52 protein-coding genes, 1 tRNA gene, 1 other RNA gene and 2 pseudogenes (1 of these 56 running past the window's edge) are annotated in these 57,671 nt (G+C 42.2%); 20 read left to right on the top strand and 36 right to left on the bottom strand.

The window, feature by feature from the left end:
• The 5 genes from HMPREF3002_RS00745 to HMPREF3002_RS00725 all read right to left on the bottom strand — a co-directional run.
• A protein-coding gene (locus HMPREF3002_RS00745; RefSeq protein ID WP_021154360.1) for an amino acid ABC transporter permease crosses the window boundary here: on the bottom strand, positions 1-313 show its 5' end (the start). 380 nt of this gene lie to the left of the window's left edge; only the first 313 of its 693 coding nucleotides appear in the window; the start codon lies at positions 311-313; the stop codon falls past the left edge of the window.
• Between the two features lie 66 nt (positions 314-379).
• Complete coding sequence (locus HMPREF3002_RS00740) at positions 380-1,258, bottom strand: transporter substrate-binding domain-containing protein (RefSeq protein WP_031574959.1); 879 nt, start codon at positions 1,256-1,258, stop codon at positions 380-382.
• A 27-nt stretch (positions 1,259-1,285) separates the two neighbouring features.
• Positions 1,286-2,287: a uroporphyrinogen decarboxylase family protein gene (locus HMPREF3002_RS00735; RefSeq protein WP_070664799.1), complete on the bottom strand. Its 1,002-nt coding sequence runs from the start codon at positions 2,285-2,287 to the stop codon at positions 1,286-1,288.
• A 99-nt stretch (positions 2,288-2,386) separates the two neighbouring features.
• On the bottom strand, positions 2,387-2,587 hold the full coding sequence (locus HMPREF3002_RS00730; RefSeq protein WP_070586348.1) for a hypothetical protein: 201 nt from the start codon (positions 2,585-2,587) through the stop codon (positions 2,387-2,389).
• Between the two features lie 17 nt (positions 2,588-2,604).
• Positions 2,605-3,606 (bottom strand): uroporphyrinogen decarboxylase family protein, encoded by a 1,002-nt coding sequence (locus HMPREF3002_RS00725; protein ID WP_070664797.1) that lies wholly within the window; start codon positions 3,604-3,606, stop codon positions 2,605-2,607.
• Positions 3,607-4,042: 436 nt separating this feature from the next.
• On the opposite strand from HMPREF3002_RS00725, the gene HMPREF3002_RS00720 reads away from it, so the two are divergent.
• A complete protein-coding gene (locus HMPREF3002_RS00720; protein ID WP_003004374.1) occupies positions 4,043-4,900 on the top strand; it encodes a 5'-nucleotidase, lipoprotein e(P4) family in 858 nt (285 codons plus the stop codon).
• A gap of 58 nt (positions 4,901-4,958) precedes the next feature.
• On the opposite strand, the gene glmS is transcribed toward HMPREF3002_RS00720, so the two are convergent.
• The 4 genes from glmS to HMPREF3002_RS00700 form a co-directional block, all read right to left on the bottom strand.
• Positions 4,959-6,767 carry a glutamine--fructose-6-phosphate transaminase (isomerizing) gene (gene glmS / locus HMPREF3002_RS00715; RefSeq protein WP_049482357.1) on the bottom strand — a complete coding sequence of 603 codons (1,809 nt, stop codon included), beginning with the start codon at positions 6,765-6,767 and terminating at the stop codon, positions 4,959-4,961.
• A 373-nt stretch (positions 6,768-7,140) separates the two neighbouring features.
• Entirely contained in the window at positions 7,141-8,526 is a 1,386-nt protein-coding gene (locus HMPREF3002_RS00710) for a glycoside hydrolase family 1 protein (RefSeq protein WP_070664795.1), read from the bottom strand.
• 134 nt (positions 8,527-8,660) lie between these two features.
• Complete coding sequence (locus HMPREF3002_RS00705; RefSeq protein WP_023919554.1) at positions 8,661-9,356, bottom strand: gamma-glutamyl-gamma-aminobutyrate hydrolase family protein; 696 nt, start codon at positions 9,354-9,356, stop codon at positions 8,661-8,663.
• A gap of 177 nt (positions 9,357-9,533) precedes the next feature.
• Positions 9,534-10,082, bottom strand: coding sequence for a TetR/AcrR family transcriptional regulator (locus HMPREF3002_RS00700; RefSeq protein WP_003009944.1), 549 nt, complete (start codon positions 10,080-10,082; stop codon positions 9,534-9,536).
• Between the two features lie 229 nt (positions 10,083-10,311).
• Between HMPREF3002_RS00700 and HMPREF3002_RS00695 the strand changes: the two genes are divergently transcribed.
• The 3 genes and pseudogenes from HMPREF3002_RS00695 to HMPREF3002_RS00685 all read left to right on the top strand — a co-directional run.
• Entirely contained in the window at positions 10,312-11,013 is a 702-nt protein-coding gene (locus HMPREF3002_RS00695) for an ABC transporter ATP-binding protein (RefSeq protein ID WP_070664792.1), read from the top strand.
• A 12-nt stretch (positions 11,014-11,025) separates the two neighbouring features.
• Positions 11,026-13,689 carry an ABC transporter permease gene (locus tag HMPREF3002_RS00690; protein ID WP_021154352.1) on the top strand — a complete coding sequence of 888 codons (2,664 nt, stop codon included), beginning with the start codon at positions 11,026-11,028 and terminating at the stop codon, positions 13,687-13,689.
• Between the two features lie 231 nt (positions 13,690-13,920).
• A pseudogene (locus HMPREF3002_RS00685) lies at positions 13,921-14,151 on the top strand (IS3 family transposase); the annotation flags it as partial.
• 76 nt (positions 14,152-14,227) lie between these two features.
• Here the strand turns inward: HMPREF3002_RS00685 and HMPREF3002_RS00680 are convergent.
• Genes HMPREF3002_RS00680 through HMPREF3002_RS00660 form a run of 5 tightly spaced genes read right to left on the bottom strand, consistent with a single transcriptional unit; the run spans position 14,228 to position 18,404 of the window.
• A complete protein-coding gene (locus HMPREF3002_RS00680; RefSeq protein ID WP_003009934.1) occupies positions 14,228-14,851 on the bottom strand; it encodes an endonuclease III domain-containing protein in 624 nt (207 codons plus the stop codon).
• Positions 14,848-16,368: an ABC transporter permease/substrate-binding protein gene (locus HMPREF3002_RS00675; RefSeq protein ID WP_049489366.1), complete on the bottom strand. Its 1,521-nt coding sequence runs from the start codon at positions 16,366-16,368 to the stop codon at positions 14,848-14,850. The genes HMPREF3002_RS00680 and HMPREF3002_RS00675 overlap by 4 nt, the downstream gene beginning before the upstream one ends.
• Positions 16,361-17,089: an ATP-binding cassette domain-containing protein gene (locus tag HMPREF3002_RS00670; RefSeq protein WP_023919561.1), complete on the bottom strand. Its 729-nt coding sequence runs from the start codon at positions 17,087-17,089 to the stop codon at positions 16,361-16,363. Before HMPREF3002_RS00670 ends, HMPREF3002_RS00675 begins: the two co-directional genes overlap by 8 nt.
• Positions 17,082-17,936 (bottom strand): SDR family oxidoreductase, encoded by an 855-nt coding sequence (locus HMPREF3002_RS00665; RefSeq protein ID WP_023919563.1) that lies wholly within the window; start codon positions 17,934-17,936, stop codon positions 17,082-17,084. Before HMPREF3002_RS00665 ends, HMPREF3002_RS00670 begins: the two co-directional genes overlap by 8 nt.
• A gap of 18 nt (positions 17,937-17,954) precedes the next feature.
• Positions 17,955-18,404 (bottom strand): MarR family winged helix-turn-helix transcriptional regulator, encoded by a 450-nt coding sequence (locus HMPREF3002_RS00660; RefSeq protein ID WP_003018359.1) that lies wholly within the window; start codon positions 18,402-18,404, stop codon positions 17,955-17,957.
• A gap of 256 nt (positions 18,405-18,660) precedes the next feature.
• Between HMPREF3002_RS00660 and cbiM the strand changes: the two genes are divergently transcribed.
• Genes cbiM through HMPREF3002_RS00645 form a run of 3 tightly spaced genes read left to right on the top strand, consistent with a single transcriptional unit; the run spans position 18,661 to position 21,163 of the window.
• Positions 18,661-19,644: a cobalt transporter CbiM gene (gene cbiM / locus HMPREF3002_RS00655; RefSeq protein ID WP_070505343.1), complete on the top strand. Its 984-nt coding sequence runs from the start codon at positions 18,661-18,663 to the stop codon at positions 19,642-19,644.
• Positions 19,637-20,425 carry an energy-coupling factor transporter transmembrane component T gene (locus HMPREF3002_RS00650; RefSeq protein WP_049522963.1) on the top strand — a complete coding sequence of 263 codons (789 nt, stop codon included), beginning with the start codon at positions 19,637-19,639 and terminating at the stop codon, positions 20,423-20,425. Before cbiM ends, HMPREF3002_RS00650 begins: the two co-directional genes overlap by 8 nt.
• A gap of 12 nt (positions 20,426-20,437) precedes the next feature.
• Positions 20,438-21,163 (top strand): energy-coupling factor ABC transporter ATP-binding protein, encoded by a 726-nt coding sequence (locus tag HMPREF3002_RS00645; protein ID WP_070594757.1) that lies wholly within the window; start codon positions 20,438-20,440, stop codon positions 21,161-21,163.
• A 54-nt stretch (positions 21,164-21,217) separates the two neighbouring features.
• Here HMPREF3002_RS00645 and HMPREF3002_RS00640 read toward each other — a convergent pair.
• From HMPREF3002_RS00640 to HMPREF3002_RS00620, 5 genes and pseudogenes are all read right to left on the bottom strand, one after another.
• Positions 21,218-21,630 (bottom strand): annotated as a pseudogene (locus HMPREF3002_RS00640) (YjdF family protein).
• Between the two features lie 143 nt (positions 21,631-21,773).
• Positions 21,774-23,003 carry an acyl-CoA thioesterase/bile acid-CoA:amino acid N-acyltransferase family protein gene (locus HMPREF3002_RS11140; RefSeq protein ID WP_049491037.1) on the bottom strand — a complete coding sequence of 410 codons (1,230 nt, stop codon included), beginning with the start codon at positions 23,001-23,003 and terminating at the stop codon, positions 21,774-21,776.
• Positions 23,004-23,061: 58 nt separating this feature from the next.
• Positions 23,062-23,517 (bottom strand): MarR family winged helix-turn-helix transcriptional regulator, encoded by a 456-nt coding sequence (locus HMPREF3002_RS00630; protein WP_070594755.1) that lies wholly within the window; start codon positions 23,515-23,517, stop codon positions 23,062-23,064.
• A gap of 97 nt (positions 23,518-23,614) precedes the next feature.
• Positions 23,615-26,116: a leucine--tRNA ligase gene (gene leuS / locus HMPREF3002_RS00625; protein ID WP_070664790.1), complete on the bottom strand. Its 2,502-nt coding sequence runs from the start codon at positions 26,114-26,116 to the stop codon at positions 23,615-23,617.
• Between the two features lie 123 nt (positions 26,117-26,239).
• Positions 26,240-28,216 carry a peptide ABC transporter substrate-binding protein gene (locus HMPREF3002_RS00620; protein WP_070664788.1) on the bottom strand — a complete coding sequence of 659 codons (1,977 nt, stop codon included), beginning with the start codon at positions 28,214-28,216 and terminating at the stop codon, positions 26,240-26,242.
• Between the two features lie 165 nt (positions 28,217-28,381).
• Between HMPREF3002_RS00620 and HMPREF3002_RS00615 the strand changes: the two genes are divergently transcribed.
• Positions 28,382-29,704, top strand: a complete 1,323-nt coding sequence (locus HMPREF3002_RS00615; RefSeq protein ID WP_070664785.1) for a DUF1958 domain-containing protein — start codon at positions 28,382-28,384, stop codon at positions 29,702-29,704.
• Positions 29,705-30,019: 315 nt separating this feature from the next.
• Here the strand turns inward: HMPREF3002_RS00615 and HMPREF3002_RS00610 are convergent, their stop codons facing one another.
• Together HMPREF3002_RS00610 and HMPREF3002_RS00605 are read right to left on the bottom strand one after the other, a co-directional pair.
• Complete coding sequence (locus HMPREF3002_RS00610) at positions 30,020-31,111, bottom strand: glycerol dehydrogenase (RefSeq protein WP_031574902.1); 1,092 nt, start codon at positions 31,109-31,111, stop codon at positions 30,020-30,022.
• A gap of 397 nt (positions 31,112-31,508) precedes the next feature.
• Entirely contained in the window at positions 31,509-33,404 is a 1,896-nt protein-coding gene (locus tag HMPREF3002_RS00605; protein WP_070664783.1) for a M13 family metallopeptidase, read from the bottom strand.
• Positions 33,405-33,552: 148 nt separating this feature from the next.
• Between HMPREF3002_RS00605 and HMPREF3002_RS00600 the strand changes: the two genes are divergently transcribed.
• From HMPREF3002_RS00600 to tpx, 4 genes are all read left to right on the top strand, one after another.
• On the top strand, positions 33,553-34,275 hold the full coding sequence (locus HMPREF3002_RS00600) for a metal ABC transporter ATP-binding protein (protein WP_023919584.1): 723 nt from the start codon (positions 33,553-33,555) through the stop codon (positions 34,273-34,275).
• Positions 34,272-35,114: a metal ABC transporter permease gene (locus tag HMPREF3002_RS00595; RefSeq protein ID WP_003004302.1), complete on the top strand. Its 843-nt coding sequence runs from the start codon at positions 34,272-34,274 to the stop codon at positions 35,112-35,114. Before HMPREF3002_RS00600 ends, HMPREF3002_RS00595 begins: the two co-directional genes overlap by 4 nt.
• Positions 35,115-35,125: 11 nt before the next feature.
• Complete coding sequence (gene fimA, locus HMPREF3002_RS00590) at positions 35,126-36,055, top strand: metal ABC transporter substrate-binding lipoprotein/fibrin-binding adhesin FimA (RefSeq protein ID WP_023919586.1); 930 nt, start codon at positions 35,126-35,128, stop codon at positions 36,053-36,055.
• 78 nt (positions 36,056-36,133) lie between these two features.
• A complete protein-coding gene (tpx, locus tag HMPREF3002_RS00585; RefSeq protein WP_070664781.1) occupies positions 36,134-36,628 on the top strand; it encodes a thiol peroxidase in 495 nt (164 codons plus the stop codon).
• 33 nt (positions 36,629-36,661) lie between these two features.
• On the opposite strand, the gene HMPREF3002_RS00580 is transcribed toward tpx, so the two are convergent.
• The gene (locus tag HMPREF3002_RS00580; protein WP_070664778.1) at positions 36,662-37,687 is read right to left on the bottom strand and encodes a DUF3114 domain-containing protein; all 1,026 of its coding nucleotides are present in this window, start codon (positions 37,685-37,687) and stop codon (positions 36,662-36,664) included.
• A 124-nt stretch (positions 37,688-37,811) separates the two neighbouring features.
• On the opposite strand from HMPREF3002_RS00580, the gene HMPREF3002_RS00575 reads away from it, so the two are divergent.
• Entirely contained in the window at positions 37,812-38,465 is a 654-nt protein-coding gene (locus HMPREF3002_RS00575; RefSeq protein WP_070664776.1) for a metal-dependent transcriptional regulator, read from the top strand.
• 21 nt (positions 38,466-38,486) lie between these two features.
• Here HMPREF3002_RS00575 and dtd read toward each other — a convergent pair whose 3' ends face one another.
• The 7 genes from dtd to HMPREF3002_RS00540 form a co-directional block, all read right to left on the bottom strand.
• A complete protein-coding gene (dtd, locus tag HMPREF3002_RS00570) occupies positions 38,487-38,930 on the bottom strand; it encodes a D-aminoacyl-tRNA deacylase (RefSeq protein WP_049486459.1) in 444 nt (147 codons plus the stop codon).
• Positions 38,931-39,136: 206 nt separating this feature from the next.
• Positions 39,137-41,356, bottom strand: a complete 2,220-nt coding sequence (locus tag HMPREF3002_RS00565) for a RelA/SpoT family protein (RefSeq protein ID WP_070664774.1) — start codon at positions 41,354-41,356, stop codon at positions 39,137-39,139.
• 161 nt (positions 41,357-41,517) lie between these two features.
• Positions 41,518-42,261: a 16S rRNA (uracil(1498)-N(3))-methyltransferase gene (locus HMPREF3002_RS00560; protein ID WP_070664772.1), complete on the bottom strand. Its 744-nt coding sequence runs from the start codon at positions 42,259-42,261 to the stop codon at positions 41,518-41,520.
• A 1-nt stretch (position 42,262) separates the two neighbouring features.
• Positions 42,263-43,213: a 50S ribosomal protein L11 methyltransferase gene (prmA, locus tag HMPREF3002_RS00555; protein ID WP_141754469.1), complete on the bottom strand. Its 951-nt coding sequence runs from the start codon at positions 43,211-43,213 to the stop codon at positions 42,263-42,265.
• A gap of 137 nt (positions 43,214-43,350) precedes the next feature.
• Positions 43,351-43,824: a GNAT family N-acetyltransferase gene (locus HMPREF3002_RS00550; RefSeq protein WP_070590347.1), complete on the bottom strand. Its 474-nt coding sequence runs from the start codon at positions 43,822-43,824 to the stop codon at positions 43,351-43,353.
• Positions 43,821-44,261: an NUDIX hydrolase gene (locus tag HMPREF3002_RS00545; RefSeq protein WP_070664768.1), complete on the bottom strand. Its 441-nt coding sequence runs from the start codon at positions 44,259-44,261 to the stop codon at positions 43,821-43,823. Before HMPREF3002_RS00545 ends, HMPREF3002_RS00550 begins: the two co-directional genes overlap by 4 nt.
• A gap of 12 nt (positions 44,262-44,273) precedes the next feature.
• Positions 44,274-44,744 carry a DUF3013 family protein gene (locus HMPREF3002_RS00540; RefSeq protein ID WP_070664765.1) on the bottom strand — a complete coding sequence of 157 codons (471 nt, stop codon included), beginning with the start codon at positions 44,742-44,744 and terminating at the stop codon, positions 44,274-44,276.
• A 114-nt stretch (positions 44,745-44,858) separates the two neighbouring features.
• Between HMPREF3002_RS00540 and HMPREF3002_RS00535 the strand changes: the two genes are divergently transcribed.
• The 6 genes from HMPREF3002_RS00535 to HMPREF3002_RS00515 all read left to right on the top strand — a co-directional run bounded on the left by HMPREF3002_RS00535 (position 44,859) and on the right by HMPREF3002_RS00515 (position 49,803).
• Entirely contained in the window at positions 44,859-46,130 is a 1,272-nt protein-coding gene (locus HMPREF3002_RS00535; RefSeq protein WP_003013609.1) for a replication-associated recombination protein A, read from the top strand.
• Between the two features lie 66 nt (positions 46,131-46,196).
• Positions 46,197-46,389: non-coding RNA, 6S RNA (gene ssrS / locus HMPREF3002_RS00530), on the top strand.
• A 5-nt stretch (positions 46,390-46,394) separates the two neighbouring features.
• Positions 46,395-46,467, top strand: a tRNA-Lys gene (locus tag HMPREF3002_RS00525).
• A 96-nt stretch (positions 46,468-46,563) separates the two neighbouring features.
• A complete protein-coding gene (locus HMPREF3002_RS10535) occupies positions 46,564-46,977 on the top strand; it encodes a helix-turn-helix domain-containing protein (protein ID WP_083312635.1) in 414 nt (137 codons plus the stop codon).
• A gap of 322 nt (positions 46,978-47,299) precedes the next feature.
• Complete coding sequence (locus HMPREF3002_RS00520; RefSeq protein ID WP_031576934.1) at positions 47,300-48,310, top strand: YeiH family protein; 1,011 nt, start codon at positions 47,300-47,302, stop codon at positions 48,308-48,310.
• Positions 48,311-48,657: 347 nt separating this feature from the next.
• Positions 48,658-49,803, top strand: coding sequence for a low temperature requirement protein A (locus HMPREF3002_RS00515; RefSeq protein ID WP_049473941.1), 1,146 nt, complete (start codon positions 48,658-48,660; stop codon positions 49,801-49,803).
• A 504-nt stretch (positions 49,804-50,307) separates the two neighbouring features.
• On the opposite strand, the gene HMPREF3002_RS00510 is transcribed toward HMPREF3002_RS00515, so the two are convergent.
• The 3 genes from HMPREF3002_RS00510 to HMPREF3002_RS00500 form a co-directional block, all read right to left on the bottom strand.
• The gene (locus HMPREF3002_RS00510; RefSeq protein ID WP_003004480.1) at positions 50,308-51,129 is read right to left on the bottom strand and encodes a nucleotidyl transferase AbiEii/AbiGii toxin family protein; all 822 of its coding nucleotides are present in this window, start codon (positions 51,127-51,129) and stop codon (positions 50,308-50,310) included.
• Positions 51,122-51,709: a type IV toxin-antitoxin system AbiEi family antitoxin domain-containing protein gene (locus HMPREF3002_RS00505; RefSeq protein WP_003004721.1), complete on the bottom strand. Its 588-nt coding sequence runs from the start codon at positions 51,707-51,709 to the stop codon at positions 51,122-51,124. Before HMPREF3002_RS00505 ends, HMPREF3002_RS00510 begins: the two co-directional genes overlap by 8 nt.
• Before the next feature lie 209 nt (positions 51,710-51,918).
• Entirely contained in the window at positions 51,919-52,449 is a 531-nt protein-coding gene (locus tag HMPREF3002_RS00500) for a hypothetical protein (RefSeq protein ID WP_003004154.1), read from the bottom strand.
• A 215-nt stretch (positions 52,450-52,664) separates the two neighbouring features.
• On the opposite strand from HMPREF3002_RS00500, the gene HMPREF3002_RS00495 reads away from it, so the two are divergent.
• Positions 52,665-53,198, top strand: coding sequence for a hypothetical protein (locus HMPREF3002_RS00495; protein WP_070664763.1), 534 nt, complete (start codon positions 52,665-52,667; stop codon positions 53,196-53,198).
• A 132-nt stretch (positions 53,199-53,330) separates the two neighbouring features.
• On the opposite strand, the gene HMPREF3002_RS00490 is transcribed toward HMPREF3002_RS00495, so the two are convergent.
• From HMPREF3002_RS00490 to HMPREF3002_RS00475, 4 genes are all read right to left on the bottom strand, one after another.
• Complete coding sequence (locus HMPREF3002_RS00490; RefSeq protein ID WP_070664761.1) at positions 53,331-54,038, bottom strand: ABC transporter; 708 nt, start codon at positions 54,036-54,038, stop codon at positions 53,331-53,333.
• On the bottom strand, positions 54,035-54,715 hold the full coding sequence (locus tag HMPREF3002_RS00485) for an ABC transporter ATP-binding protein (protein WP_070664759.1): 681 nt from the start codon (positions 54,713-54,715) through the stop codon (positions 54,035-54,037). The genes HMPREF3002_RS00490 and HMPREF3002_RS00485 overlap by 4 nt, the downstream gene beginning before the upstream one ends.
• Before the next feature lie 288 nt (positions 54,716-55,003).
• Complete coding sequence (locus HMPREF3002_RS00480; protein WP_229100848.1) at positions 55,004-56,290, bottom strand: sensor histidine kinase; 1,287 nt, start codon at positions 56,288-56,290, stop codon at positions 55,004-55,006.
• A 31-nt stretch (positions 56,291-56,321) separates the two neighbouring features.
• On the bottom strand, positions 56,322-57,056 hold the full coding sequence (locus tag HMPREF3002_RS00475) for a response regulator transcription factor (RefSeq protein WP_031577029.1): 735 nt from the start codon (positions 57,054-57,056) through the stop codon (positions 56,322-56,324).
• Between the last annotated feature and the right edge of the window lie 615 nt (positions 57,057-57,671).

The following is a 57,671-nucleotide window of genomic DNA, read 5'->3' as shown; positions in this document are numbered from 1 at the left end:
ACATGGCAACAAGGACAAAGACAAACTTGGACCAGTGGTCAATGTCAATGCCCAACCACCAGTTCAAAAATTGGGGAAGTCCATAAAAGACCAAAAAGAGCAAGACAATCGGAGGGGTACAACGCAAAGTAAAGACATAGCCTTTTGCCAGACCTGCTCCTACCTTATCTTCTGATACTTGTGCCCAGGTCAAAACCAAGCCAAATGCAGAACCGAGAACCGTCGTTAAAACCATCAAAGCTAGGGTCGCTGGCAGAGCTTGGACCAAGGCTGGAAGAAATGACCAGACCTTGGAAATGTCGTATGAGACCATGTTTCTTTTCCTTTCTGTATCCGTATAGAAATAAGGAAGCTGGGGCTATGCGCACCCAGTTCCATCTTATTTCTCTTTATCTACATAACTGAAGACATCTTCACCGAAATATTTTTTCGACAATTTAGCAAGTGTGCCATCTTTTTCTAATTCTTTGATGGCCTTGCTGTATTCTTCCGCAAATTTTTCGTTTTTCTTATCCTTATGGATCAATGGATAAGTTGGAATTCCTTTGTAGGCAAACCAGCTGAGTTTGTCTGCATATTGGTGGTAAGAACCATCTTTATCTGCGACAGCTTTTTCAAAGGAAAGTTTGATGTCAAAGAAGGCATCGTAACGACCTTCAAGTACCCAAGCATAAGCATCTGCGACTTTGAACGATTCGGCAGCTGTTAATTCGATTTGTTGGTCCTTATGCTTTTCATTGTATTCTTTAATAACATTCCATTGGGCATTTTGTGGTGAAATTGGAACCAATTTTCCTTTTTCTTTCGCAAAGTCATCGATGTTCTTGTATTTATCCGCATCTTCTTTCCGTACGGTAAATCCAATGATACTTGCTCCGATTGGTTCTTTTGGAATGATAAATTTCTTGGCGCGTTCTTCGGTATACCAAGCTCCTTTGGTTCCGATATCGTATTTACCAGATTCTAGACCAATCAAGAGGTCGTCGTCACTGGTTCCAGTATACTCAAACTTGTAGTCTGGTAGTTTTTCGTCAATGGCTTTGAGCACAGCTACTTCATAGCCATCTGATTCTCCTTTTTCATCGACGAAATCATACGGCACGTAGTTTTGCGTGTGGGCTACTTTCAAGGTTGTTACCTTGTTCGATCCTGTTGAGCCTTTGCTGTCGTTTGCGTGGTTCAAGCTCCGTCCAATAATGGTTGCACCTGCAATGGCAAGCACTGCCACCCCACCGATAATCCATGTTTTTTTACTCATACTCTGTTCTCCCTTTTTCTATTTTCCTTATTCTGCTGCAGCTTCACGAACCCATTCGATTCGTTCTTCATCAATGTCACTTGGAATCGTACAATCGGCACCGATGACCAAGCCTGTCGTTCCTGTTTCTGCGATGATGCGTTTGGTTTCTGCTTGGATCGCAGCCTTATCTCCTGTGTAGAGAAGACCATTTTTGCCATTTTCAAAACCACCAAGAACCGTGCGTCCACCAAAGATTTCGCGTCCTTCTGCTAGGCTGATTCCTTCTGGTCCAACTGCCCAGTTAATGACTTGAGCTGGGTAGTCTGTGAAGAGATGGATATCATTGCGAGCTCCTTCGTAGCCACAGATATGAAGGATATTTACCCCACCTGCTTCATTGGCTGCTTCTAAGACATGGAGTTCACTCGGTGCAATACTATTTTTATAAACTTCTTGGCTCACGCGCGCATCTTGGATACTTTGAACACTGAGGTAGATCCCGTCTGCTCCTGCTTCTTTAATGATGCGTTGGCTCAAACTTGCAATATCTTGACCAATCGTATCCAATACTTTTTTAAGGGTTGCAGCATCTTGATCGATGAAGTTTGCGATCAAGTCATCTCCTCCTGAAACTTCTCCGACCAACCATTTAAAGTAAGTTACTGGAGCAAAGATATTGTAGATGGCTACAATGTCCTCTTCAAAACCGGCACGGATTTTTTTCACAAGCTCTACCTGCTCTGTGATCCATGGATGATCGGCTCCGAGAGGTTCAATTCCTGCTAAGTCAGAGATGTTTTCAAGGCCTTTGTGAATGGCTGGATTTGGATAAGCAAAGTAACCATCGCTCATGAGTTTGACAAAGTCTGGTTTGACCTTGTGTAGGAAGTTTTGATGACCCTTCAGGTTTTTTTCAATAATTTCCGGATTAGAAAATCCTTTCAACCATTCTTCTTCTGTTGTATAATGGTGCCAAAATCCAACTGGCACACGATCAACCGCTTCTCCCTTAAAAGCTTTTAACACTAATTCTCTTTTTGCTGACATGTTCTTACCTCGTTCTATTCTTTTCTTGTTTGTTATCTTAACACTTCAATCATTCTTTGACTAATATATATTTTTTATCAAGCTCTTCATCTTTTTTTATCACTGATCTTCAAGAAGTAAAATTCCTGCTATATCAGAGGGACGAAGGAGAGAGAGACTATGGGCTGGAATTTTCTCCAATTTTTCGATGTCCGGATCTTTCCGTACAATCCCACGACTGCTTGCTGCAGTAGCTTTTGCGAGTCCTAGGACTAAGAATAAAGCTACCAGCCCCATACACCACACATGAATCTTTCTCATCTCCCTCTCCTTTCTTCTTACAAGACGGCTGCCTGACGCACCCAGTCTAAGCGTTCCAATTGGAAATCGTCTGGTACGGTGCAATCCGCCCCAAGGATCAAACCACGACTTCCCGCTTCTGCGACCAAGCGACGGGTTTCTTGTTCGATAGCTGCTCGTTCCCCTTGATAGAGTAGGCCTTTCTTACCATTGACAAAGCCACCTAGGACAGCACGATCCCCAAAGAGCTTGCGACCTGCTGCTAGGCTCAGGCCTTCATGATGGGTCGCCCAGTTAATGACTTGAGCTGGATAATCCTTGAAAAGGTCCACTTCATTGCTGGCCCCTTCAAAACCGCAGATATGAAGGATATTGATGCCACCCGCCTCATTAGCCGCCTCTAGAACGGCAATGTTGCTTGGCTCAATGATCTTGCGGTATTCTTCCTCTGTCACACGCTCATCTTGGACCTGCTGGGTTGAGAAGTAAATCCCTTCAACACCTGCTTCTTGGATCAACCGGCGACTTAAAGTAGAAATGTCTCCTGCAATCACATCAAGGACATGAGCCAAAGTTTCTGGATCTTCCTTGATAAAGTCTGCAATCACTTGGTCTCCACGGGATTGATCCGTACGGAACCAGCGTTTCAAATAAGAAATGGGCGAGAAGATATTGTAGAAAGAAGCAATCTCTTCATGGAAATGGGAACGAATCTCCTTGACCACTTCAATCTGTTTTTCAATCCAAGGATGATGCTCTCCAATCGGTTGAATGTCCTTTAATTCTTGGATCGATGTGATCTCTCTCGAATAAAGAGCACTCGGATAGCGGAAGAAGCCATCGCTCATAATCTTGACAAAATCAGGGGATATTTTTTCAACATAGTGTTGGTGTCCTTTGATACTCTTTTCAAGTACGGCTGGATTGTCTAGCCCCAATTCTTTTTCTTCTTGAGTCACATAATGGAGCCAAAATCCTACAGGGATTCGCTCTACTGCTTCGCCTCGAATGGCACGAAGAACCAATTCTTTTTTACTCATACTGTGAATCCTCCTCAATATTTCTCCAACAGAAAGACTAACTGCTTTCCTTCTGGAATTTGTAACCATGATATCACCTCGAAAAGTAGCTGACTAATATATTTTCCCTATCAAGTCCTTAAAATTTCTTTATTAAGGAAGGCATCAAAAAAACGCAAGCCCTTGAAAATAGGGACCTGCGAGTATCTTTCTTTATTGCTTCATTTTAGAAGAAAAGGACCGCTTTGATCTTTTCTTGATCCGGTTATAGCAGAAAACTATACCCCTTCTTTTAAAGGAAAAAGTGGCATCTATTGAGGTGAAAAAGCCCTTCATATCAACATTTCTTTCTTACTATTCATTTTACCATTCCCTGGATCGCCTTCTCCTCTTTCTTGTCAGGCAAGATTGAAAGGAGTATAATTTTTATAGAATAATTTTAAGGAGTGTACGGTTTATGAAAACAACAAAAACCACCTTTACCATCGTTTCTGCTCTTGCTTCTGTCATTTTACTGACAAGTTGTGGAAGCAATACCACTAAAACGCAAGAGACAAAAGCAAGCAGCACTAAAAATCAGGTGACGATGACCTATGATCAACAGCGCTCACAAGAAAATACCATGTCTGTTCTCTGGTACCAAAAGGCAGCAGAAACCAAGGCTTTGTATTTACAAGGCTACAATGTCGCTACTGACCGTTTGAAAGAGATCCTCCAAACTCCTTCTGATAAGCCTTATTCCATCGTCTTGGATTTGGACGAAACTGTTTTAGACAACAGCCCTTACCAAGTTCAAAACGTCAAAGATGGTACGGCCTTCAATCCTAAAGATTGGGATGTTTGGGTGAAAAAAGCAGCCGCAAAAGCGGTGCCAGGTGCCAAAGATTTTCTTCAATATGCGGATCAAAACGGGGTTCAAATCTACTACATTTCTGACCGTACAACCTCTCAAGTAGATGATACCATCAAGAACCTTGAAAAAGAAGGCATTCCTGTTCAAGGACGTGACCACCTCATGTTCTTAGAAGATGGCGTCAAATCAAAAGAAGGCCGTCGCCAAGCTGTACAAGAAAAGACCAATCTTGTCTTGCTCTTCGGGGACAACCTGGTTGACTTTGCAGATTTTTCCAAGACCTCTGAAGCTGATCGCGACAAGAAATTGGACGAATTGCAAAAAGAATTTGGTGAAAAATTCATCATCTTCCCAAATCCAATGTATGGATCATGGGAATCTGCTGTTTACCAAGGTAAAAAACTAGATGCCAAGGGACAAACAGAAGAACGCCTCAAAGCCTTGCAAGGTTTTGATAAATAAAGCAAACATCCTCGCTAGGAAAAACCTAACGAGGATGTTTTTTTCTATATAGATAATTTTATTCAACTGTTACAGACTTAGCAAGGTTCCGTGGTTTATCAACATCGAGTCCACGATGAAGGGTTGCAAAGTAGGCAATCAATTGGGTTGGCACCACCATTGAGATTGGAGAGAGGTAAGGGTGAACCGCTGTCAAGACCAAATCATCTGTCTCTTTAGCGACATTTTCTTCTGCAATGGTTAAAACATGGGCCCCACGTGCTGCCACTTCTTGGATGTTCCCACGTGTGTGGCTGGCTAGGACTGGATCTGACAAGAGGGCGATGACCGGTGTACCCTCTTCGATCAGAGCGATGGTACCGTGTTTCAACTCACCCGCAGCGAAGCCTTCACATTGGATGTAAGAAATTTCTTTTAGTTTCAGACTGGCTTCCATAGCAACATAGTAATCTTGGCCACGTCCGATATAGAAAGCATTGCGGGTTGTTTCCAACAAGCCACGGACTTTTTCGTCGATCACTTCTTTTTCTGAAAGGGTTGATTCGATCGATTGGGCAACGATAGACAATTCGTGCACCAAATCAAAGGCTTTGGCCTTCTCATTGCCATTGGCTTCCCCAACAGCTTTCGCAAGAAAGGCAAGGGCTGCGATTTGAGCCGTATAAGCCTTAGTAGAAGCTACCGCAATTTCAGGACCAGCATGGAGCAACATGGTCATGTCTGCTTCACGTGAAAGAGTTGAACCTGGAACATTGGTCACTGTCAAGCTTGGAATTCCCATTTCATTTGCTTTGACCAATACTTGGCGGCTATCGGCCGTTTCACCAGATTGGCTGATAAAGATGAAGAGTGGTTTCTTGCTGAGAAGTGGCATACCATACCCCCACTCAGATGAAATACCGAGTTCTACTGGAGTATCTGTCAACTCTTCCAACATTTTTTTAGACGCAAATCCAGCATGGTAAGAGGTACCAGCCGCAAGGATATAGATGCGGTCTGCTTCTTGAACAGCCTTGATAATAGCTGGATCTACCACTACTTGACCAGATTCATCTGTATAGGCTTGGATCAGCTTACGCATGACAGTTGGTTGCTCATCGATTTCTTTGAGCATGTAGTATGGGTAAGTCCCTTTTCCAATATCAGAAAGGTCGAGTTCAGCCGTGTAGCTAGCCCGTTCTTTGACGTTGCCATCATAGTCTTGCACTTCAACGCTGTCAGCCTTGACAATGACCAACTCTTGGTCATGGATTTCCATGTATTGATTGGTTTCACGAATCATGGCCATGGCATCAGAGCAGACCATATTGTAACCATCGCCAAGACCGATCAAGAGTGGTGATTTATTTTTTGCCACATAGATGGTGCTTGGATCTTCCGCATCCATCAAAGCAAAAGCATAGGCCCCACGGATGATGTGGAGGGCTTTTTTGAAGGCTTCGAGCGTAGACAAGCCATCTTCTTCAGCAAATTTTCCGATCAAGTGGGCGGCGATTTCTGTATCTGTTTGCCCCTTGAAATGGTGACCTGCTAGGTATTCTTCCTTGATTTCAAGGTAGTTTTCAATGACCCCATTGTGGACCAAAACAAAGCGACCTGTTTCAGAGCGGTGTGGGTGGGCATTGTCCTCAGTTGGTTTTCCGTGAGTGGCCCAGCGGGTATGTCCGATCCCAGCTGTCCCTTCAACACCTTCTGCCTTAGTTGACAATTCTGCAATGCGGCCAACTGCCTTTACCAATTGGCTCTTGCCTTCACTAGCCAGGAAAACACCCGCAGAGTCATAGCCTCGGTATTCGAGTTTTTCAAGTCCTTGAATCAAAATATCAGTAGCATTTGTATTTCCTACAACACCAACGATTCCGCACATAGTTTTTACGATATAGCCTTGCTATACTTTCCCCTTTACTTAGTCAAACGACCCATGGTCGATTTCTCAGCTACTTTAAAATTGGTCTAGTCTAATTTGACCAAAAAGCAACCAGCGGAGTCAGTATACAATGCTTCTTCGAGTTTGTCAACTAGGAAATTCATGAAAATTGGTCTAGTTAAGTTAGGGTTAAGATTAGAGACAAAGTCATCTAAGAAAATTTCCACTGTAAGAAAAATGCCTGAAACATAATCGTTTCAGACATTCGGAATGATTGAGAGTCAAACCGTTTGGGGAACTATTTGACTCCAAGTTTTAAAATGATGATGTGAGGAGGCTCAAATTGAGCGGAACACAGGCTGCGGATTTTGATTTAGTCTTTAAATCCATTGGCTTGGCTTAGTTCTTTAAACCAATGGCCGGATTTTTTGAGGGTTCGTTTTTGACTTTCGAGGTCCAACTCAACTAAACCATAGCGGTTCTTGTAGCCATTGAGCCATGACCAGCAGTCAATAAAGGTCCAGATCAAATAACCTTTACAGTTGGCACCATCTTGAATAGCCCGGTGGAGCTCACGAAGATGGTCTTTGACAAAGTCAATCCGGTAGTCGTCTTGGATCACTCCATCCTTGCGGAATTTTTCCTCTCCTTCAACCCCCATCCCATTTTCTGTCAGAATCCACTCGATATTGCTATAGTTTTCCTTGATATTTTGGGAAATGTCATACAAGCCTTGCTCATAGATTTCCCAACCACGGTGGGGATTGATCTTGCGGCCTGGCATAACATAAGGTTCATAAAATTGTTCAAAGAGTAGGGGAGATGCTGGATTTGGAGCATAGCGAGGAGATGCTACACGGAGTGGTTGGTAATAGTTAACCCCTAGGTAATCCACCGTATTTTCCTCGATCAAGCGCAATTCAAAGGGATCATAATCCGGTAAGAGATCACGCTCCCGTAGGATCTCCACTAATTCTTCAGGATAATGACCAAGAACAGATGAATCTAAGAAGGATTTGGCTTGAAAGAGCTCGGCAATACGCGCAGCTTTCACATCTTCTGGATGCTGGCTCCGAGGATAGGCTGGTGTCAAATTGAGCACAATCCCGATACGGTAATTAGGATCCACCTCGTGACAGGCCTTTACTGCTAGAGAGCTTGCTAACTGGGTGTGGTAGGCTACTTTAACTGCTGCTGCTGCGTCTACCTTATGAGGAAAATGGGCATCATAAAAATAACCAAACTCCACAGGCACAATGGGTTCATTAAAGGTGATCCACTGATCGACCAGATCCCCATAGGTCTTAAAACAAAAACGCGCATATTCCTGGTAAGCATAGGCAGTTTCTTTATTTTCCCAACCATCCCCTTGCTCTTGAAGAGCCATCGGTAAATCAAAATGATAGAGGTTGACCAAGAGGTGAATCCCTTTTTCTTTAATCTTTTCAAAGACACGGCGGTAGAAATCAACGCCTACTTGATTGATCTTCCCTCGTCCTTCTGGGAAAATACGTGACCACTGAATAGAGGTCCGAAAGGCCGTGTGGCCGGTTTCTAACAAGAGGTCCAGATCTTCTTCCCAGTGTTCATAAAAAGTCGATGTTTTCTCTGGTCCTTGCCCTTGATAAAAGCGGTTGGGCTCGATCCTATACCAGTAATCCCAGAGATTGTCTCCCTTTCCATCCTGGGCTATACGTCCTTCTGTTTGAGGGCCCGAGGTCGAACTCCCCCATAAAAAATCCTTTGGAAATTGATACATGTCCTAATCCTCCTCATTCTACTAGCTCTATTGTAACGAATCCACCTCCAAAACCTAGGCACAATTTACAGTCTTTCTTACGCAGATTAAAGAAAAAGCCCCTTAGGAAAAATTCCTAAGGGAGCTGGTCCTCTTTACAATTGAGTCACGACATATTCAAAGAGCTTGCGATCTGCTGGGCTCTTGTCAAAACGCAGTTCCGGATGCCACTGAACGCCGAGGAAACGACTCTCATCTGTGGATTGAACAGCTTCTATGATGTCATCTTTAGGATCCCGCGCGATCACTTCTAGGCCATCTGCCAAGTCTTTAATACTTTGATGATGGAAAGAATTGATGCGACTGGTCTTACCATAAATCTCTTGCAGGACCGTCTGATCCTTGGTCACCAACTCTTGGCTGGTGTACTGACCTGGATTGTCCTGCCAGTGGTGTTCAATGTCTTGATGCAGAGTTCCCCCTAGAGCGACATTATAGAGCTGGGTCCCACGGCAGACGGTAAAGATAGCTTTTTTAGCCGCACGCGCTTCTTCAATCAAGGCCAACTCAAAGAGATCGCGTTTTAAGAGGTAGTCATCACTGTCGATGGTGATTTCTTCTCCGTAAAACTTGGGCAAGACATTTTGTCCACCGGTGATGATGAGCTTATCAATCATCGATATGTAGTCTTTGGCCAAGGCCGCATCTCCAATCGGCAAGATCAAGGGAATCCCTCCTGCCTCTTTGACCGCTTCGACAAAACCAGTCGCCGCATAGCTCATGTTCGCGTCTGGATCATCTGGGAAGGGTCTTTCATTTCCTGTAATTCCAATCACTGGTCTTATTTTCATGCTTATTTCCATATTCTTTCATTCATCTTCAAGGCTTATTGTAACACAATTTCAAGCCAGACTCAATGGAGATTTTTTTGAAGAGACAGTCAACAATTAGAATGAAAGGACTCAGCCATCTAACTTCTGTCAATAAGAGGCAATTCTGTTTCAAAGCCCCTGAGGATTCTTAAGTAGTTACTTTTCTTTAAACCACTCCATCCCTGGGGAATCCAGTATAATCTTGGTCAATTGTTGGGGGTTTTCCTGAGTCCCATTGATAATCCAGTCGACAATAAGTCCTGTCAAACCAGAAACATACATGGTAATAGCATAGCGCTCTGGCATTTGATAAGCTGCCACAATGACTGGTCGAGAACGTGGCGTAGACTCAATCATCCCCAAGATAAAATAACGAATGTTGTCTGCAAAACGAAAGCTTGGATTTTTTGCAATTTCAGCAAAAAAAGCACTGTTCTCTTGGAAATAAGACAAGATGGCTTCTAAGGCTTCTTTGGGATAAAAGGTTTCTTTCCTCAAAATCATACGAACCGTCGTTATGGTTTCTTCTTTTAATTGCTCTAAAAAATCCTGTTTATCTAGGTAGTGCAGATAAAATGTCGAGCGGTTGACACCCGCTTTTTTAGTTAACTGACTAATCGTTATATCCTCTAAACTTTTTGTAGCCAAAAGCTGAATGAAGGCTTCTTTAATATCTGACTTAGTTGTCGTTTGTCTCTGTTGCATACGAACCCCTTATTTCTACATATTGTTGATTAAAGTATATCTCGAATTTTGAAAATGTCAACTATCATCTGATATTTTCAGTTATGATTATCATATTTTCTTCGTTATTTCAACACATTGTTGTTTTCTGTTGTAGCAATCGTATTTAAAAAATCATAAAATAACCTTCGTAATTATTCAACAGGTTGTTGTTTTAGCAGCTGATAATTTTTAAAGGAGACAAATACACATGGCGTATATTGAAATGAAACATAGTTACAAACGGTATAAAACAGGTGATGTGGAAATCATCGCAAACAATGATATCACTTTCGAAATTGAAAAAGGGGAGTTAGTGATTATACTCGGTTCTTCTGGGGCAGGAAAATCAACTGTTCTCAATATTCTTGTTGGTATGGATACCAATGATGAAGGAAAGGTCGTCATCGATGGGAAAGACATCTCCAATTATAATGCGAAACAATTAACAGCCTATCGTAGAGACGATGTCGGATTCGTCTTTCAATTCTATAACTTGGTCTCAAACTTAACGGCCAAAGAAAATGTAGAGTTGGCTTCTGAAATTGTCACGGATGCTAAAGATGCGGAACAAACTTTGATTGATGTTGGTCTAGGAAAACGCATCAACAACTTCCCTGCACAATTGTCTGGTGGTGAGCAACAACGGGTAGCTATCGCTCGCGCCGTCGCAAAAAATCCGAAAATTCTCCTCTGTGACGAACCTACAGGAGCCCTGGATTACAATACTGGAAAACAGGTCTTGAAGATTCTCCAAGACAAGGCTCGCAATGAAGGAGCTACCGTTATCATCGTCACTCACAACGGGGCGCTTGCACCTATTGCTGATCGTGTGATTCGTATGCATGATGCGCGTGTTCAAAGTATTGAACTCAATGCCCATCCACAAGATATTGATAGCCTCGAGTACTAGAAAGGATGTCTCATGAATCGTAAAACTTATTGGAAGGACGTGAGAAAGTCTTTCTCTAGTTCTAAAGGACGGGTGGTTTCTATTGCTTCACTCATGGCCTTAGGTTCTTTCGCTCTTGTGGGTCTAAAGGTGACGACACCTGATATGCAACACACGGGAACAAGCTATTTTACTAAACACCAAACAGCTGACCTCACAGTTACTGGTAGCTATGGACTGAACCAGTCAGATCAAGACCTCCTAAATCAAGTCTCATCAGAGGCAAACATTGAGTATGGTTACTTTAAAGATGTAGTACTGAAAGGTTCCACTGATTCCTTTCGACTATTTTCAAAACCAAAAGATATCTCAACTTATGAGGTTGTAAAAGGAAAACTTCCAAGTAAGCAAGGTGAAATTGCTCTTTCTTCAGTCTATCAAGATAACTATAAGATCGGTGACAAAATTGAGTTTTCTGAAAAAGAGGGTGACAATGGTAAGGATGTCTTAAAAGAACACAGTTTTACCATCACTGGCTTTGTTCAGTCTTCTGAAATCTTATCAAGTGTTGACCTAGGTTCATCGACAGCTGGTAGTGGGGAACTCAAAGGGTATGCGGTTGTTCCTGAATCTAGTTTTGATTCCGACGTCTACATGATTGCACGCTTAGCTTACAAAGACGTCCGTGGAGCTAACCCCTATACCCAGGATTACACTGACAAGGTTTCCAAACACGAGGATGAGCTTGAAAAATTAGTAAAAAATCAGCCTGCTAACCGTTTGAAAGAATTAAAAGCTGATCCACAGGCTAAGATTGACCAACAAACAAGACAACTTCAGAAAGCAGAAACGGAGCTTAACAAGAAACTTGAACAAGCGAAAGCCAGCGGTCAGGATAAGAATCCTCTTGTCCAGGGACAATTGACTCAGGCACAAGATGAAATCGCTGACAAGAAGGAGCAAATAAAGGAAGCTCAAGAAAAAATCGATAGCATTGCTGAACCAAGCTACGATGTCTACACACGTCGTGAAGCTCCTTGGTCAGAAGGGTACGTTTCATATGAGACCAACGCTTCTGTTTTTCAGAACCTCAGTAATATCTTCCCTGTTATCCTCTACTTTATTGCTGCCTTGGTTACCTTTGTAACAATGGGACGCTTCGTCGAAGAAGAACGGATTAAGGCAGGGACATTCAAAGCTCTCGGTTACCAAAACAAGGACATCATCCGTAAATTTATTATTTATGGATTCGTGACGAGCATGATTGGTACTGCTATTGGGGTTGCTGCTGGACATATTCTCCTTCCAACTATCATATACAATAGTTATAAAGAGCGAATCCTCCTCGCACCAATTGAGTTACACTTTTATCCATTTAAGACTCTTCTAGCTATTGTGCTTGGTCTTTTGTCCACAGTTCTTCCCGCTTTCATGGTAGCCAAGCGCGAATTAGGAGAAAAGCCAGCCCAACTTCTTCTTCCAAAACCTCCAACATCTGGTTCTAAGATTCTTTTGGAGCGCATCACCCCACTTTGGAACCGGATGAACTTTACACAAAAAGTCACTGCCCGTAATATTTTCCGATACAAGCAACGGATGTTCATGACTATTTTTGGTGTCTGCGGTTCCATCGCACTTCTCTTTGCTGGACTCGGTATTCGTTCTTCTATTGGAGACCTTAACACACGCCAATTCCCTAACATCATTCGCTATGATATGATTGTCGCAAACAAGGATCATCTGGATGGGCAGGAAAAGGAAAACATCCAAAAATTAATTAACGATAGCAAGGTCAAGGAACATCTTTCTATTCATTACGAAATGCTTTCAAAAGTGGCAGGAAATAATAACGATCGTCAAGATATCACAACCCTTGTGGTCAAAGACAAGGATCAAGAAACTCTACAACATTACATCAAGCTCAATAATCGTGAAACTGGTCAAAAACTCGATTTGACCGACAAAGGGATTATTATTTCTGAGAAATTGGCAGACTTAGCTGGCGTTTCTGTAGGGGATGAGTTAACCGTTCAAAATAGCCAAGACAAGGATATCAAACTCAAAGTTGCTGGTATTTCTGAAATGTATATGGGTCACTTCATCTTTATGAATGAAACTACTTACAGAAATGCTTTTGGTAAAGAGGCGAGCCAAAATGCTACTATTCTGACACTGAAGAATCACTCAGACAAAAACGTTGAGCAAACAGCCAGTCAATTTATGGAGCTTGATGGTGTCAAAGGGGTTGTTCAAAATACTACTCTAAAGGCACAAATCAAGACCATCGTCAACTCCCTTAGCCGTGTTATGGCAGTATTGATTGGGATTTCTGTTCTTCTTGCTTTAGTTGTTCTCTTTAATTTGACAAATATCAATGTTGCAGAACGTATCCGTGAGTTATCAACCATTAAGGTTCTAGGCTTCTTTAATAGAGAAGTGACACTCTACATCTATCGAGAAACCATTTATCTCTCTATCATTGGTATCTTGGTTGGATTCGGACTTGGTTGGGGATTGCATCAATACATGGTAGAGGTTATCCCTCCTGAAAATATTATGTTCAATCCAGGTCTGAGCTGGCTCATCTATGCCATTCCAACACTTGTTGTCATTATCATTCTGACAGGTCTCGGTATCTTTGTGAACCAACACCTTAAGAAAGTCAATATGCTCGAAGCCCTAAAATCTGTTGAGTAACATACGATCTAAGCTAATAAGTAGAGCTAAAGTACAAGGATAACTTCCTTATTCTAGACAAACGTCATTTTGGGCGTTTGTCTTTTTTATTTTTTAAATGATTTACTTTATCATCTGGTATTTCCATCCAAAAATCTGATTTTAAGTAAAATAAAAAGGGATATTCGCTATTCATTTCACCAATCTTTTGATATTTAACAAGGAGGCACATACTTTTGGATGACTCTTATACTCCAGTCATCTATGTCATGTAAATACAATAGTCCAGATAACGGCATGATGGAATCCTTCTTTGGCATTCTGAAGTCTGAGATGTTTTATGGTCATGAGAAAACGTTTCAGTCACTTGAGCAATTGGAACAAGCTAGTGTAGACTGTATTAATTATTACAACAACAAACGCATTAAGATAAAACTAAAAGGACTTAGTCCTGTGCAATACAGAACTAAATCCTTTGCTTAAATAAATTGTCTAACTTTAGGTTAGTACAAAATCAGTTTCTTTTGTGGAGTCAAAGGACTACTGTCCTAGGCTCTTTTTATCGTAACCAACTTTCGTCTAACTGGCCTTTACTTTTGCCAAAAGCTTTCCCATGTTCATCAATGACAGCATGAATCTCTTGGCATTGTTTGAGAGTGAGGCCTTCCAAGACGTTACCGTAAACAGCATGCATGTCATTATAGGTATCAAAGTTTCCAAATCCTAAGCGTCGAAAAAGTCTTCTCGCATATTCATCCGAAATAAAAACGGGACGATCAAAAAGATAAAGTAAAAGTGCATCTGCAGTCTCTGGTCCAATCCCTTTTAACTCCAACAGTAGCTTCCGTAAATCTTCTGTTCCAATTCTGGCAAGAAACTCAAAACCACCAACTTCTCTTAACCAGGTCAGAAGTCCCCTAATCGTTTGTGACTTTTGCTTGAAAAATCCGGCAGGTCGAATACGTTCCTGTAACTCTTCTAGCGGTAAAGCCAGGATACCCTCTACTGTCATGACATCCATTAGACCAGCTAAAGCCAACTTAGCATTCTTCTCTGTTGTTCGCTGGATCAGAATGGTCGATACCAAATCTTCAATCTTGTTATCCGATTGCCACCAATTTTGTTCTCCATAGTGCTTGCAGAGTCGCAAAAGAGTTTCTTGTATTTCTTCTTGCTTAATCATTTCTTCAATAGTCCTTGTTTTACCAAAAACTCACGTGCGACTTTAGCAACAGGTTTTCCTTCTACTCCCACTTGGTAGTTCATCTGACTCATTTGGCTCTCTGTGATTTTGCCAGCCAACTTGTTCAGAATGCCTTCCAATTCTGGATGTTTCTTAAGAAGAGCTTCTTTCATGAGGGGTGCTCCTTGGTAAGGTGGGAAGAGGTGTTGGTCATCCTCTAGAACAACTAAATTATATTGAGCAATTTCTGGGTCTGTTGAATAGGCATCTGTTATTTGAATATTGCCTTGTTGGATTGCCTCATAGCGAAGTGCCGGCTCCATGGTAGCCACATTAAGATTTAGTCCATAAACTGATTGAAGTCCTTTGTTTCCGTCCTCACGGTCGTTAAATTCCAACGTGAAACCAGCTTTGAGCTTGTCCTGAACTTTCTTGAGATCAGAAATCGTCTTCAGATTATACTCTTTCGCAATACTTTTCGGAACAGCAATCGCATAGGTGTTTTGATAAGCCATGGGTTTGAGCAAGGCTAGATGATCTTGTTTCCTTATACCATCACGCGCAACCTCGAAAACTTCTTTGGAGTCGTTGCTGACTTTAGGAGCTGGTTGCAAAAGAGAACTTGTAATGGTCCCTGTAAATTCTGGATAGATATCGATATCACCCTTTTTAAGCGCTTGATAAAGGAAATCTGTCTTCCCAAAGTTAGGCTTAACCGTCACTGTCATGTCACTATTTCCCTCAATGAGAAGTTTGTACATATTCATGAGAATTTCAGGTTCAGGCCCCAATTTCCCAGCTATGACTAGATTTTCTTTTTCTTTCTGAGGAATCATGCTTGGAGCATAACTCGCCCCCAAACCAAGGAGCATCACCGCAAAGGCTGCAACAATCGTACGCAACTTTGCCTTTTCCAACCATTTGAGAATGATATTGAAAAGAATGGCCAAAATGGCTGATGAGATTGCGCCGATTAAAATGAGACTGGCATTCCGACGGTCAATCCCCAAAAGGATAAAGGAACCCAATCCTCCAGCTCCAACAAGAGCGGCTAAAGTCGCTGTCCCAATGATCATAACGGTTGCTGTACGAACCCCCGATACAATGACAGGCATGGCCAGTGGAATTTCAAACTTCTTGAGTCGCTCCCACTTGGTCATTCCAAAAGCAATCCCTGCCTCCTCAAGACTAGGATCAATGCCGTTCAAGGCTGTGATTGTATTTTCCAAAATCGGGAAAATAGCATAAATGACTAGAGCTGTAAGGGCCGGTAAGGTTCCAATCCCCATGAAAGGAATAAAGAGACCCAACAAAGCCATTGAGGGAATGGTCTGGAAGATACCCGCAACTTGTAACACCCAGTTCGCTGCTTTTTTATGGCTATTTAGATAAACTGCCAGCGGAATCGTCAGAAAAATAGCGACCAATAAGGTCAAGAGAGACAATTGTAAGTGTTGTCCAAGGGCTGTAAGCCAGTCCCCAAAACGTTCTTGAAAAGTTGTAAGTAGTTTAGACATGGTGAGCACCTCCAAACAAATCTGCGACAAAGTCTGTCGCAGGCGCTTGTAAAATTGTTTCAGGGTCTGCCACCTGACGAATTTCTCCTTCCTGTAGCACCGCAATGCGATCCCCTAATTTTAAGGCCTCATCCGTATCATGGGTTACGAAGATGGTCGTCATGCCGAATTCTTTATGTAAATCTTTTGTAAGAGCCTGCAACTGCTTGCGAGAGATGGCATCCAAGGCTGAAAAAGGTTCGTCCATCAATAGAATTTTTGGTTCTCCAATGATAGCGCGCACAATGCCAATCCGCTGTTGCTCCCCACCAGATAATTCACTAGGCATGCGATTTGCATACTCTGCAGCAGGGAGACCCACCTTATCCAAGAGTTCTTCTGTCTTAGAAGTGATTTGTTCTTTAGTCCAGCCCTTCATCTCAGGAATCAATGCTATATTTTCAGCAACGGTCAAGTTAGGAAATAAGGCAATGGCTTGAAGGACATAGCCGGTACTGAGACGTAACTCCCGTTCATCATAGTCCTTGATACGTTTCCCATCCATATAGATATTGCCATCTGTCGGCTCCAAAAGACGGTTAATCATCTTGATCATGGTGGTCTTACCAGATCCTGAAGGACCCACTAGCACCATGAATTCTCCATTTTCAATGCGGAGATTGACATCTTTCAAAATGTCCTTTTCCGTGTAGCGCAAGGCTACATGTTTGTATTCAATCATATTTTTCCTCAATAAGTTTTCTGTCTCTAAGAATATCCAATAAGCTACTTGCTGGATGCCCTAGGACTTTTTCGACATCTGCTGAAACTCCAGCTTGTTCTCCAGCTTTAATCGCTGTATAGGTACTGACCCAGGCATCATACTCCCAAGTTTGTGCTGGCCATTTTTTCCGTGACTCATAGGCTTCTTCTACTGATTCATCCACATACGCGATGGTCTTACCGGTCTCTTTTGAGAGAAGCGCTACGATCTCTTCCATGGAAAGTTCCTCTGGTCCTGTTAGATTCAAGGTTTGATTTTCCCATTTCTTAGCATGTAAAAGAATCTCTGCTGCAACACTAGATGTGTCCTTACGGGCAACTGCTGAAACCTTCCCACTTCCTGCTGGACCACGAATCTCTCCATTTTCAAGAGCAATATCTATCAAGAAGTCCAAGTAAAAATTATCTCTCAAAAATGTATAGGTGAATCCTAACTCCTTGATATAGGCTTCCGTCTGGGCATGATCTCGAGACAAGGTAAAGGTTGCTTTTTCATCTGCTCCGTAAAAGGAGGTATAGACGATATGCTGCACCCCCGCTAGCTTTGCGGCATTTAAAAAACTCGTGTGTTCCTCAACACGCTCTGGATTTTCCCGAGCAGAGACCATCAATAAGACATCGATACCCTTTAAGGCCTCAACCACCTCTGGAGTATTGGCATACACCATCTTACGAATTTCCGCTGACGCGTAGACTGTTGCCCGCTCTGGACTTCTTGCCAGATGGATAGAAGCAATTCCTTTTTTATCGACAAGATCAGACACATAGGAACCTAATTTCCCTGTTACACCTGTAATTCCAATCATAACTGTTGCCTCCTTTCCCTAGATGTCATTTTCTTTAGCTTTTAGATTTGTGATAATCCGCTCTTGATAGGCTTCAAATTCTTGAATTTCTTGATCCGAAAATCCTTGGTAGAAAATCTCACCCAACTCTTTACTAACGCGGTCACCGATTTCTTTTTGCGCCCAACCGAGGTCTGTCAAAGAAATATATTTTTTCCTTTTATCCTGTGTGCAAGGTTGAATCGTAACCAAGCCTTGTTCTTCCAATTTCTTAACCATACTGGTCAATGTATTATTGGCTAGACCCGTCGCAAGAGCGATATCTGTCGCAGTAGCGCACCCCAACTCTTGCTTCCACAAAATCGTTAAAATTTTCCCCTGTTCACTTCGGTATTGAGCATCTGGTTCCTTGCTCAAGAGTTTTTGAAAAAGTCGCCCGTTCAATAAGCGTATCTGTAAAGCTTGGTATCCCCCTTGCATCTTGTCCATTTTGTCTCCTTTTTATTTCTATATCGAAATATCACAGTCATTGTATCACTGTTCGTTACATCTGTCAACTATTTCGATATGGAACCAATAATTTTATCTAAATTCACCTTAAAAAGCCTTTCTAGCCCTTCAAACTAGTTTTTTCTCCCTCTTTCTAGCAAGTGTAACAAATGTTGGACTCGTTTTGCAACGACACCTGATTTTATAATGTGGTAATCTGTTAACGAAATTAAATCATACTAATGGAGAATTTGTTATGCATATACCAGATAATTACCTTAGTCCTGCAAGTTGTGCAGTTTTAGCGGTTGCTGCTGCGCCTGTTATTGTCTTGTCCATCAAAAAAGTCAAGGTCCAATTAAAAGAAAATAAAGAGCTAGCGCCGATGCTTGGGATTGCTGCTTCTTTGTCCTTCTTATTGATGATGTTTAATGTTCCTGTTCCTGGTGGAACGACCGCTCACGCTGTCGGAGGGACCCTTCTTGCCATTCTCATAGGTCCCTATGCGGCCTCTCTAGCGCTGACAGTTGCCTTACTCCTACAGGCCTTCTTATTTGGTGACGGAGGGATTCTCGCTCTTGGGGCCAATATTTTCAACATGGCCATTGTGATGCCTTTTGTTGGCTATGCTATTTATAACTTGTTCCGCAAGCACCATCAGGAAACGCTTGGCGTTATTATCGGTTCTTTTCTTTCGATCAATGCTGCTGCCTTCTTAGCTGGTGTTGAATTGGGCTTGCAACCCCTCATCGCGTCAGAAGCTGGTCAGCCACTCTATAATCCTTATGGATTGAGTATCACGGTGCCTGCTATGTTGGGTGCTCACCTCCTTGTCGCAGGTTGGGTCGAAGCCTTCTTCACCGTTGTGATTTACCGTTTTGTAAAACAAGTTGCTCCTGCAGAGTTGTACACACCAAGTACAGTCAATACAACTTCATTTGTTAAAAAAATTCGCTGGGTACTCCTTGCTTTGATCGTCCTCAGCCCACTTGGACTCCTCGCAGATGGGACAGCTTTTGGTGAATGGTCTACTGAAGAATTGGGTAGCCTGCTTCATGGCAAAGTCCCAACAGGGATCAAAAATGGATTCTCTTTTGAAGCCTTGTTCAGTGATTACACCATTCCTGGAACAAAAATTGCGATTGGCTATATCCTATCAGCCATTACAGCTGTTCTCATTTTCTATATCATCAGTAAAATCATTCGATCAATGAACGGAGAAAAGACTTCTCATGCGTAAACTCCCTGACTGGCTTCATCAAGAGCAAGCGACTCTAGAAGCTTCAAAAAGCCATCACTATTTACAAATGAATCTTCAAACATTGCGCCACTTTCTTGGCAAAATGAAACAAACGACGCCCGCATTCAAGGCCAAAACTTCGTCTTGGATGCGGCTCGTTTCCTTTTTAATTTTAGCCATTCTCATTACGACTGCCCACCATCCCATCCAACTGTGGTTGATCGGCATCCTTTTGTTAATGCACATTGCCATGCTTCCTGGAGAGGTCCTACTCCACCTCTTTAAGGTCCTGTTCAAGGTGCTGTTGATTTCCACAATTGTGATATTGCCTAGCATCTTATTTCAAGGATTTCAAAATGGAGGACTCTTTTTGCTACGTGCAGGGATGATTGTCCTCAATATTTCTCTCTTTTTAGCCACTACCACAAGCATCCAACTGGTTGAGGCCCTAAGGCAGCTACATGTCCCCAAGACCTTTGTCCAGACCATTGATATTACGCTGAAATATAGTTATATTTTGGGAAAACACCTTCACCAACAAATTGAGTGCGTCCAACTCCGGACCGTTGGTCAAAAAGTGAACCTCCATCTCTTTGGCTCTCTTCTGGGTCTCCTGTATCTATCAACGAAGAACCATACCAAAGAGGTCTACGAGGCCATGTTGCTGAGAGGCTACGGTATGGATACAAAGCGCAAAGAAGCCTTCCACTGGAAGAAGGAAGACGTCTTTTTCCTATTGGAATTGGCGGTTCTCACGACCTTCACGACCTTACTTGGCTAGAAAGGAAGCCCTATGATTACCATTCAGGATGGAAATTACCACTACACAGATGAGATTGGAATCCACGATATTCAACTACAGATCAAGCAAGGGGAAACCGTGGGCTTGATGGGCCCAAACGGAGCTGGAAAATCGACCCTCTTTAAAATTCTGGTTGGGCTCTTGCCCCTGTCTTCTGGTCAGTACCACTTCAAGGATTGGACCATTGACAAAGACTTCTTGAAAGATCCCCATCGTGCTGGGCAACTCTTCCAGCAGGTTGGACTCATTTTTCAAAACAGCGATACCCAATTGTTCAATACAAGCGTCTATGATGAACTGGCTTTTGGCCCACGTCAACTCGGCTTATCGGCAGTTGAAATCGAACAACGCGTCAATGATACACTCACTCTTTTAGAGATTGAGCACCTGAGAGATCGTATTCCCTACCATCTTTCCGGAGGGGAAAAGAAGCTAGTCGCTATCGCTAGTGTCCTCACCATGAATCCTAGTCTCTTGCTATTTGACGAGCCCTTTAACGGTCTCTCACCAAAATACCAGAAGCTGATTGTCGCCTTGCTCCAAGAACTCAAAACAGCAGGAAAAACGATTGTGATTTCCTCCCACCATTTCGAGCAAATCGCTCCGATTGTGGAACGGGTTCTGCTCTTTTCTGAAGAGCACACCATTACAGGAAGCTACAATCGAGCTGATTGGGAAAATCATCCAGATATTCAACAATCGTTTTCAACATGTTAAAAAGCCTCGGTAGGGTTCTTCCTACCGAGGCTTTTTTGATGAAAGAGATAAGGGTTAATATCCTTTATGCTTCTCTCTTCGTTTTTGCTGTTTGCGTTCGAATTTCTCTTGTTTTAGCAATTGTTTTTGGACACTAGATTGATGTTTTGAAATCTTTTTCCTTTCCTCATACTGCAACTGCAATAGTTCTTTCGACTTGGAAGAAACTTTCTGATTTACTTGTTTCTTCACCATTCGCTGTAATCGTTTAGGATTCTTGATTTTTACATGTTGCTTAACTATAGCTTCTGGACTAAAAGATAATTGAGTAAACTGAGTCTGTAAGATCTCTAGAATTTCATCATCTTTTGGCTCCTGACCAAATGTCACACGACAAACTTGATAAGTTTCTCGATACACTTGTTCGAACAAACCATGCCAAAATCCATCTTCAAAATAAACTGCAATCCAATTGAAATTGTTTCCACGACAGCACCTCCTTAAATCTATCCCTAAGAATGGACAACCAAGGAGGAAGGTTACTGATAGGCTTGCCTACGTCTGGACTACCAACCAGAACTGTGTTTTTATCTTAGTTGGAACTATTATAGCATATTTATAATCTATTTTATTACTTCTTCAAATGCCTATCAAAAAAATGAATCGTAGCCAACCAAGAATCCTTACTCTCTTTCATCAATAAACGCCAATCTTTTCGATAACGATGATTTGGTTGATAAGCCACTGTCAACATGTGACCTGTTTCATGATATTTTTTAAAGGTAATGTAGTGGCCTTTATAATGTGAGACAATATCATCAATCGCTGACGAGGCATCCCATATTTCATCAACAGTACTTCCGAGCAATAAGATTGGTGAATGCATTTGACCAATATCTATCCTAGCAGAGCAATCTTTGGGGAAGGTTTTTCTAAAAAATTTACTGAATAGATAATCTCCAAGTCGAAACTTTTGATAGGGAAGTTCCTTTTGCAAATGCGTCCAAGAAGAAGTATGAGAGTTCCATTTCCCTTTTATCCCTTCATATACCACATCAGAGGGTGAATTTAGTACCAAACATTGAACGTCATTAAAAAGGCTCTCCTCAGCTAAAACGAATTCTGCTCCCTTAGACCGTCCATAGATTCCAATTTTTTCACTATCTACTTGGGGATGCTGACGTAGATAATCCTTTGCTTCCACAAGGCACTCTAAAGGAATACGTTCCAAATGTTTTGGTAACCCCTCTAAACCAAAGTAGGCAACTGCTAGGCAAATATAACCTCTAGAAGATAAAAGCTGAGCTATATTCTGTGCCTTTTCAATCCGTCCTTCACTACCGCTCACAATAATCAATGCTGGTGTTTTTATTGCCTTTTTATCATAGAAGAGTCTCCCTTGAAAATATTTCCCGTAAATATCTTGATGACTAATTTGCGAACTCATGTAATGTCTTGTGAAAGTTCTCTCTGCAATGATAGTATTTTCTTGCATAATTTTGATATCCACAAAAAAATGATCTAATAAGGGAATTTCAGAAAGAGAGTTTGGAAGTTTCTTTCTCTCATTGGTCAAGGGCTTAGCATTAAAAAATAGTCCCATTGTTGAAATGCCTTCATAAGAGCCAGAACAAGATGGAGTTTGTGAAATATCAATAATACCATACTTATCTGATACAAAAGTCCCTATTGATCTCCATAAAACATCATGAGCTAAAAGCATGGGAGCATTGATACAATAATAATCAGTTAGGTACATCTCGACTCGATATGTTTCTCTTGGTTTTAAGCCATTGATGACAATATTAAAAGATTCGTCTGCTAACTCAGACTCTGAGATAAGTTCAATTTGTATATTCATATCTTCCTCTTTTTTTGTTAATGTGATTAACAATGTAGTTTTAAAATTACCGTGATTTTTACCACGGTAATTCTCGCCATACCTGTTCAACATCATCCATCAGTTTCATAACCATTTGAAGGTCCTCATCACTATAGTTTCTTAAAACTGAAAAAATGGCTTTTTCAATATGTTCTTGCTGCTCTTTATGGATGTTAAAAACTTCAACCCCTTTTTTGGATAATATCAGATATTTATTTTTTTCATTATCCTGTGCAAATTCAAAAGCAACGAGGTCTTTCTTGGTTAAACGTCTAACACTCTGAGTAATAGCGCTCCTTGATACTTCAAGTAACTCAGATAATTTCACTAGATTCACAGGCTGATTCCGACCTATTAGATCAATCAAATGGACTTCATTAATAGTGATTGATTTATCAATACTATTCCTGTGCTGATCCTTTTTCAACCGTTCAAAGGCTAAAACAAAGCTGTTAAAACGATTATTAAACTTATGCAGTTCTTTCTTATTCATAGTTTCCTTCTTTTTGTTAATGATATTAACAAAATATCGTTTTCTTGTCAAGAAGAGTCAAAAATCCTCCAGAGCTGAACTCTGAAGGATTTATTTTTTATTTCACAACGATATTAACGAGTTTATTAGGGACACTAATCACTTTCACGATTTCTTTGCCATCAATCTCTGCCTTGACTTTTTCGTCAGAGAGAGCAACTTCTTGCAATTCTTCGCGTGATAGGTCTTTTGCGACCATGAGTTTAGCACGGACTTTTCCTTTGATTTGAACGACGATTTCGATTTCGTCTTCAATCAATTTGCTTTCGTCCCATGTTGGCCAAGCCACGTAAGAGATTGACTCACCTGTTGCTACGACTGTTTGCCAGAGTTCTTCTGCTAAGTGAGGCGCAAATGGGGCGATCAATTGGATAAAGCCTTTGGCGTAATCCACATAGAGTTTGTCTTCCTTGTTAGCTGCATTGACAAAGACCATGAGTTGGGCAATGGCTGTGTTGAATTTCATAGACTCGATTTGCTCTGTGACAGCCTTAACGGTTTCGTTGTAAACCTTGTCTAGAGCGCCATTATTTTCCGCAACGATTTCTTTGGTTGTGATTAAACGGTACACACGGTCAAGGAATTTACGGCTTCCTTCCAGACCTTCTTCAGACCAAGCGATGGAAGCATCGAGTGGTCCCATGAACATTTCATAGACACGAAGGGTATCAGCACCATATTGTTCCACCACATCGTCTGGGTTAACCACGTTCTTGAGGGATTTAGACATCTTAGCTGGTGCTTGCTCCAACTCTTCCCCTGTTTCCACATGGAAGAAAGAACCGTCACGTTTTTCAACCTTGTCAGTCGCCACAAGTGCGCCACGGTGGTCACGGTAGCTTGTTCCCAAGATCATTCCTTGGTTAAAGAGTTTTTGGAATGGTTCTTTAGTTGGAACAACACCAAGATCATAGAGGAATTTATGCCAGAAACGAGCGTAAAGCAAGTGAAGCACAGCGTGTTCTGCACCACCCACATAGATATCGACTGGCAACCATTGTTTGAGAAGGTTCTCATCAGCCAATTTCTCTGTGTTGTGTGGATCGATATAGCGGAGGTAGTACCAGCTTGAACCAGCCCATTGTGGCATGGTATTGGTCTCACGACGACCTTTGACACCATCTTCGCGGGTCACTTCCAGCCAGTCTGTCAAGTTGGCCAATGGACTTTCACCAGTACCTGAAGGGCGGATGTCCTTGGTTACTGGCAAGACAAGTGGCAATTCACTTTCTGGCACAGCAGTTGAAGTTCCATCTTCCCAATGAATGATTGGGATTGGTTCACCCCAGTAACGTTGACGGCTAAAGAGCCAGTCGCGGAGACGGTAGGTAACCTTTTCTTGACCATAGCTTTTTTCTTCTAGCCAAGACACGATTTTAGCAATCGCTTCTTCTTTGTTGAGACCGTTCAAGAAGTCAGAGTTGACGTGAAGGCCATCTTCTGTGTAGGCAGCCTCTTCAACGTTCCCACCTTCAAGTACTTCTACGATTGGAAGACCAAACTGTTTAGCAAATTCCCAGTCACGTTGGTCATGAGCAGGTACGGCCATAACGGCACCTGTTCCGTAGCTAGCAAGAACGTAGTCCGCAATCCAGATTGGGATTTCTTTACCATTGACAGGGTTGATGGCATAAGCACCAGTCCAAACCCCTGTTTTTTCCTTAGCAAGGTCAGTACGAGCTAAGTCTGATTTAAGGCTAGCTTGGTGTTTGTAGTCCGCTACAACTTCAGCTTGTTCAGGTGTCGTGATGGCATCTACTAGTTCATGTTCAGGCGCCAAAACAGTGAAGGTCGCACCGAAAAGAGTATCTGGACGTGTCGTAAAGACGGTGAATTCCTTGTCTGTTCCTTTTACTTTGAAGGTGACATTGGCACCAGTTGATTTCCCAATCCAGTTGCGTTGCATGTCTTTGATAGACTCTGGCCAGTCAAGATCGTCCAAGTCAGCCAGCAAGCGCTCTGCATAGGCAGTAATTTTGAGCATCCATTGGCGCATTGGTTTGCGGACAACTGGATAGCCCCCACGCTCAGATGTTCCATCTGGAAGAACTTCTTCGTTGGCAATAGCTGTACCCAATTCTTCAACCCAGTTGACTGGCACTTCCGCTTCATAAGCTAAGCCTTTTTCGTAAAGCTTAGTGAAAATCCATTGAGTCCACTTGTAGTAGTTCGGATCTGTCGTATTGACTTCACGGTCCCAGTCGTAAGAGAAGCCAAGCGCATTGATTTGACGTTTGAAGTTGGCAATGTTTTCTGCTGTGAATTCCGCTGGGTCATTCCCTGTATCCATAGCATATTGCTCTGCAGGCAAACCAAAAGCATCCCAGCCCATTGGGTGAAGGACGTTGTAGCCTTGGGCGCGTTTGAAACGGCTAAGGATATCTGTTGCTGTGTAGCCTTCTGGGTGTCCTACGTGAAGACCCGCTCCAGATGGATAAGGGAACATGTCCAATGCATAAAACTTAGGTTTTGAAGCATCTGTTCCTGTCTTAAAGGTGTGATGGTCAGCCCAGTATTTTTGCCACTTAGGCTCGATTTCTTTATGATTGTAAAAACTCATAGCGTCTCTCCAATTTTCGTGATGCTCCTATTATACCATTTTTAGGCGATTTTTAAAGGTTCAGACAAAGAAAAAGACAGGTCCCATACGGGACCTGTCCTTCCTGTTTTCTTCAAGAAAAGTCTATTTCACATGCTTTTCAAGTTCTTCTTGCGCTTTTTTATTGGATTTTTCTTTTTCTTTCTTCCATTGATCACGCGCTTTGTCGTAGTCTTTAGCCGATACAACCTTGTCTTGAACTTCTAAATACTTATAGTTGAAGGATTGACCCTTGTGGCCTGTCCAAGCAAAGGCTGCAGAGTATGGTACAGTCTTACGAACGACTGGAGAAGCTCCATCTGAATGGATCGGAATCAAGAGGGCACTATCGGTCAACCAAGCTTGAGCGGCAGCATATTTTTCGTAACGCTTGTTCACATCTGTAGTTTCTTTTTGAGCATCCTCAATTAATTGATCGTATTCATCAAAACCAGCTGCTTTTGCGGCCGCATTGTTGGTACCAGCATCGAATCCAAAGTAGGCATTGGCATTTTCGCCAGATTTACCACTAGTGATATCGATGTAAGAAGATGGGTCCGTATAGTCTGGTCCCCAACCCAAGTTATTGTTCAAATCCCAGTCTTGTTGCGAAGCATTTTCAGCAAAGTAAGTCACCCGTTGCAGATCATCCTCAGAAATCATATTCAAATCAATGACAATATTTTCTGCTCCCAATGTAGACTCAACTGATTGTTTAAAGGATTGGGCCTGTTTAATTCCTTCCGTATAAGTAGAAGAAGTTGGAAGGTCCAAATGAATTGGGAATTCAACTCCTTGAGCCTGCAAGTCTGCCTTGGCTTTGGCAAACTCTTCTTTGGCCTTGGTTGGATTGTAGAGGGTGTCTTTTCCATCTGCGACAGAGACCCCTTTCCATTCATCCCCATAAGCTTCCAAGTCTTTTTCTACTGCATCACCAAATTGTTGGCCATTGATTTGGACAAAGTTTGGTGGCGTAAAGGTATTACGGATCACCTTATTGGCACCCGCTTCCCCGTTAGTTTGCGCTACATAAGCCTTGCGGTTGAAGGCAAACATAATGGCTTGACGGAAGTCTTTATTTAAGATTGCTTTCTTAGTTGAAGTCTTTTGAGCATCAGTAGTCTTCTTTGTGATTTCATAAGCCTGACGGTCAATGTTGAAGGAAAGATTGTAGGTAGAGGAACCTTGGTCAGTATAGACAATGTCGTCCTTATGCTTCTTCTCTACACTCTTATAGTTAGAACCATTTGGGAAAACACGGGCAACTGTATAGTCGCCGTTATCAAACCCACGAATCAAGGATTCTGAGTCTTGTCCATCATAATAGGTCAGCTTGACTTTACTGATCTTAACATTATCCGCATCCCAGTAGGTTGGGTTCTTTTCCAATATAGCAGAAGATTTAGAAGTGATAGATTTGATCAAATAAGGACCGCAGTAGAGGATACTAGATGGAGAAGTTCCTTGACCATAGTCATCTCCTTTAGATTTCAGGAATTCTTCATTGACCGGCATCAAGATCCCCATCGTAGTCTTGGAATTCCAGAAACTTTCTGGTTGGCTCAAGGTATATTGAACGGTGTAATCGTCAATAGCTTTCACACCAACAGTTGAGAAATCAGATGTCTTCCCTGAAACATAATCATCCAAACCTTTGACAGATTTTTGGACCAAGTAAATCGCTTGTGATTTCTTGTCTGCCGCGTGTTTGAGGCCTGTGACAAAGTCTTGGGCTTTGACTTCTCCATATTCTTCCCCTTCAGAAGTCATCCATTTGACCCCTTTACGGAGTTTATAAGTATAGGTCAAGCCATCCTTGGAAACAGTCCAGTCTTTAGCAAGCGATGGGATCAAATTCCCATACTTGTCCACTTCCAACAAGCCATCTATCGCATTTCCTGTAAACTCGGAAGTCGATTTTTTATTAGAAATCGAATAGTCGAGTGTATCCGGATCCTGGGTATAGACATAGCTAAATGTCTGACCACCAGAGCTACTAGATTTTCCTCCTGAGCAGGCTGCCAGTACACCAGCTGATAAAAGCAGAGCGCTGGTAGCTAAGAGTACCTTCCCTTTGTTCATATAAATCACCTCATTGTAAAAAATGTTATACTCAATTTAAATTATAGCACTTTCTAGGGAAATGTAAACGCTTTTACTGCGAAATTATTCTATTTTTTCTTTATTTTTTCAATTTCTACTTTTTCTAGAATTTTTTCAAGTTGAATCTCTGGCCTGTATGATATAATGGAATCTATGAATTATGTGAGACATTTACACAAACGACTAAAACACAGCCTCTTGTCCCTCCTTGTAGGAGTCTTGACATTAGGCCCTATTTCCACTGCCTTTGCGGACGACATCTACCAGCAAGAAGATGTCATGAAAATCGCAGCTGATGCTGGACTGGTATTGGATGATTTTTACAAGCCTAAGGCTGACATCGTCATCGACGCCAATACTGGAGCTATATTGTACGGAGACAATATCGACACGGTCCGGGACTCAGGAAGCATGGCCAAACTCATGAGTGCCTATGTAGTCTTTCGGGCCCTCAAAGAAGGCAAGATCAAATATGATACCGTGGTTACAGCAACAGAGGCAGACCAAGCCATCTCGGAAAACAATCTGTTAAGTAACTCACCTATTGTAGCTGGTGTTGACTACAAAGTATCTGAATTGATCAAGATGCTCTTTGTTCCATCTTCCAGTGCGGCCGTGATTATGCTGGCCAACGCCGTTACTGACAATGATCCCGATAAGTTTTTGGACTTAATGAATCAGTACGCACAAGAAATGGGGATGAGCCATACCAAATGGCACAATCCAAATGGGGCGATGATTTCGGTCCTTCAGGGCTACTACAATCCTCAGCGCTACGACGTCAATGCCAATAACGAAATCACAGCGCGGGACATGTCTATTCTGGCTTATCACATCGTAAACGACCTGCCAGAAATGTTGGAATACACCAAGCAAGCTCATACTACGATCATGGAAGGAACCCCTTACGAGCAAAGCTACGATAATTACAACACTTCCCTCGAAGGTGGAAAATTCGCCCTTAAAGGAACAGATGGACTCAAAACTGGATCCAGCCCGACTGCTGACTACAACTACACCGCGACAACCAAGCGGGGTAAACAGCGGATTATCGAAGTGATTTTGGGGGTTGGGAACTACGATGTCGAGATCGCCGAAAGCTACCGCAATCAGATCGGGAATACCTTGGCTGAGAAAATGTTCGCAGACTACCAGTATAAAAAAATCCTTTCTGCAGGCGATCATACCATCGACGGGAAGACAATTCACTTGAAGCAAGACTTCTATGCGACCGTTAAGAAGGGGACGAAGCCAGCCCTTAAACTAGAAGACAACCGCCTAGTCGTTCAGAACGGCTTGCAACAGGTATCTCCAAGCATTAAACCGGGAGTGGCTGTAAGTGAGTCTAAAGCAACGACCTCTAGCAGTAAAAGCAAGGGACTCGATGTCATGTGGCTCTTCTGCTTCCTGCCTGCCGGAATTTTATACCTGATCTTTAAACAAACCGATCCAAAAAGAAGAAAATAGAAAAAGAACTCCCATTACCATAAGGTATGGGAGTTCTTGGTTTGTCGACAAAGCCATCTTAGAAACTTTCCTTAGGTGAGTACGGACGTCAGCGAACTTCGAAGAAGTTCCATGACTTAGTTTTGAGCCTAAGGTCTCAAAACTCCCGAGTGCCTGAAACAATTGTTTTCAGGCACTTTTCTCACGGCGGAAAGTTCCTAAGTATTTTTTAATGAGCCTTAAAAAGTATCTAATTTTAATTTTTTAGGCATCCATTAGTTTGTTTGATGTAAAAAATCAGTTTGTCTACATTATCTGTGAATGACAGATATTGATTTAGTCTAAACCTTGAACATAGGCATCTACTGCTACGATGGCTTGGGCAATATCAGAAGCCTTCACTTCAAATGGCATTTGATGGATGGTTTCTCCTTCGATGGTGGCTTGTTGACCAACTTTGAGAAGATCTTCATAACTTGCAGTTTCAAGATGCATTTCTTTCAGAGTCGTTGGCATACCGATTTGTTGATAGAAACGAATGTATTTGTTCAATTCTTCCTTCGGACGGTTTTCCAAGAACAATTGAACCAAGGTTCCATAGGCTACTTTTTCACCATGAGTCAAATGGTGGATGTCCCCAGTAAGGGCAGTAAAGCCATTATGGATGGCATGGGCAGCTGCTAATCCCCCACTTTCAAACCCAATACCACTAAGAAGGGTATTGGCTTCAATGATGTTTTCAAGAGCAGGGGTTACGACTTTTGCTTCACAAGCAGCCATGGCTTGGAGTCCATCAGCAAATAAGGTTTCTTCACAACGTTGTGCAATGGCGACACCCGCTAAGGTTTGTCGTTGACCCAACATGGTTTTTCCATTCGCTTGCATCACTGCACGCGCTTCTACCCAAGTTGCTAGGCCATCTGCGATACCAGAAGCGAGCAAGCGTTTTGGTGCTTGAGAGATCACTTTGCTATCCACCAAGACCAATTCTGGGTTCTTAGAATAGAAGATATAGCGCTCAAAGGCACCCTCATCCGTATAGATAACCGACAAGGCGGAAACGGGAGCATCTGTAGAGGCTATGGTCGGAGCAATCACAACTGGTGATTTTAGAAGATCAGCAATAGCTTTTGCACTATCGATGGTCTTTCCTCCACCAAGTCCAATGACCAAATCACAGCCATTTTCTTCTGCCAGACTAACCACACGATTGATTTCGTTGTCAGAAGCTTCTCCATTGAAGAAGACTGGCAAAACCGTGAGCCCATTTTGACCAAGGTATTCTTCAAAACGCTTCCCTACGATATCATAGACCACTGAATCACATAGCAAAACAGGGTGATTCCCTAATTCTGAAATAGATTGCGCATTTTCAAATAAGGCATTCTCACCTTGAATGTAACGTGACGGACTTGCAAAATTTCTCATAGTCTGCTCCTTTAAAATTTATTTAGTTCACACCCATAGTAGCATTTATTTCTATGAAATTCAAAGAATTATACATGGCTCCAATCAATTAAATTTATCTGTTCACGCAGTCATTGGAAGCGTTTCATTTTTATTTGATGGATCTTATTATCAAAAATCCCCAAAGCTAGTTTCAGTAGCTTTGGGGATTTTTATTTTTTTCACGAGCAATCAAGAAAATCAATCAATCGCCTAACTGAAGTCGAGACTACTTCCTTTGGAAAAAAGATAAATCACTATCGCGAAATTGAACTCGCCCTAAAAGCGTCGAGAAAAAGAGAGATTGACTGGTGGGCCTGGCCCACATGGTCAATCTCCTATTTTCTTCTCGCTTTTTTTACGGGCTTAGTATCTTAGACTACCAAATGATCACGCGGTCTTCTGGTGCGCGCCACATGCCATCTCCTTCTTTGACATCAAAGGTTTCAAAGAATTCGTCAAAGTTTGGCAATTGGACATTGGTGCGGAGTTTTCCTGGTGCGTGGACATCGACACTTGCGAGGAGTTGCATGTACTCTGTCCGAGCTTTCATGCGCCAGATGCGAGCAAAGTTGGTGAAGAATTCTTCTGCTGAGAAGTCTGCTTCTTTCTTCGCTGCTTCAAGGGCTGCAGCGATACCACCGAGGTCTGCCACGTTTTCAGAAACGGTCAATTTCCCATTAATCTTGGCACCGTAAGAGTCTTGCCCTTCGAACTGATCGATGACCTTTTGCGTGCGAGCGGTAAAGGCTTCGTAATCTTCTGGCTTCCACCAGTCTTTCAAGCTACCGTTTTCATCAAAGGAAGCACCATTGGTGTCAAAGGCATGGGAGATTTCATGGGCAATGACCGCACCGATTCCACCGTAGTTGGCTGATGATGATTGGTGAAGGTCATAGAATGGTGCTTGTAAAATCGCTGCTGGGAAGACGATTTGGTTTTGTTGCGGATCATAGTAGGCATTGACCATATTAGCTGGCATGTGCCACTCGCTTCGATCAACCGGTTGGTTCCACTTGCTCCAAGTATGGGCAATGGAAATTTCGTAAAGGGCTTGAGCATTTTCCACCAAGGTCTTGCTCTCGTCGATGATCTTCTTGGCGTATGTTTCTGGTAATTTTTCAGGGTAGCCGATATGCGGTGTGATGACATTGAGCTTGACAATGGCTTTTTCGCGAGTTTCAGGAGCGAGCCAGCCTGCTTTTTCCAGACGATCCTTGTAGACCTCAATCATGGTCGCTACTTTATGCTCTACGTCTGCTTTTGCTTCTGGTGAGAATTTTTCACCTGCATACCAGAGTCCAAGCGCTTGGCTATATGGTACTTCTGCTAATGACAAGGCCGCCTTTTCTTTTGGACGAGCTTCTGGAATACCCGAAATGGTCCGTCCATATTCACCAGCCAAGACACGAATTTCTTCGGTTAAGAATAAAGTCCAATCTACGGCTGCACTGAGTTTCAATCTTGCATGAATAGTTTCCCAGTTGGCTGCTGAATAGAATGTTGGTGCGAATTCCTTCCAGAAACGCTCTTCTGGAACGATGATTTTATCTGGTGTTTGTCCGATCACTTCTGTAAAGAAAGTATCGAGTGGCAATTCTGGAACCAAGGCCTTGAAATCTGCCCACTTATAAGGATGGTAGAGTTTATTGTACTCGGATCTTTCTTCATTTGACAAGATATATTTGGCCAATTCTGCATCCGACGCAATGACCTTATCCAGGATATCTTTGATTTCTGCCTCTGAGAATTCAAATTTAGGTAAAAGTTTTTCCATCATTTGGCGCCAGATAGCCAGTAATTCTGGGCCTTTTTCGTTGCCTTCTTCATAGTAGGTCGTATCTGGCAAGATATGAGCCGGCGCTTCTCCCCACAAGACATTCATTTGGGCATTCATATAGTCTGGTGACACGCTAAATGGCATGATATTTGGTTTGCCAGCTAGTTCATAGGCTCCCAGCTTGCTGGTATAGTCTTCAAAAGAAGACAAGGCCTTGATTTCATTGATCAAGGGCATGGCTGGTGCTACACCAGCTGCTTCCCGTGCATCAAAATCTGCCACCATTTTATGGTATTTGACAAAGTTTTGCAGAATGCTGTCTTCAGGCAGCTCTTCTCCCCGTTGCCATTTCCCAGTGATATCCAACATCAAGTTTTCGATGTCTCGATCTAAGTCCATAAAACCACCAGTTGACGGTTTGTCATCAGGAATAACAGCTGTCTCAGCCCATTCCCCATTGACGTAATCATAAAAATCATCTTGTAAACGTACCATGATCTTCTCGCTTTCATTCTTTTCTATTAACCTTATCAAAAATAGGAACTTTTTTCAATGATTACAAGTAAGTTAATCTAAATTATTTTAAAAATTAACTTGACTTAATTTTTTTATTCATGTATATTAATGGTAAAGGAGCAAAATCATGATTCAAATTGAACATCTCAGTGTTGCTTACCAGCAAACACTGGCCTTGGAGGATCTTTCCCTCACCATCCAGGGTCCAACCATCCTAGGCATTCTTGGCCCCAATGGGGCTGGAAAATCAACCCTAATCAAGGCCATGCTAGGACTTCTCCCTCATGCGGGAAAGGTCCAGCTCGATCAAAAAGATCTCAGCCAAGTTCTTCAACGGGTGGCCTACGTCGAACAGAAATCCGCTATTGATTTCCACTTTCCCATCACGGTGAGAGAGTGCATCTCACTGGGTCTTTATCCCCACCTTTCTATCTTCAAGAGAAAAAGCAAAGAAGATCTCCAAAAAGTGGAAAATGCCTTGAAACTTGTCAATCTTCTTGATCTAGCGGATCGCCAGATCGGCCAGCTTTCAGGAGGGCAATTCCAACGGGTGCTGATCGCCCGCTGCTTGGTCCAAGAAGCGGATGTCATTTTTTTGGATGAGCCCTTCGCAGGGATTGACTCTGTCAGCGAAGACATCATCATGCAGACCCTCCAGACCTTGAAACAAGAAGGCAAGACCATTCTGATCGTCCATCACGACCTCAGCAAGGTCCCAGCTTATTTCGACCAGGTCCTCCTCCTTCATCGTAAACTGATTGCATTTGGGAAAACAGAGGAAACCTTTACCAAAGAAAATCTGCATGCAGCCTATGGGCATGAACTCTTTATAGGAGGTGGCGTCGGATGATTACAGAATTTATCGATGGATTACAGCAATTCCACTTCTTACAGAATGCCCTGATCACAGCCATCGCCATCGGGATTGTCGCTGGAGCCGTTGGATGCTTCATTATTTTAAGAGGCATGTCTCTCATGGGAGACGCTATCTCACACGCAGTTCTTCCTGGTGTGGCTCTCTCCTTTATCCTGGGCATCAATTTCTTTATTGGCGCTATTGTCTTTGGCCTCCTGGCGTCCGTCCTTATCACCTATATCAAGAGCAACTCCATCATCAAGAGCGACACTGCAATTGGGATTACCTTTTCTTCTTTCCTCGCCTTAGGAGTCATCCTGATTGGAGTCGCTAAAAGTTCCACCGACCTTTTCCACATCCTCTTTGGGAATATCTTGGCCGTCCAAGACCGGGATATGTGGATAACCATCGGTGTTGGTGCTGCGGTCTTGCTGGTGATTGTCCTACTCTTTCGACCCTTACTGCTCACATCTTTTGATCCTGTTCTGGCTCAATCCATGGGCGTCCGGGTCAAGGTCTATCACTACCTCCTTATGGTGCTCTTGACCTTGGTTTCTGTCACTGCTATGCAGAGTGTCGGAACCATTCTCATCGTCGCCATGCTCATTACACCCGCTGCGACGGCCTATCTCTATACCAATAGTCTCTGGTCCATGATGCTCCTTTCATCCGGATTAGGTGCTCTTGCATCCATCCTGGGACTCTTTATTGGCTATAGCTTAAACATCGCCGTCGGGTCTTGTATTGTCCTCACTTCTGCTGTCTTCTTTCTCATCAGCTTCTTTATCGCTCCTAAGCAGAGAAAGAATAAGCACGCTCTTTCATCTCATTAAAGGAGAAACACATGAAAAAAACCGCTTCTATCCTCGCCCTCTTTGTGGCGCTCTTATTTGGTCTGTTGGCCTGTAGCAAAGGCTCTTCTTCTGGAGCTTCTGGTAAATTGAAAGTGGTCACCACCAATTCAATCCTTGCAGATATAACTAAAAATATTGCTGAGGATAAGATCGATCTGCACAGTATCGTTCCTGTCGGCAAAGATCCTCACGAGTACGAACCGCTTCCAGAAGATGTCAAAAAGACTTCGCAAGCAGACCTCATCTTCTACAACGGGATCAACCTCGAAACCGGTGGCAATGCTTGGTTTACTAAATTGGTCAAAAATGCCAATAAAGTTGAAAACAAAGACTATTTCGCAGCTAGCGACGGAGTCGACGTCATCTACCTGGAAGGCCAAAACCAAGCTGGAAAAGAAGACCCTCACGCTTGGCTCAATCTCGAAAACGGGATCCTCTACGCTAAAAACATTGCCAAACAATTGATCGCAAAAGATCCCAAAAATAAGGACTTCTACGAAAAAAATCTAGCAGCCTATACTGAAAAACTTAGTAAGCTCGACCAAGAAGCCAAACAAAAATTCAACAATATCCCAGAAGAGAAGAAGATGATTGTAACCAGTGAAGGCTGCTTCAAGTACTTCTCCAAAGCCTACGGCGTCCCATCTGCCTATATCTGGGAAATCAATACGGAAGAAGAAGGGACACCTGACCAAATCAAAACGCTGGTAGAAAAGCTCCGGCAAACCAAAGTACCGGCCCTCTTTGTCGAATCCAGTGTCGATGAGCGTCCTATGAAAACTGTGTCTAAGGATACCAATATCCCGATCTATGCAAAGATCTTCACTGACTCGATTGCCAAAGAAGGAGAAAAGGGCGATAGCTACTACAGCATGATGAAGTGGAACTTAGACAAGATCGCAGAAGGATTGAGTCAGTAGACCATTCAGATTTCTAAACAAATCAGTGGTCCCTCCACCGGTATTGCGGTACAATAAAAACAAAAAAGGAGTCTTTTTATGGCAACATTTTTAGGAAACCCTGTGACCTTTACCGGATCTCAACTTCAAGTAGGGGAAATGGCCCATGATTTTTCATTGATCACTCCAGCTCTTGAGAAGAAATCTTTAGCTGATTTCGCTGGCAAGAAAAAAGTCCTCAGCATCATCCCATCTATTGACACAGGTATCTGTTCGATGCAAACACGTCATTTCAATCAAACCTTATCGGATATGGAAGACACTGTCGTCTTGACAGTCTCTGTCGACCTTCCTTTTGCTCAAGGTAAATGGTGCGCTGCTGAAGGGCTCGACAATGCCATCATGCTCTCAGACTACTACGACCATTCCTTCGGGAAAGCATACGGCCTCTTGATTAATGAATGGCACCTACTTGCGCGCGCTGTCTTGGTCTTAGATGCAGATAATAAGGTGACTTACGTTGAATACCTAGACAACATCAACAGCGAACCCAATTACGACGCTGCAATCGAAGCCGTCAAAGCACTTGGATAAACGAAAAAGAGGTCGTAGACCTCTTTTTGTCTGCTATAAAATCCGATGGAGCCCATTTTGGAGGAGGACCCGCCAGCGTAAGCGAGGGATGCCTTGTAGGAAGCTTCGCACGCGCTTTGCCACTTGTTGCTTATAGCTCTTACCTCCCTGTGCAAAAACTCCTTTTCGACTCCAATAACCTTGCTCTCCTCGGTCATTCTTCGGAGCTAGATAGCGAACACCTTGACGATAAAGGACCTGCTTACGAAAGGCTGGGTCCCAAGCTTTGACGGGGTCAATATCTAAGTCCTTATGGGTCCGTCCCCTAGCCAGCCCGTAGTTAAAACTAGCCCCATTGACAATGCCATTTTCAGAAACTTCTACTGGATCGACTTCATTGAGAAAACGCCCGGCTTGATCGAGAATATACTCCGTATGGAAATTTAACAAGACCTTGAAATTGACTTGTTGGGAGGCCCCTGATGGATAATGAAGGTGACCATCTGGCCCTAGGGAGACCTTGTTGTGAAGGCGGGCAGCCGCATAAGCATCCACCGTGACCGCTCTAGCCTCCTGTAAGTAAGCTTGTAAGGCCTCCTCGTCAGTCTGTCCAGCTCTGGCCTCATGCGTCCGAATCCACTGGGCTTGGTAACTTGAAAGTAGGTAGCGCAACTGGTGAACCTGGCGTTTCAAGAGCTGATCTCCCGACTGATCTGCTAAGGGATCCTTTTCAAAGGCGATTTGCACGACGTGTGAAAAAGCCTTCCAAAAATCGGAACCTGGCGGACAATCTGGAGCCATCCTACTCAGAAGAAAGGCTGTTTCTTCACAAGTTCCGGACAGGTCACTTGGCATAAGAAGAATTTTCATGACTCCCCTCAGCAAGTCTTGGGCAGCCGTTTCCGTTAGATCTTTGATCTCTTGAAACCACATATTTTGAAACAGAGGACTGGCAAAGAAAAAGACAGACTGGTATTGTTCTTGGTAGGCTTGTGGATCTTTCAATCCCTGCAAGTGCTTCTCTAGATAGGCTAAACTACTCTCTCTCCAGCCTAATCTCACTAATTCCCGTCTGTTCATAGTGCCGTCCTTTCTATGCTTCTATACTACCATCTTTTGGAGCTTGAGACAATTCTCATTACTCCATTAGCGTTTTTGAAGATTTTTTTGATATACTAGAAGTAAGCGAAGAAAAGAGGAAAGCATGACACCAAACAAAGAAGATTACCTCAAGTGCATTTACGAAATTGGCACAGAAGTAGAAAAAATCAGTAATAAAGAAATTGCCAGTCGCATGCAGGTCTCTCCACCCGCTGTGACCGAGATGATTAAGCGCATGATCTCTGAGGGTCTCTTGGTGAAAGACAAGACCCATGGGTATTTGCTAACAGATCTAGGCTCGCAATTGGTCTCTGATCTCTACCGCAAGCACCGCTTGATCGAAGTATTTCTTCTGGAAAAACTTGACTATACAACTGAAGAAGTCCATGAAGAGGCAGAAGTTCTCGAGCATACCGTTTCTGAACATTTCATTGACCAGCTGGATCACATGCTTGGAAATCCTAAGACCTGCCCTCACGGTGGGACAATTCCAAAGAAAGGCGAAAGGCTTGTCGAAGCCTACCAAGACCGTCTCAGCGAAGCGACCCAACCTGGTCTGTATATTCTGCAAAGGGTCCATGACACCTATGAATTGTTAAAATTCTTAGACCAGATCCATCTCCAGATTGGGGATACTATCGCGTTTCAACGATATGATGACTACACAGGCCTCTATCACTTAGTCATCCATGGACAAGAAATTTCTATCAGCCAAGTGATCGCCCAACAACTCTATATTGAAAAACATGCAGTCTAATCCGACTGCATGTTTTCTTACTTATGGATTTTTTGTATCTAACAAAATCGTCACTGGACCATCATTGATCAATTCAATCGCCATATCGGCCCCAAAGATCCCTCGTTTGACAGGGACTTCTTTTTCTAATTGATCATTAAAGGCATCATATAACTGACTGGCCATATCTGGCTTGGCAGCCCCTGTAAAAGCAGGACGGTTGCCTTTTTTGGTATCCGCAAAGAGGGTAAATTGAGAGATCGATAAGATTTCCCCTTGGATATCTTTGACCGAAAGATTCATCTTATCTTCCTCATCTGAGAAAATACGCATCTGCGATACCTTGCGGACCGCATAATCCAAATCCTTCTGATCATCCTCAGGCCCCACTCCCACTAGGAGCAACAAGCCTTGCTGGATCGCATTGTAGACTTGACCATCAATGGAAACTGAGGCACTCTTAACCCGTTGAATCACTAATTTCATTTTACTATCCTATATTATAAATCTATTTGGCATTCACTACTAACCTTCAAAGAACATCAACTTCAGACAAGGCAGCAAGACGCAGACAGACTAGCTGAAAAGCAACGGCTGTTCAGTTGCTTTTAGGGCAAGGCAGCGAGACACAGACAGTACTTCAGTACGGCAAGGCGAGCTAACGAAGCTATAAAAGATAACTGAGTAGCCGATTAGCCGTTAGTACGCTTAACAGAGTATACCTCCGGCACACTCTTAATCTTATCCACAACCGTTGTCAACATCGATAGGTTCGGAATCCCAAAGGAAATGTGGATATTGGCAAATTTCATGTCTTTGGTTGGTTGGGCATTGACAGTTGAGATCATCTTAGCTGTATTGGAGAGGACTTGGAGTACATCGTTCAGAAGGCCTGCACGGTTGAGTCCGTAAATATCGATATGGGCGATGTAGTCTTTAGTCGTATTGTTATCTTCCCACTCCACATCAATTAAGCGTTGTTCGTAGTTGTCTTGAGCGCGAAGATTCATACAGTCTCGACGGTGAATCGCGACACCACGCCCTTTGGTAATGTAACCGACAATTTCATCGCCTGGAACTGGATTACAGCACTTAGCAATCCGAATCAAGAGTCCAGAAGCTCCTTGGATAACCACACCACCTTCATGACGGACCTTCAAGGTATCTTTTTTATTTTCAACCTTGACCTCGCCACCTTTGACTAGCTCTTCTGCTTCTGCGCGTGCCTTAGCCCGCTCTTCTTCTCGGCGTTCATCCTCCGTCAAGCGGTTAAAGATGGTAATAGCCCCAATCTCTCCAAAACCAATCGCCGCAAACAAGGCTTCTTCTGTCTTATAGCTTGATTTTTGTAGCACTTTGTCCATGTGCTTTTTATCCATGAACTTATTGGCTACCAAGTCATGCTCGTGGAATTGGGCCATCAAGAGGTCACGGCCACGGTTAATAGACAATTCCTTGTCTTGATTTTTAAAGAATTGACGGATCTTGTTGCGCGCCTTGCTAGTTTTAACAAGGGTCAACCAGTCACGACTTGGACCAAAGGAATTGGCATTGGTGATAATCTCCACCTGATCTCCCGTCCGAAGTTTGGTATTGAGGGGCACCATCCGGCCGTTGACCTTGGCACCTATGGCTTTTTCCCCAACTTTGGTGTGGATTTCATAGGCAAAATCGATCGGTCCGGAATCTTTGGGAAGCGAGCGCACAGTTCCATCTGGAGTGAAGACGTAAATCTCTTCTGCCAGAATGTCTTCTTTTACATTTTCTACGAATTCCTTGGCATCGCCTGACTGGTCTTGGAGTTCCATCATCTCCTTGATCCAGTTCATCCCAATAGCAGATTCCTTACTGTTGACTTGACCTTTGATGCCTTTTTTATAGGCCCAGTGAGCCGCAACCCCGTACTCAGCAACCTCGTGCATCTCCTTGGTACGGATCTGAAACTCAATCGGTCCTTTAGGGCCGTAGACCGTCGTATGGATGGACTGGTAGCCATTGGCCTTCCGGTTGGCAATATAGTCCTTAAAACGCCCCGGCATCGGCTTCCAGAGCTCATGGATGTAGCCTAGCATGGCATAGACATCACTTGGAGTATCCAGGATACAGCGGATGGCAATCAAGTCGTAAATTTCATCGAAGCGTTTCTTTTTATCCTGCATCTTGCGATAGATCGAGTAGATATGCTTTGGTCGGCCATAAATTTTTCCATGCAAATGGCGTTCCCCTGCATAGGTCTCAATCTTGTTGACAACCTCTTCGACCAACTCTTCTCGCTCGCGACGTTTTTCCTTCATCATATGAGAAATCTTGTAGAATTCTGTCTCATTCAAATAACGGAAAGACAAATCTTCAAGCTCCCACTTGACGCTGGAAATCCCGAGACGGTGGGCTAGTGGTGCATAGATCTCCATGGTCTCACGCGAAATGCGCTCTTGCTTATCCTTGCGCAAATGCTTGAGGGTACGCATATTATGCAAGCGGTCTGCCAATTTGACCAAAATGACACGGATATCTTGAGACATAGCCATGAGCATCTTGCGATGGTTTTCCGCCAACTGCTCTTCATGGGACTTGTACTTGACCTTCCCGAGCTTGGTCACCCCATCGACAATCACGCGCACATCATGACCAAATTCGCGCTCTAAATCATCTAAAGTCGCATCCGTATCTTCCACGACATCATGCAAAAAGCCACAGGCGACCGTCACAGCATCCAGTTTCAGCTTGGCAAGGATTCCTGCCACTTGAATTGGGTGGATGATATAAGGCTCGCCAGACTGACGGAATTGCCCATTATGGCAATCAACCGCATAGACCAAAGCCTTTTGCACAAAAGCAACATCTTCAGGTGATAAATATTTTTTTGTAAGGGCAACGACTTGGTCCCCTGTTAAATTCTCTTCTTTCGGCATGTATTTTCTCCAGTTTCTTGGATACTATTTTAACACTTTTAGAAGCAGATGGGAACCAATGAAGCTACTTTAATATACGGATACTTCTCGAAGATCATTCTGGGATCCACCTTGCTTTCATCATTCTTGTAAAAAAATAACGAAGCGATTTCTTCACTTCGTTAGTTCATTAATTCTGTGACAACACTCACTGCGCTAAGAGCGTAGAGTGGAGCTGTTTCTGCTCGAAGAATCCGAGGACCAAGTCCTGCAAGAAGGGCTCCTTTAGCTGTAAAACTTTCGATTTCTGCAGGGGAGAGGCCTCCCTCTGGCCCAAAGATAAAGAGCAATTTGCTTCCAGCTTCCAATCCGGTCAGCGACTGAATCAGAGCGGCCGCCTCTCCTTCTTTGGCAGACTCTTCATAGGCCACCACAATCCGGTCAAACTGGCCGAATTGATCCAGAAAGTCTGCCTTTTTCTCAAAAAGGGTAATGCTTGGGACTAGATTCCGCTTACTTTGCTCAGCTGCTCCAAGGGCGATTTTTTCTAGTTTTTCGACCTTTTTACCCAACTTCTTGCCGTCCCACTTGGCAACGGACCAGTCTGCAGGGAAGGCCCAGATTTGGCTGGCACCGAGTTCTGTTACTTTTTGAGTGATGAACTCCAGCTTATCTCCCTTGGGAAAGCCTGATGCAATGGTCACTTGAACTGGCAGTTCCACATTGTCAGCTAATTCTTCAATCAGCTCCAATTGACGGGACTCCACATTGACCACGCGCGCCAAGCGCTTAATCCCATCATCAAAGACTAAAGTCACCTCATCGTCTTCTTTCAAGCGCATGACCTGAAACATGTGCTTGCTGGTTTCCTTGTCCTCGATGGTGACAGGTGAGCTAGCCAAACCTTTTACAAAATACTGCTGCATGCTAGCCTCCAATCACACCGGAGACATCCTTGGTCTTCTTGAAGACGCAGGCATTCCATTCCCCTTGGATCATGTGGGTTTCAAGGAAGAATCCTGCTGACTCAGCCGACTCGCGCACCATGTCCCACTTGTCCTTGATAATGCCACTCATGATGAGATAACCTTCATCCTTGACCAAGCGATAAGCATCATCTGTCAGATGGATAAGGATATCCGCCAGGATGTTGGCCACGATGACATCTGCCTCAATCTCCACGCCTTTCAGCAAATCGCCTGGGGCTACATGGATGTTTTCCATGCCTGGGTTGAGTTCAATATTTTCCTGAGCGACGCGAACCGCTACGTCATCCAAGTCATAGGCAAAGATTTCCTTGGCACCAAGAAGGGAGCTAGCAATGGAAAGGACACCTGAACCAGTTCCTACATCTAGCACCGTTTCGCCACCACGGAGAACCTGCTCTAAGGCAAAGAGGCTCATCTTGGTTGTCGGGTGGGTTCCTGTTCCGAAGGCCATACCAGGATCCAGCTTGATAATCTTTTCTCCCGCTGTCGACTCATAGTCTGTCCATGACGGCACGATGGTCAAGTCATGAGTGATACGAGCTGGTTCATAGTATTTCTTCCAGTTGTCTGCCCAGTCTTCCTCAGCCAAGGCAGTCGTACCCATCTTGACCTCACCCAGATCCATAAAGTCGGTCAATTCTGCCAAGCGAGCCTGCAAATCCGCTTCAACCGCTGCTACATCAACCGTTTCCGGGTAGTAGGCCGTCACCACGATTTCTTCTTGCTGCTCGACCTCAGGAAAAATCTCCCCGAAACGGTCGACATTCCCCACATAGTCCATGCTGTCTTCGATTGCGACCCCTTGGGCACCTAACTCGATCAAGAGGTTGGAGACCAGCTCCTCCCCTTCACGCTTCACTGTAACTTTTAACTCTTGCCATGTTTCCATCATTAAGATACCAAGCCCGTAAAACACAAAGCCAAAATAGGAAACTCTCTGAAGACACTTGTGTCTATGAGAATTTTATCTTTTTGGTATAGTGTTTAGGGCGGGTTCAGTTTAGAAATTTAACCGAACCGTCCTTTCTATTTCTCTATCAATTTTTTCATGTAGACCATATCCATGCCTTCTTTTTCAGGCTCGATATGGGTTTGATGGTAGCCATTCTTCTCGTAGAAGGCGACCATGCCTGCATCTTGTAACACCGTACACAAATCCCATTGTGTGATGGTTGGAAATTCTTTTTCCAGCAAGCTCAAACCTTTAGATCCATACCCTTTTCCCTGATACGGAGGCAGAATCGCTGCGGTCCCCAACCAAGCTTCCGTTAACTCTTCATTGGTATGAATTCGTAAAAAACCAATCTTCTCTTCGTCTTCTTTCACAAAGTAGTAATAGCTATTGGGCCGCTCAACTAATTTCCATTTGATTCGCTCGCGATCTTCTAGATAGGGATCATATTCATCTTGGTATTTGTCATAGACTGCTTTAAAACTAGCTCTTTGAATGGCAATAATGGTTTCTAAATCCTCTGCTCCTGCTTTCTCAAGTCTTATCATAAACTTTTCTCCACATAATCTCTCACTCGTTCTTGTAATTGGGGAACTACCCGATCCGAAGTTAAAAACTCTTCAAAGCTCACTAACTTATAGCCCTGGCCCTCGTCTCCAAAGATGATACTTTCGAACTGTTCCTGCGTCAACTTCCCAACTAAAAAGACAGATTTCTTGTTCTCATCTAGCATACTGGGGTAGACCCGAGACCAGATTACGTCATCTTTCGACAGTTGGATATTTAATTCTTCATAGACTTCACGCGCTACGCACTCAAAGGGGGTCTCATCCTCTTCACGGCCACCGCCCGGTAACTCCCACAGATTAGGCCAGGGAATAGTCTCTTTATCATCACGCAAGATGGTCAAAATTTGCCCATCACAAATCAAGGCAATCTTACAACCCGTAAATTCAAACCGTGCTTCTATGCAATCCTCAAGCATGAGCTTTCCCTCCTAGTATCTCGGATAGGGATAAAAGGCGCTTTCTTCCAGGCCAACTTTGCCTTCTTCAAAGACTTCTTGGTTCCAGACGATCTCAAAGCTCTCTGCTTCTTCGTCTGCTAAGAAATCCATGAGCTCATCCAAGGCCAGCTCAGCTGTATCTCGGAGGAAAGTCGCAAAATAAGCTAGAAATTCACGAGACAAGCCTTTTTTAGGCTCATAAGGAATCGCTGTTAAATAGGCATCTTCTTCCACATAAGACTTGGCAGGATTGTAGAAGAGCACGGCTTCTTCAAAGAAAATATCCTCATCAGATTCTTCGCCAACTTCATCAACCAGTGCAACCCCTCCCGTATTCTGTGCTTCCAAGAGAAAAGCCACTTCTACAGCATGGTTTTTCTTATCCCAATTGATCTCAAAATCAAAAGGAAAAACCTTGTCCATCTCCTCTTCTAAAACATCCAAAAATCCGTATTTAGACATAGCGTCCTCTTTCTAATTTCCCACTCTTAGAGCGGAATATGATACAATAGTTACTACAATCTTACCATAAAAACCGCCTCTTTGAAAGGAGACAAAGCTAGAAAGGAGAAGGAAATGCCCGACAATCTCGCACTCCGTATGCGACCACGGACGATCGATCAAGTCATCGGTCAACAGCACCTGGTTGGAGAAGGCAAAATCATTCGTCGCATGGTCGAGGCCAATCGTCTGTCCTCTATGATTCTCTATGGACCTCCGGGGATCGGAAAGACCAGTATTGCTTCCGCGATCGCAGGGACCACCAAGTATGCCTTTCGAACCTTTAATGCAACGGTTGACAGTAAAAAACGCCTACAAGAAATCGCAGAGGAAGCTAAATTTTCTGGTGGCTTAGTCCTGCTCTTGGACGAGATCCATCGCCTCGATAAAACCAAGCAAGATTTTCTCCTGCCTTTGCTCGAAAGTGGTCTGGTCATCATGATCGGTGCAACGACTGAAAATCCCTTTTTCTCTGTCACACCCGCTATTCGTAGCCGCGTACAAATCTTTGAGCTGGAACCGTTGACGACGGAGGAGGTCAAGCAAGCTCTGAAGACAGCGTTGGATGATCCCGAGCGTGGCTTTGACTTTCCAGTCGTGCTTGACGAGGACGCTTTGGATTTCATCGCTACCTCGACCAATGGAGATCTTCGCTCTGCCTTTAATTCTCTCGATCTGGCGGTGTTGTCAACTTCTGAAAATGCAGAAGGCATCCGCCATATTACGCTAGAGATCATGGAAAATAGCCTCCAGCGTAGCTACATCACCATGGACAAAGATGGAGACGGCCACTACGATGTGCTCTCTGCCCTGCAAAAATCTATCCGTGGTTCGGATGTCGATGCTAGTCTCCACTATGCCGCTCGTTTGATCGAAGCCGGAGATCTACCCAGTCTCGCTCGTCGCTTGACTGTCATCGCTTATGAGGATATCGGTCTGGCCAATCCAGATGCGCAGATTCATACCGTAACAGCCCTTCAAGCAGCGGAGCGCATCGGCTTTCCTGAGGCCCGCATTCTCATCGCCAACATCGTCATCGATCTTGCCCTTTCGCCTAAATCTAACTCAGCCTACGTTGCCATGGACAAGGCGCTAGCTGATCTTAGAAGTTCTGGCAACCTTCCTATTCCTCGCCACCTCCGCGATGGTCATTATGCCGGAAGCAAGGAACTGGGAAATGCACAAAACTATAAATACCCTCACAACTACCCTGGCAACTGGGTCAATCAGGACTACTTGCCAGACAAGCTCAAACACGCTTCCTACTTTATTCCCAATGAAAATGGCAAGTACGAGCGTGCTCTCGGAGCCACCAAGGAGAAGATTGATCAATTTAAGAAAAAGTGACATCGGTTTCAAAAAATTGAGATTTTTCCTTGAAATATTTTCAAAATGTGGTATCATATACATATAGAAACGCTGTGGTGTACGACTTCACACTTAAGTGTTGACCGACTATTTTTTGTATTATTAGGGAAACAAAAGACTTCTGGCAGTATGCAGGCCGTTTCACGCGGAAGCAGCTAAGTCAGAGCGAGTTGCCCACCTGCTTAATTGCGCGGGTTCAATACAAATCGTGAAGTATCGGCACCAATACAGCTTTTTATATTTGCCTCCTTAGCTCAGTTGGTAGAGCAGTAGACTCTTAATCTATGGGTCACAGGTTCGAGCCCTGTAGGGGGCATCTACATACAACAGGAAAAAGCCTTGATTTACAAGGCTTTTTTGTTTGTCTATAACTGATTTGCCCCATCATTTGCCCCACATTTTTTTATGAGCAATCTTTCCAGACATCTCTGACTACGAAAAACAAAAAAGCTATCCTACCTTTGCAAATTTAGATAAGATAGCAGAATATTTTAATGCAACTCCAACTCAACTTTTTGGAACAAGTAAGGAGATTGAATTAGAAAAGAGTGTTCTTGAATCGAATGAATACTCTGATAAAGTAAGTGAGATCTTAAAGGCTGTCAAATACATCGAACATTTTCTAGAAACTGATGGACAGTACTTAGAGGATTTACTTTACCTAACAAGAGGCAACCAACTATACACAGAAGATGGAGATGAGTTGTATGTTGATCCAACTTCTCAGAAAAGAACATTTCATAACCAATATGAACCTGGTTTTATTGTAGCAAGAGATAAATCCCCACTAGAACTCTTAATTGAAAATAAGGACCTATTAGATTAAAAAAGCGAGGATATGTACTGATCCCAAAAGTTAGACAGAAAAAAATCTAACTTTTGGGATCAGTACATTTTCAACTCTCTTATTTATTTTCTTATCTCACATAATTACTTCACATGTCCAGACTCATCAAATTCATTTTTTTCAATAACATATGCCACATTTGCATCCTTATTGATCAAAGAACATATATCTATTATATTACAAAAAGCTCTCTGACCGCAAAATTCCGTTAATTTACTACCTTATTCCTACTTTCTATTTTCTATTTTACTTTTCTGATAAATAAGATTATAATAAGGGGTATTTATTTTCGGAGGTTTTTATGTCATTTCTATCAAAAAATTGGGCAGGACTGTTAGCCTGTCTGATCATTTCTATCATCTCTTGGGTTTTAGGAGGCTTTCTGCCTGTTGTGGGAGCACCTGTTTTCGCCATTTTTATCGGAATGATTCTCTACCCCTTTCTCACTCCCTATAAACAACTGGATGCTGGTTTGACTTATAGCTCCAAAAAATTGCTTCAGTATGCTGTTATCTTACTTGGTTTTGGACTCAATATCTCTCAAGTTTTCGCAGTTGGAAAATCTTCCCTTCCTGTCATCCTTTCGACTATTTCTATCGCTTTAATTATTGCTTTCTTTTTCCAACGATTTTTTAACATGGATACAAAGCTAGCTACCTTGATTGGGGTAGGCTCTTCTATCTGTGGCGGTTCTGCCATTGCAGCGACTGCTCCTGTTATTCACGCCAAGGAAAAAGAAGTAGCCCAAGCCATTTCTGTTATCTTTTTCTTCAATGTCTTGGCAGCTCTTATCTTTCCAACTCTAGGTTCTTGGCTCCATCTCTCCAACGAAGGTTTTGCTCTCTTTGCGGGTACTGCGGTCAACGATACTTCCTCTGTAACAGCCACAGCTAGCGCCTGGGATAGTCTGTATCATACCAATACTCTAGAATCTGCAACCATTGTCAAACTGACTCGTACCTTAGCTATTATCCCTATTACTCTCTTCCTCTCCTATTGGCAAAGCCGTCAACAAGACAACAACCAAGGAGTAAAGCTTAAAAAAATCTTCCCCGTTTTCATTCTCTACTTCATCCTAGCTTCTCTGCTAACTACCGTCCTTACTTCTTTTGGTGTTAGCAATAGCTTCTTTTCACCTCTCAAACAGCTCTCCAAATTCCTCATCATCATGGCTATGAGTGCTATTGGTCTCAAAACTAACCTCGTTGCTATGATCAAATCCAGTGGAAAATCCATTCTTCTTGGAGCCCTTTGCTGGATTGCTATCATCCTGACTAGTCTTGGCATGCAATTACTCATCGGTATTTTCTAAGAAAAAAGGGAGCCTAAAGGCTACCTCAGAACGTAGACAGACGTCATTTTTGGCGTTTGTCTTTTTGTATCTTCAAAGATATTTTGTCTTATCATCTACTATTCCATCCAAAAATCTGATTTAAAGCAAAATAAAAAGGGATATTCCCTATCCATTTCGATAATTTTTTCATTACCCATTCTTTATTACCAATCATCAAACACTCCGCCTGTAAGTTGGTACATGAGGTAAATGTGCTCCAAGGTTTTGACAATTCGCGTCACATGAAGTTATTTAAGCATATCCTTTTCTCTCATTACCATTTTCTGTTATAATAAATCGTACTTCTAGAATGGAAAGGACTTGAGATGACAACTCTTGTTAAACATAAACGTGTAAATTATTCAGAACTTTTTTATGATCTAGTTTTTGTTTTTGCGATTTCAAAAGTAACTGCTTTAATTCACCATCTTCATAACGGTATTTTGACTTGGAATTCTTTGCTTGATTTTTTCATGTCTGTCTTGCTTCTCATCAATGCCTGGATGATTCAAACCGTTTATACCAATCGCTATGGAAAGAACTCTGTATTTAACATGGTAATCATGTTTATCAATATGGGACTTTTACTCTTTATATCCAATTTGATTAAAGATGATTGGCAACAATATTTTCATTATGTCTGTTGGGCTATTGGTACATTAACCCTTACCTTATTTTTTCAATATTTGGTTGAGTTTTTTAAAAAATCAACCGATAATGTTCATAGGGAAAGTATCAAAGGTTTTCTATGGATAACAGGTCTACGAAGTTTAGAAATCTATCTAGCAGCTCTTCTTCCTATTTACATTGGAGTCTATATCCTTTATGCTAGTATTCTGCTAACATTTATTACGCCAATTACCTCGATTAGTAAAGATGATCATTTCCAGATAGTTCTCCCCCATTTAATCGAGCGCATCTCCCTTCTTGTCATTATTACGTTTGGAGAGATGATTATGGGGCTAGTTAACTTCTTTACAATCGAGAATTTCTCGATTTATTCGGTTCTTTATTTCATTATTATGCTTTCTCTGTTCTTGTTTTATTTTGTTCAATTCGACCATGCTATTGATGAAGAATCTAATCAAAAGGGACTATTTCTAATTTACAGTCACTATCCTATTTTCATTGGACTTCTTATGATGACCGTTTCGATGAGTTTTCTTCTGAATCCTGAAACTAATCTTCTCTTTGCAACCAGCTTCTTTTATATCGGAATTGGCCTCTTCCAAGCTGCTGTCCTAGCAAATGGGCCCTATAACAAACACTATCTTCGCTATTCGAAAAGTTACTACTGTGTCCAAGCTACACTCTATCTGGCTGCCTTGATTCTCTCTTTAATCTTTGCTTCTAATCCTATAATAGTAGTAAGTATTACAACCATTTTAGCTCTAGCTATAGCTATTCATTCTATTTATTTTTATATGACACAGACTAAAAAACATTCCACACCTTACTGGGAGTTGTTTTAATGAGTTTATAACATAAAAAAAGCTTTGGGAACCAAGGCTTTTTTTCATTAATTTGTTTTTCCATTTTATCCTCCGATTTGAACTCGCACTGACATTTATTTATAACAACACTATATATCTAGTATAGCATAATCATTAGGTATTATAGGTTTTCAAACCAAATAGGAAACCTCTATGAGTCATTCGTGTTTGCCCCACTTTTGCCCCATTTTTAAATAATTTCATTTAAAATCACTTCAAGTATCTTCCTAAAATCACTTATATTTCAATATTTTTAATTACTTTTAAGATGAAAAAGCCTTCCAAATTCATGTAGGGGGCATTTTTTATGCACAAAAAGCCTTGAAAACCAAGGCTTTTTTGCTTGTCTTAAGAGTACTTAGCTCACTTTTTTATGAATACAAATAAGCGAGCTTCATGACAAAGCTCGCTTTTATCTAACACATCGTTATAATCTCAAAACCACCTCGGAGGTAGTTTGTTAATGAAAGTCTATATTAGGTATCATAATTCTAACAATAGCTGTTGAACAACTTCCAAAACATCCCTGAAAGAAATAGAAGTTGCATAAGGGTAATGAGACTGATAATTTTCCCAATGACGCGCCAATGTTATATCATCCTTCATCTCATCAATCATATTTTGAAAATCTACTACATCTAACGTTGTCTGACGATAGGAAAATGTTGCCTCGCAAGCTGATCGAAGCTTTTTACTATCCAATCGGCTTTTTTCCATACTATAAATTACATACACATCATAAAAATCCTTGCTTCGAGTGTTAAAGAAAGATCTTCGATAAATCGTTTCTAATTTTTCAGCCAATATTGTCTCCAAATTATAGGCCACGATCTCATAGTCAATCTCTTGAAAGAGACTATGATAACGATAGGAAACGGATTTGGGAGTAATAGGATCACCAGTCGCAATATCTAAAGGAATTGTCTGACGTATATTATCAAGCCGACATAAAATATGGATTCGATAACCACCATAAGGATCTTCATCTTTAATTTCACTTATCTTAGTAATTTCATAATGAACCAAATCATCAGTTAGGATTTCCTTTAAAGTACTTTCTAGTAGAGATTTGTCCATCTTAAATTGTTCTAAAATAAAATCCATATCAGAAGTTGTTCGACTTTCAACACCAATAATATTGGATAAAAGAAATCCTCCCTTGAATACAAAGTTATGACTATACGGACTAGATGCTATCTTTGCAAGTATCGTTTCTAGAAAATAATAAGTTAGCACAACATTGAAATCTACCTGTTTTTCGTTTGAAATTTTATGGCACAGAGCAATCAATCTATCTTTATTCATATAAGACCTCCATCAATGATTGGACGTTTTCGAGCACATGAAACTCTCGCGCATATTTGTAGAGTTTTCGTAGATCTTTTTTTGAAGATTGAATATATCTCTTTAAAGAAGTCGAAAATATTTCCACATCTATCTTTTGTCGCTCGCGAATGAGATCGCATATCGATCTCTCCAAATCATATACCCTTACTTCATTTCCGAAGGACGTTTGTAGCTTTGTCACACCGACTTCATACAATTCTTTCTGGATGAAATGCCTTTTTACCTCCTTAGGAAATCGATGAGGATTATAACCTGTATAGACCGTCACTTCTTTGTATTTAGGGATAACATCTATCAGCCCATGGAGATACAATGCTGATAGATAAGAATAAATCACTTTTTGATGTTGGAGTTGGAAAATGGCATACTCATCATACTGAGACCAATCGGTGATATAAATCCCTCTGGCAACCTTTATGAGTTGACCATTTTCCACCATTCGATTTAGGTAAGGCTTTGGGATCCCTTTTTTAACTACATCAGATGTTCTAATAATAGACTGATGATCTAGCATTTCCTGTATTTGTTTTTGAATCATTTCAGCATTCCTATTGTTGTTACTTCTGTGCTTTTATTATATCATATCACACGCACAAAAGTAACAATAACGATTATTCATAAAAAGATGCCGGACAAATAGCTCCGACATCACTTTCCAAAATCCTCTCTCCAAATATCCTTGACGGTCACATCGTCCCAATTCTTTGGACTGAAGCGGCTGGAGTAGATGGAGGTCCAGTTCACAGTTCACCGGTCCACCACTCGCGCTTCAAAGTGGGCTGGTTTATCGTCTACATTGGTGATGGTGATGTTGTAGGGCTTTCGTTCCGTCACCCCAAATACTTCCTCTACTTCCCCTTGAATCACTATTCCATCGTTTTCTAAATAGAAACTCTTACTTTTATCATTTGGTAAGTCTTTACGATCTGTTTTGTCTTTTAAAAAAATGAGCTCCGTTATTGTTTGCTTTTCAACATTATAGACTATGTGACTATCTTTCATCCCCCAACCTTTTCGACCGGACAATTTTAACTTAGCATCATCAAATTTTTTAAACTGGAGTTCCGACCTATATTCTAGCTGATCCGTATTGGGATAAACTCTCAATTGAACACTTTGACCAGGCTGGAGGGTGTAGCTTCCATAAGTAAGGATCGAATAAACAAACCAGACTGCAAATGAAGCATATAAGAATCCAATGATCTTTCGTGAACGTTTGCTTGTAAAACGACGCAAAAGCAAGACGAGAGAAATAATAAATATCAGGGGTGTTACCATTTGTCTTCCTTTCTTACCAGCATTGACCCGGTTATGATTTCTACAGCAGCTTTTCATTTCACTCCTAGCCACACTTTCCATCTAGTATACCATAACCTGAAATGATCTAATCACAAGAACCCTACCAAACATTTGACAGCTCTTCACCGAATCCGCTATGATAAGGGTACTTGAAATTCCAAGTTTTCATGCATTTGAAATGTAAGGAGTCCAAAATGAAAATCTATTATTCAAAATTTGTTGGTGTCGGTTATCTAATCTTTGCGGCGGGTGTATCCTTTCAATTTTTCTTTTCTCCCGCTCATGGATTGATCGACTTTTCTCAACTAAATCTTCCCACTGTGATTTCAACCATTCTCTTTTTCGCTGCTATCTACGCAACAATTGCAGGCATCAAAAGACTGACTAGCCACAGAGTCTCCTTTGAATTCACCTTTGAAGGTATTGAGGTCTATCCCGGACTCTTCTTCTCAAAAGAAATCTTCATTTCCAAAGAAGAATTGTTGCGAGCATCGTATGTTGAAGTGGACGTCAGCGACCCTGATCATGTCAACAGCAAGGCTTGCTATTTAGATTTTAACCTCAGAGAAGTCACCCAGCTAGAAGATATTTCTAAGTCAAACATCATCATCAATACAAGCACCTTGAAATTGCGTCTCGCCCTTAGCCTCTGTCGATTTAGAGAGGAAGAAAAAGCCGAGTTAGCGACCTATCTAAAAGAAAACTACGGCATTGATTTTTTCTATTAGCATGTAATAAAAAAGCCCTCCATTAGAATTTTAGAATAGCAAGATCTTTCCAAGTATTTGACGAACGAATACCGAATAACCGTTTTATAGCAAAGAAAAAGCCTTGAAAATTCAAGGCTTTTTTAACTGTTCTTAGTTCCTCATTTTCCCTTTGGGTACGAGCAGATAGAAAAATAGCAAATTCAATCCAAATACAGCAACAAAGAGTCCTAATTGGGTGGCATCGATCGTTTGTTTCTCGGTCAAATCTTGGATCAGCTTTGTATAATAATAGCCTGGGAAAGCCCGTTGTAGCTTGACAACCAAGTCCATAAATCCTCCACTCGCGCCAAGCGTATCAAAGGGAATAATGGTCATAGCGGCCAAAATAATAACAGGAAAGCCAATGGTATCAATCGTCTTAGCATCTACCCTGACCCCAAGAACAAAGCCAATCACGCTAAAGTAGATCCCCATCAAGGATAAGAGGAAAAATTGTACCAACAGGCTAGTCGTCACTGGAAAGTGAAAACCTAGAACAGCAACTACTAGCACTGCTAAAAAGATCAAGCTGTTCAAAATCAGTTGTACGATGCTTTGATCCCATAAATAGTTTTTGACACTATAGCTTGTAAAGTGGGATTCAAAAGAATAAAAACCGATATCTGAGGCGATTCGCTTACTAAAGGTTGCAAGGCTATTGCCAATGACCCCGATAAATACGGCAATACCTAATAAAATACTTGGCGAAACCCCTTTTTGAAGCTGATAAAAGAAGATATACCAGCCTATGGGTAAAATAATGGTGAATAATACAAAGCGCTTATTTCGTAAAACTTGTTTTAATTGAATCTTTTTCATGCTTGTTCCCCTCCTTTATTCATCTCTTCTCGGAAATACTGCTCAATGGTTTGACCAGCCTGGTGAATGTCCTCGACAGACTTTGTGGCAGCAATTCGACCATCTTTTAAAATCAAGACTTTTGTAAAAAAGGCATCGATTTGGTTAAAATCATGGGTCACCACAACAGATGTAAACTCTTGCTGCTCCAGTAATTTCCAAAAATTATCCACTGCTTCCAAGTCCATGCCAGTCGTTGGCTCATCTAAAAAAATCAACTTTGGATGATTCAAAATGGTTAACAATAAGGACAAGCGCCTCTTTTGACCACCAGAAAGACTTCCCACCATCTGCTCTCTTGATTCTCTCAATTCGACCATTTCTAAGAGTCCATTGATATCAGCCTGCTTCTGCTGATTCATCCGGCTTTTTAATTCGACGAATTCAGCAACGGTTAGATCCTCGATGAGCAGATCTCCCTGAGGCATCATCCCAATTTCTCTTTGAAAATCAAGCGAAGTCTTTATCGTTCCCAAATCGGCCTGGAGCTGCCCAGCGATAATGTTGAACAGGGTACTTTTTCCTGCTCCATTATTTCCCAGCAAGGCAATTTTGTCTCCTTCTTCTATCGAAAAAGACACCCCCTTTAATACAGATTTCTCCTTAAATGATTTTGTAATAGATGCTACCTGAAACATACGATCCCTCTTTTCTTATTGATCTTGTGTCCATTATACGTCAAAGAGAAAGCCTTGGAGGCTCTCTGTCAGAATCGGTCAAAAAATCGTCGTGAATGGTCAAAAAAGGGGCTGGGACAAAAGTCCTAGCCTCTCAATTGTTTTTGGATGTCGAGCAAGATGCAGTGGTTGAGTGGGCTCTACTACGCTGATTTTATCAGCTTTTACAGCCCTACTCAACTGTGCGGAGGTGGGACGATGAAATCGAATTCTAACGAATGACCGATTTCTGTCCCACTCTCTCTTCCATTATTCCTTCCAAAAGGTCAAGCTCTGAGTAAATCGGTAGTTTGAACTCTTGGTAGACACTGTCGTTTTGGGATATTTTTCCAGTAATTGTTGGATCTTGTACAAGCCAAGACCGCGGCCATCTCCTTTACTTGAGTAGTCCTTTTCAAAAATTCTCGCCAGATCTATTTTTTCAGCTTTTGTACTATTTTCAACTATTAAGGTGAGGGAGTTTTCCTCCTGGAGCATGACAAGAGTCAGCTGTGGGTCATCTGATTCAAGACTCGCTTCAATAGCATTGTCACAAAGGATGGATAAGAAGGTGATGAAATCTAAAACCTCGATGAATAGATCACGAACAGGTTCATCGATCTCGACAGAGATCCCAATCCCTTTATTTTGAGCTTCCAACAATTTTGCGGACAGAACACTTTTTACAGCTGGATTTTCGATGTGACTGAGTTTGGCAATATCAAACTTGCTATCGTAAAATTGTTGGCCACTCTCTCGGAGAACATTCTCATAGACTTCCCTGATCGCATTGAGGTCTTCGTGCTCAATACTTAATTTGAGACTGGTTAAAATATTCAGGTAATCATGACGAAAGGCACGAATCTCCCCGTAGAGCATTTCGACGTGTTGGCTATAGGTGGCTAACTCCTGCAGTTGCCTATCTTTTTGTTCCAGAATCTCTTGTTTCAATCGTTCTTTGGACACTGCATTGAAATACAAGAGCATCACAAAAAACAAAATCAAATAAATACTATTTAACTGTTTCCGCAAAGCATCTGCATGCGGAATAATATCCTCAAAAACCACCAGACCTACAACACTGAGCAAATACACAAACATGGAAAGATCCATCGGGAGTAAGAAACGATTAAAATACTGCCGTTGAAAGCCTACTTTTAGATCTGTAAAATCTAGTTTTAACAATTTAGTGATTCCTATATAAACAGGAAAGACCAGCAATTCAAGTAGAGCATCATACCAGCTGACAGATGCCTCACGAACAAGTACAATCCCTAGCATCGGAAAGACATAAAAGGCTAAGAGACGCCCAATGAGACTCTCCACGACAACCGGGTAGAGCCCATAAAAAATGTTCAAGAGGTGTCGTATGTTACGATTTCGATAGAAACTATAGGCAATAAATACTAAGAAATAGCCAAAAAAGCCTACCGGTGGCACAAGGGTAAAGACGACTGCAAAGAAGAAAGGGCACAAAAAGAGCCAGCGCCAAGCGAACTCTTGTCTACTGATATGACGATAGATCAGCATGCTGACGAAGAACTTTAGGTAAGACATTAGAATATCTAACAGCAATTCCTTCTCCCTTCTATTTTTTCAAAGCTTCCAGTAAGCCTCTATACTTGGTCCGTGAGATCAAGCAATTGTCCCCATTTTCAAAAAAAGCTTTCTTGGCTTCCTTATCAATCTTCGTAATATTTTGTGGATTCACCACAAAGGAGCGGTGGCACCGATACAAGCGGGGATCTGCTTTTTCGATATCGGCAATACTAGCGTAAAATTCCAAGCGCTCATCCTGGGTGTGTAAAATGACCTTGTGAATAGTTGGAGACGTTTCAACATACAAAATCTTATTAAAGGGAACTTGTACACGCGCCATCGCACTCTCAAATGTAAAAGCATCTTGTGCAATCGTGGTCCCAGCTTGCTCCAAGGTATAATCGATGGCTGAGCTGATTCTCTCTCTGAACTCTTCCTCACCCAGCGTTTTATCGATAAAATCCAAGGCGGCTACTTTGTACTGAAAGGTAATGGGCATGAATTCAGAGTGAGTGGTGACAAAGACAATGGTCGCATGGGGGTCTTTCTTACGAATCTCTTTTGCAATCTCCAGACCTTTTTTCTCCTCACCTTTAATCTCGATATCTAAAAAGAATAGGTGATGAGCGCCTCTCTCTGTGATAGCATCTAGCAACTGGCTTGATTTCCCAAACACTTCTGGCGCTTTGCATTGCAAGGACTTCTGAGCGATAAGTTCCTGCAAGACCGATTCGATTCGTGATTGCTGGATCCACTCATCTTCTAACACAAAAATCTTCAACAAAGTCTTCACTCCTTCCCCTCGACGAATATGTTCTATTTTACCATAAATAATAGCTGCTGAGCCACTCTTTCAAAGTAGACTCAAAAGGCATTCTATCTTTTTCTCCTTAACAAGAAAAAACTCTCCCGGAGGAATCCGGAAGAGCTTGCGCAAGGGGAATTTGAAAAATATTTTTTAATATGAAAAAGGTCGATAAAATCTACACTATGTTCAAACTCTCATTTTACTAACAGCGATATTACGATCAAGTTTTATTGTCAATAGACATGTATGTGGGAAGTTCTCCCCTTGCAACAATGTAGACCTGTGATCTACTCTTAATAGTATACACTAGAATTATTACAAAATCAGTTAATTTGTATTGCAATTTGTTGGCAAATATTCCTCCGCCTGAAAACACAACAAACGCTTGATTCCCAAGCATCTACGCAAGTCCTCTTTAACTAGTATTTATCATTTCTGTTACAAAATTTAAAATAAAAATATTATTCCATAACAAATGAAAATCCCAAAGCACGATAAAAAGAGGCTGGGACAAAAGTCCTAGCCCCTCAATTATTTTTGGATTGTCGAGCAAGACACAGTGGTTGAGTGGGCTCTACTACGCTGATTTTA

The sequence above is a fragment of the Streptococcus sp. HMSC065E03 genome (genome assembly GCF_001815045.1).
GTDB classification, from domain to species: Bacteria; Bacillota; Bacilli; order Lactobacillales; family Streptococcaceae; genus Streptococcus; species Streptococcus parasanguinis_AD.
The sequence above is the reverse complement of the archived record's forward strand: the minus strand, read 5'-3'. Positions and strand labels throughout refer to the sequence as shown.

Bases quoted from the DNA above. Each gene is read 5' to 3' on its own strand.
- HMPREF3002_RS00740 (WP_031574959.1), bottom strand. From the start codon at position 1,258: ATGAGTAAAAAAACATGGATTATCGGTGGGGTGGCAGTGCTTGCCATT.
- HMPREF3002_RS00735 (WP_070664799.1), bottom strand. From the start codon at position 2,287: ATGTCAGCAAAAAGAGAATTAGTGTTAAAAGCTTTTAAGGGAGAAGCG.
- HMPREF3002_RS00730 (WP_070586348.1), bottom strand. From the start codon at position 2,587: ATGAGAAAGATTCATGTGTGGTGTATGGGGCTGGTAGCTTTATTCTTA.
- HMPREF3002_RS00725 (WP_070664797.1), bottom strand. From the start codon at position 3,606: ATGAGTAAAAAAGAATTGGTTCTTCGTGCCATTCGAGGCGAAGCAGTA.
- HMPREF3002_RS00720 (WP_003004374.1), top strand. From the start codon at position 4,043: ATGAAAACAACAAAAACCACCTTTACCATCGTTTCTGCTCTTGCTTCT.
- glmS (WP_049482357.1), bottom strand. From the start codon at position 6,767: ATGTGCGGAATCGTTGGTGTTGTAGGAAATACAAATGCTACTGATATT.
- HMPREF3002_RS00710 (WP_070664795.1), bottom strand. From the start codon at position 8,526: ATGTATCAATTTCCAAAGGATTTTTTATGGGGGAGTTCGACCTCGGGC.
- HMPREF3002_RS00705 (WP_023919554.1), bottom strand. From the start codon at position 9,356: ATGAAAATAAGACCAGTGATTGGAATTACAGGAAATGAAAGACCCTTC.
- HMPREF3002_RS00700 (WP_003009944.1), bottom strand. From the start codon at position 10,082: ATGCAACAGAGACAAACGACAACTAAGTCAGATATTAAAGAAGCCTTC.
- HMPREF3002_RS00695 (WP_070664792.1), top strand. From the start codon at position 10,312: ATGGCGTATATTGAAATGAAACATAGTTACAAACGGTATAAAACAGGT.
- HMPREF3002_RS00690 (WP_021154352.1), top strand. From the start codon at position 11,026: ATGAATCGTAAAACTTATTGGAAGGACGTGAGAAAGTCTTTCTCTAGT.
- HMPREF3002_RS00680 (WP_003009934.1), bottom strand. From the start codon at position 14,851: ATGATTAAGCAAGAAGAAATACAAGAAACTCTTTTGCGACTCTGCAAG.
- HMPREF3002_RS00675 (WP_049489366.1), bottom strand. From the start codon at position 16,368: ATGTCTAAACTACTTACAACTTTTCAAGAACGTTTTGGGGACTGGCTT.
- HMPREF3002_RS00670 (WP_023919561.1), bottom strand. From the start codon at position 17,089: ATGATTGAATACAAACATGTAGCCTTGCGCTACACGGAAAAGGACATT.
- HMPREF3002_RS00665 (WP_023919563.1), bottom strand. From the start codon at position 17,936: ATGATTGGAATTACAGGTGTAACAGGGAAATTAGGTTCCTATGTGTCT.
- HMPREF3002_RS00660 (WP_003018359.1), bottom strand. From the start codon at position 18,404: ATGGACAAGATGCAAGGGGGATACCAAGCTTTACAGATACGCTTATTG.
- cbiM (WP_070505343.1), top strand. From the start codon at position 18,661: ATGCATATACCAGATAATTACCTTAGTCCTGCAAGTTGTGCAGTTTTA.
- HMPREF3002_RS00650 (WP_049522963.1), top strand. From the start codon at position 19,637: ATGCGTAAACTCCCTGACTGGCTTCATCAAGAGCAAGCGACTCTAGAA.
- HMPREF3002_RS00645 (WP_070594757.1), top strand. From the start codon at position 20,438: ATGATTACCATTCAGGATGGAAATTACCACTACACAGATGAGATTGGA.
- HMPREF3002_RS11140 (WP_049491037.1), bottom strand. From the start codon at position 23,003: ATGAATATACAAATTGAACTTATCTCAGAGTCTGAGTTAGCAGACGAA.
- HMPREF3002_RS00630 (WP_070594755.1), bottom strand. From the start codon at position 23,517: ATGAATAAGAAAGAACTGCATAAGTTTAATAATCGTTTTAACAGCTTT.
- leuS (WP_070664790.1), bottom strand. From the start codon at position 26,116: ATGAGTTTTTACAATCATAAAGAAATCGAGCCTAAGTGGCAAAAATAC.
- HMPREF3002_RS00620 (WP_070664788.1), bottom strand. From the start codon at position 28,216: ATGAACAAAGGGAAGGTACTCTTAGCTACCAGCGCTCTGCTTTTATCA.
- HMPREF3002_RS00615 (WP_070664785.1), top strand. From the start codon at position 28,382: ATGGAATCTATGAATTATGTGAGACATTTACACAAACGACTAAAACAC.
- HMPREF3002_RS00610 (WP_031574902.1), bottom strand. From the start codon at position 31,111: ATGAGAAATTTTGCAAGTCCGTCACGTTACATTCAAGGTGAGAATGCC.
- HMPREF3002_RS00605 (WP_070664783.1), bottom strand. From the start codon at position 33,404: ATGGTACGTTTACAAGATGATTTTTATGATTACGTCAATGGGGAATGG.
- HMPREF3002_RS00600 (WP_023919584.1), top strand. From the start codon at position 33,553: ATGATTCAAATTGAACATCTCAGTGTTGCTTACCAGCAAACACTGGCC.
- HMPREF3002_RS00595 (WP_003004302.1), top strand. From the start codon at position 34,272: ATGATTACAGAATTTATCGATGGATTACAGCAATTCCACTTCTTACAG.
- fimA (WP_023919586.1), top strand. From the start codon at position 35,126: ATGAAAAAAACCGCTTCTATCCTCGCCCTCTTTGTGGCGCTCTTATTT.
- tpx (WP_070664781.1), top strand. From the start codon at position 36,134: ATGGCAACATTTTTAGGAAACCCTGTGACCTTTACCGGATCTCAACTT.
- HMPREF3002_RS00580 (WP_070664778.1), bottom strand. From the start codon at position 37,687: ATGAACAGACGGGAATTAGTGAGATTAGGCTGGAGAGAGAGTAGTTTA.
- HMPREF3002_RS00575 (WP_070664776.1), top strand. From the start codon at position 37,812: ATGACACCAAACAAAGAAGATTACCTCAAGTGCATTTACGAAATTGGC.
- dtd (WP_049486459.1), bottom strand. From the start codon at position 38,930: ATGAAATTAGTGATTCAACGGGTTAAGAGTGCCTCAGTTTCCATTGAT.
- HMPREF3002_RS00565 (WP_070664774.1), bottom strand. From the start codon at position 41,356: ATGCCGAAAGAAGAGAATTTAACAGGGGACCAAGTCGTTGCCCTTACA.
- HMPREF3002_RS00560 (WP_070664772.1), bottom strand. From the start codon at position 42,261: ATGCAGCAGTATTTTGTAAAAGGTTTGGCTAGCTCACCTGTCACCATC.
- prmA (WP_141754469.1), bottom strand. From the start codon at position 43,213: ATGGAAACATGGCAAGAGTTAAAAGTTACAGTGAAGCGTGAAGGGGAG.
- HMPREF3002_RS00550 (WP_070590347.1), bottom strand. From the start codon at position 43,824: ATGATAAGACTTGAGAAAGCAGGAGCAGAGGATTTAGAAACCATTATT.
- HMPREF3002_RS00545 (WP_070664768.1), bottom strand. From the start codon at position 44,261: ATGCTTGAGGATTGCATAGAAGCACGGTTTGAATTTACGGGTTGTAAG.
- HMPREF3002_RS00540 (WP_070664765.1), bottom strand. From the start codon at position 44,744: ATGTCTAAATACGGATTTTTGGATGTTTTAGAAGAGGAGATGGACAAG.
- HMPREF3002_RS00535 (WP_003013609.1), top strand. From the start codon at position 44,859: ATGCCCGACAATCTCGCACTCCGTATGCGACCACGGACGATCGATCAA.
- HMPREF3002_RS00520 (WP_031576934.1), top strand. From the start codon at position 47,300: ATGTCATTTCTATCAAAAAATTGGGCAGGACTGTTAGCCTGTCTGATC.
- HMPREF3002_RS00515 (WP_049473941.1), top strand. From the start codon at position 48,658: ATGACAACTCTTGTTAAACATAAACGTGTAAATTATTCAGAACTTTTT.
- HMPREF3002_RS00510 (WP_003004480.1), bottom strand. From the start codon at position 51,129: ATGAATAAAGATAGATTGATTGCTCTGTGCCATAAAATTTCAAACGAA.
- HMPREF3002_RS00505 (WP_003004721.1), bottom strand. From the start codon at position 51,709: ATGATTCAAAAACAAATACAGGAAATGCTAGATCATCAGTCTATTATT.
- HMPREF3002_RS00500 (WP_003004154.1), bottom strand. From the start codon at position 52,449: ATGGTAACACCCCTGATATTTATTATTTCTCTCGTCTTGCTTTTGCGT.
- HMPREF3002_RS00495 (WP_070664763.1), top strand. From the start codon at position 52,665: ATGAAAATCTATTATTCAAAATTTGTTGGTGTCGGTTATCTAATCTTT.
- HMPREF3002_RS00490 (WP_070664761.1), bottom strand. From the start codon at position 54,038: ATGAAAAAGATTCAATTAAAACAAGTTTTACGAAATAAGCGCTTTGTA.
- HMPREF3002_RS00485 (WP_070664759.1), bottom strand. From the start codon at position 54,715: ATGTTTCAGGTAGCATCTATTACAAAATCATTTAAGGAGAAATCTGTA.
- HMPREF3002_RS00480 (WP_229100848.1), bottom strand. From the start codon at position 56,290: ATGTCTTACCTAAAGTTCTTCGTCAGCATGCTGATCTATCGTCATATC.